Source organism: Microbulbifer pacificus, from assembly GCF_033723955.1.
GTDB classification, from domain to species: domain Bacteria; phylum Pseudomonadota; class Gammaproteobacteria; order Pseudomonadales; family Cellvibrionaceae; genus Microbulbifer; species Microbulbifer pacificus.
Map to the genome: position 1 here is coordinate 1,647,501 of NZ_CP137555.1, position 57,671 is coordinate 1,705,171.

A 57,671-nucleotide genomic window follows, 5' to 3' on the forward strand; every position below is an offset into this window, starting at 1 on the left:
AGCCTCGAACTGCACCGCGACCGCCTGAGCAAGGTGGAATTCAGTCGCGACAGCTCCGACGAGTACAAGTACGCCCTGCACCAACGCGAGGCCGAGCGCTATGCGGCCTTCCGGCAGGGGGAAATCGAAAACTCCCTGTTCGTGGACGGCAGCAAGGCGGGCCTCAGCAACAACCTGATCATGGAAATGGCCGATATCTTCGGCTCGGATATCGACTTCGCACTGGACATCCGCAAGGGCGACAGCTTCAGCGTCGTGTTTGATGAGGAGTTCCTCGACGGCGAGAAGATCGGCAATGGCGCCATCCAGGCGGTGACGTTCACCAACCAGGGCAAGACCTTCAGCGCGGTGCGCTACACCGATAGCAACGGCGACACCAATTACTACACCCCGGAAGGCAAAAGCATGCGCAAGGCGTTCATCCGCACCCCGGTGGATATCGGCCGCATCAGCTCACACTTCAATCCGCGTCGCCTGCACCCCATCTTCAAGACCCATCGCCCGCACAATGGCACCGATTACGCTGCCCCCACTGGAACCCCCGTATACTCGGCCGGTGACGGCAAGGTCATCCAGTCCGGTTACAGCAAGGCGAACGGCAACTATGTCTTCGTGCAGCACGGCGAGCGTTACGTCACCCGTTACCTGCACCTGAACAAGCGCAGCGTCAAGCAAGGCCAGCGGGTCAAGCAACGCCAGGTCATTGGCACCGTGGGCTCCACCGGTTACGCCACCGGCCCGCACCTGCACTATGAATTCCTGGTAGACGGCCATCATCGCAACCCGGCCACCATCGTGCGCCAGTTGCCGAAGGCAAAGGCCATCGCCTCAGCAGAAATGGCCCGTTTCCAGGCCCAGACCCAGCCGCTGATGGCGCAACTCGAGCGCTATGAGCAGCCGGCACTGGCCAAAAACGAAGACAGCGAGAACAAAGACAAGAAGGACTCCGTAAACTGAATGACGGATCTCTATATCGGTCTGATGTCCGGTACCAGCATCGACTCGATCGATGCGGTACTGGTGGAGTTTTCCGAAACTGAGGGCACTTTGCAGTGCCAGACCCGCGCGGCGCTCGGGCATCCCATCACCACGGAGATGCGCGAGGCAATCCTCGCCCTGTGCGCCCCCGGGCCCTCGGAACTGGACAGGGCCGGGCAGCTGGACCGCCTGCTGGGCCAGGAATTTGCCGCTGCCGCGCTTGCAGTGTTGCGGGAAGCGGACATAAAACCCGCCGAAATTACCGCCATCGGCAGCCACGGACAGACCGTGCGCCACCGCCCTCCGGGCACCGTGTCCACGCCCTTCTCGTTGCAACTTGGCGACCCCAATACCATTGCCGCACTAACCGGTATCACCACCGTGGCCGATTTCCGCCGCCGGGATATGGCGCTCGGCGGTCAGGGGGCACCACTGATGCCCGCCTTCCACAACGCGGTGTTCCGCACTGACCGGGACCGGGCAGTGGTGAATATCGGAGGCATGGCGAACATCACCGAACTGGCCGCTGATGGCATGGTAAGGGGCTATGACACCGGGCCTGGCAACGCCCTGCTGGATTACTGGGTAAAGCTGCACCGGGGCGAACCCTACGATGCCGGCGGCGCCTGGGCGGCCAGTGGCAGCGTCCACCCGGAGCTGCTCAACCGCCTGATGGCAGATCCATTCTTTGCCGCACCGGCACCCAAAAGCACCGGCCGCGAGGCATTCAACCCAAACTGGCTGGAGCTGGCCTGCGCCGGGATGGAGCTGGCCCCCGCCGATGTGCAGGCTACGCTGGCCGAAGTCACTGCGGCATCCATTACCGATGGCGTAAACGAATTCGCCAGCGGGGGGGAATTGCTGGTGTGCGGCGGTGGCGCGCGCAATCGGGACCTGATGGAACGTCTGCGCCGGCGGTTACCCACTTGGTCTGTAGCAGCTACGGATCAATACGGCATCGACGCTGACTGGGTCGAAGGCGCCGGCTTTGCCTGGCTGGCACGCCAGACCATGCTGGGACTCAGTGGTAACTGCCCGGCGGTCACCGGTGCTGAAAGGGAAAGCATTCTAGGGGGGATATTCCCCGCCTGAGACACCCGCAGCGGAAATAAAGACGGGAAGAAGGGAGGTTGCGCCCGAAATAGGGATTTCCAGGCGCCCCTGAACTGACCGAACAGGTCTCAGATGGAAAAGGATGATCCGCAGCCGCAGGTGGAAGATGCATTGGGGTTCTGCACCACAAAACGGGAACCGGACAGCCCCTCTTCATAATCCACACTGGCACCCACCAGATACGGATAGCTCATGGCATCGACCAATACCTGGATGCCATCTTTCTCGATCACGGCGTCATCTTCCGCGACCAGCTCGTCGAAGGTAAAGCCGTACTGGAAGCCGGAGCAGCCGCCACCGGTCACAAATACCCGCAACTTCAGATCCGGATTGCCTTCCTCTTCCAGCAATCCCTTGACCTTGGAAACGGCCTTTTCGGTCACCTGGACCGGGTCGGGAGAAAAGGAAACAGCTTCAGACATAGATAACTCTCGAAACAGATTCACAGCCACAGGCAGGGCTGCCCGCCACGGAACATGGCGGTGCGGGCGCATTATGGGTAAAACCCAGCAAACGGGTCAAGTATTGCCAATTTCGCCGGGTTTCACCAATGACTGCGGCAATTACTCTGCTTCGGCGCTCACTTCAGAGGAGTAACCCAGCATACGCGGCTCACCGGCAGTGTCGACTTCCACATTGGAAACCAGAGAACCGTTGACCTGGGCGCCCTTTACCATCTCGATCAGCTTGTAGTGGACATTGCCTTCAACAATGGCCTTGGAGGCCAGCTCCAGGTGGCCGCTGGCGTGGACATCGCCTTTCACATTGCCGTTGACCACCACATTGGGAACCCGGATCTCACCCTCGATGATACCGCCGTCGACGATCTGCAGGCGTGCTTCGCTGTCGCTGTGGGCGCAAACATTGCCGTTGACCCGGCCCTCGATCACCAGATTGCCGCGGAAGTGCAGGTCACCGGTCACTTCAGTGTGACGGGCGATCAGGGTCGTGTTATTGCCACCGGTGTTTGCCATAGTTTTCTCTTTCTTTTTTAACATGATTCAACCAAAACCTCATGAATGGAGCGGAGCCTGGTAACTCCCAATGACGCACACCGGCGCCTTTCGGCTTCAACAGATCAACTCTGCTGCACCAGCCAGCCGTAGCGCTGGTCAATATTGAAACCGTTACGCTTGCTGGATTTGAGCGACAGCTCTACACCTTCCGGCACAAAGCCCTCCGGCAACTGCAGCTCTCCCTCGATATTCTGGAAATATTTGAAGCGCAGGGGGATGGACTTGCTTTCCACCTGCGGCGACAGGTCCGCCAGCGCATAGCGGCGCGACTCGCCATCTACCTGGCCAACCACGGTGAACTGAACCTCGCCGGTCACCACCTCGTGGCTGGCCGCGGACTGCTGCACCAGCAACTTGTATTGATAGCGGCCGTCGCCGGCCTCAGAAATACTGAAGCGGCCGATGGAAACGCCGTCGCTGCCTTCGGACGGCGCCATGATGCCGCGGTAAAAGGATATTTCCTGGCGCAGCTCGGCGATCTGGTTTTCCTTCGCCACCAGCTCCCCGCGCACGGACTCACTGGCCTGTTCGCCGATGGCAACGGACTGCTCGGCGGTTGCAGCCCGCACCCGCAGGGCCTCAATCTCGGCACGCAGGCGCTCCACCTCGTCCAGGGTTCTGGCGTGGGCTCGCGATTTTTCGTCCAGATTCTTACTCAGCTGGTACTGACCCGCAAAGAAAGCGCCGGCACTGGTGGAGAGCACCAGCAGGGTCACCCCCAGTACAGAGAAAACGCCATGAATGATGGGCCTGTGGGGCACCACCTTCATCCGGTACTGTTTGCTGCCTTTAACTTTGCGCGTCATGGGTCTGGATAGTATCGCCTGCGTGTCGTGTATTTTGCTGTTGTGTGGCTGCCCCGATTCTAAGGCAGCAGTGCCGGGCTCTCTAGCCCCTGGTTCTCATTTAGGCCAAACATGATGTTCATATTCTGGATCGCCTGCGCAGAAGCGCCCTTGGCCAGGTTGTCGATGACCGACAACACCACCACGGTATCCCGCCCCTGAGGCCTGACCACTGCCAACCGGCACATATTGGTACCGCGCACACTGCGGGTCTGTGGGTGGCTGCCCGCGGGCATCACATCCACGAAGGGCTCATCCCGATAGCGCTGCTCGAACAGCTGCTGCAGTGACTCCTGGGAAGATTCCACCGCCGCGGGATTTTTCAGCTTCGCAAACAGGGTGGCGTGGATTCCGCGCACCATGGGCAGCAGGTGTGGCACGAAGGTCAGCGCTACAGGACCTCCGGCAGCGCGGCTTAGCCCCTGCTCGATTTCCGGCAGATGGCGGTGACCAGAGGCGCCATAGGCGCGGAAGCTGTCGTTATTCTCCGCAAACAACAGATCGGTCTTGCCCTGGCGCCCGGCGCCACTGGCACCGCTGGCCGCATTGGCAATCAGCCCGCTGGCCTCAATCAGCCCAGCTTCCAGCAACGGCAGGAAACCGAGCTGGATAGAGGTCGGATAACAACCGGGACACGCGATCAGCTGTGCACTGGCAATCTGCGCGCGGTTTACTTCCGGCAACCCGTAAACCGCCTGCGCGGCGAGTTCCGGACAGGCGTGTTGCTGGCCGTACCATTTTTCCCACGCAGGGATATCCTGCAGACGAAAGTCTGCCGACAGATCGATGACCCGTACGCCCCGCGCCACCAGCTCCGGCACCTGGGCCTGCGCGACACCGTGTGGTGTGGCGAAGAACACCACATCGCACTGGGCCAGTTCATCCACTTCCGGCGCGCTGAATTTCAGATCATAGTGACCGCGCAGGCTGGGAAACAGTTCCGCCACCGACGTGCCGGCTTCCGCGCGGGAGGTAATGGCAGTGACCTCCACCCCAGAATGGCCCGACAACAGGCGCAACAATTCCACGCCGGTATAGCCAGTTCCGCCTACGATTGCCGCTTTGATGACGCTCACTTTTATTCCTCGCTGATCACTGTCCCTGCGGGGTCGACACCGACGTCTGTTGGCGGACGGCTGCCCCTGTATACTGAGCCATGCACTCTACCATAAGCCGGCCAACCAATAGCCCATCACCAGTAAGGATACGCCGTGCGGCGCCGCAAGCAGCCAAACTCATTCTCTCCCTTCCGTTCTCGGGGATCCCGCCGTCATGCCCGATGGTTGGAACGGCTGCAGCTGCAGCTGTCATCGCAACAGGCGCTTTCCCTGCTGGTGCTGCTGGCATTGGTCATCGGCATCTGCGCCGGACTGGTGGTGATCGGATTTCGCCAACTGAGTGAGGGCCCGGCGATCCTCTTTCTCCCGAAGCTCGAAGATTTCGAATCCCTGCCCAGCAGCTGGCACTTCGGGCTGCCTGTGGCAGGCGCCCTGGTACTGGGGCTGCTATTCCACTGGATGGCGCCGTCCGGTCGCCCTACCGGTGTGGTGCATGTGCTGGACCGCCTGCACAACCACCAGGGCAAGATGCCGATGAAGAACGCGGTGCTGCAGTTTTTCGGCGGTTCCCTGGCGCTGTTGAGCGGCCAGTCGATCGGCCGCGAGGGGCCGTCGGTACACCTGGGCGCGGCCACCGGCAGCTGGGTAGCCCAGCGCCTGCGGCTGCCGCATAACTCGGGGCGCACCCTGCTCGCCTGTGGGGTGGCTGCGGCTATCGCCGCGTCGTTCAATACGCCACTGGCCGGTGTGATCTTCGCCATGGAAGTAGTCATGCTGGAGTACACCATCACTGGTTTCCTGCCGGTGATGATTGCCGCGGTCAGTGGCAGCGCCGCCACCCGCATGGCCTTTGGACACCAGGCTGCGTTCCAGGTACCGGCCTCGCAACTGGAATCCCTTGCCGAGCTGCCGATCCTGTTTGTATGTGCGTTGGTGATCGGTGCGCTGGCAGCCCTCTTTATCATCAGCCAGCGGTTTCTGGTGCCACTGCAGCAGAAACATTCGCCGCTGCTGCGTTTTGCCGTTGCCGGCACCGCCACTGGCGTTCTCGCCCTGTGGATTCCGGAAATCCTCGGTACCGGTTACGACACCCTGGAACTGACCATGCTCGGTCAGCTGGGTATTGCCAGCCTGGCTGCCATCGTGCTGGCAAAACTCGTCGCCACGGCACTCGCCACCGGCCTCGGTATTCCCGGCGGCGTAATTGGCCCCAGCCTTATTCTCGGCGCCTGTATCGGTGGAGCGGCCGGGCACCTGGCCAATTACTGGCTGGGGGCAGCCACCGCAAGCCCGGGCCTCTATGCCATGGTGGGTATGGCGGCGATGATGGCGGCGCTGTTGAACGCACCGCTGGCCGCCCTGCTCGCGATTCTCGAACTCACCTACAACCCCAATGTCCTGTTCCCCGCCATGATGAGTATCGTGGTCGCGAGCCTGGTGAGCCGGCAGATGTTCGCCACCGAGGGGATTTACCAGGAGTCATTGCGGGCGCTGGGCAAAAGCGGCACCCCCAGCTGGCGCGCGCAGATGCTGAGCCGGGTGGGCGTCGCCAGCGTGATGGAGCGCGCGATAGCGGTGACGCCGCCGCTTCTCGAGCGGGCCCAGGCGGAGCGATTGATCGAGCAGCAGCCGGCGTGGCTGTTGGTGGGCGGCGACGACACGCCACAGGCACTGCGCACCGCGGATCTGGCCAACTTTCTGCAGCGCCCGCCAAAAGAAAGTGAGCCGGAAGCGCCGGAGGAGAGCAGGGAGGAAAAGATTGATCTGCTGCGCCTGCCGGGGGAGCGACTGCAACTGGCGCCACTCAGCTGGCGCGCCACACTGCTGGAAGCCCAACAACTCCTGGAACAGCGCGGCGCAGGTGCCCTGTATATCGGGCGGGAAGACGACCAGGGCAACCTGGGTGTACTGAACAGCGATGTGGCGGGTATTATCCTGCCACAGCATATCGAACATTATTACCGTCAGTAACGCGTGCAGCGCGACGCTGGCTACAAAAATCGGAAATCATTAAAAACCGGTTCCAGATCCGGGTAAGGAGCGTCCATGCTTTGGGTAAAAGCTTTCCACATTGTGTCCATGGTCTGTTGGTTTGCTGCGCTGTTCTATCTGCCGCGACTTTTCGTCTACCATGTGGACGCCACCGATGCACTCAGCAAGGATCGCTTCTCGATCATGGAAAGGCGGCTTTATCGGGGAATCGCGATCCCTTCCATGATCGCCACCATTGTTTTCGGCGGCTGGCTGATCAGTTTCAATCCGGCCTACTATCACTCTGCGGCCTGGCTGCACGTCAAACTCGTGATCGTGGTGCTGCTGATCGGCTACCACCACATCTGTGGCAGCTACGTGAAAAAATTCGCCGCCGGCACCGTGAATAAAAGTGGGCGTTTTTTCCGCGTGTTCAACGAGCTGCCGGTGCTGGCATTGATCGCCATCGTGGTGCTGGCGGTCGTACGCCCCTTCTGACGAACACCCGCTGACAGCTGCCACTGTGGCGCCATCTTGATTCAGAACCCTGCAACTGGGGCGCGCGAGGCCACCCGCCAACGCCGCCCCGCAGAAGTACGGGGCTAGAATTAGGAAACCCGCGAAACATTCCCGGAAGCCCATGGATACTCGCCAGCCCATTGTCCTCACCGTTACCCACCACGATCCCAGCGGCAGCGCAGGTATCACCGCGGATACGGAAACCGCAGCGAGCCTTGGCTGCCACTGCGCCTCTGTGGTCACCGCCATTACCGTTGGCGATACCCGCGAGCTGGTCGGCGTCGCACCGGTGGATGACAGCCTGCTGGTAGAGCAGGCGCGCGCGGTGCTCGAAGACATGCCGGTGGCAGCAATCAAGATCGGCTACCTCGGCTCGGTCGAAAACGTGCACGCGCTGCACAGCGTGCTGCGGGACTACCCCGACATCCCCCTGGTCATTGACCCGGATGCCACCCTCGCCAATAAAGAGAGCCTGCTGGCGCCGCCCCTGTGGCGCGCCATGTGCGACCTGCTGCTGCCGCTGGCCACCCTGGTGGCGCCGAACAGACGCGAAGCGCGGGCCATGGCGGGCGAGGCGGATGTGCACGATGCCCAGGCCCAGGAACTGCTGGAAAGCGGCTGCCACTATCTGCTGCTGACCGGCGTTCCCGCCAGCGAGCAGCAACTGGAAAACCGCCTCTATGACCTGCGCGGTCTGGTGCGGGAATTCCGCTGGCAACAGCTACCGCCGGCGGCCTATGGTGTGTGCGGCACGCTTACCACCGCCATCGCATGCCATATCGCGCACGGACTTCCGGTGCTGGAAGCGGTGAACCGCAGCCAGCAGTTCACCTGGAGCGCCATTGCCGACAGCCGCCGCCTGGGCATGGGGCGGCCGGTGCCGAACCGGCTGTTCTGGACCTGCAAGGGCTAACTCCGGCCAGCAAACATCGCCGACTAAATGTGCGCACCATCACGCCGTTTGCGACCGCGGGCGGCGGCGCGGATAATACGCGCACTTTTCGTCCCGGAACTTCCCGGCACTCCTCCCAATCCCCAATCGGTTTCCGAATTTTTATGAGCAAATCCGAATCCCTCTTTGCCGAAGCCCAGAAAGTCATCCCCGGCGGCGTCAACTCGCCGGTGCGCGCCTTCCGCGCCGTGGGCGGCACTCCGGTATTTATCGAGCGCGCCGAAGGCGCCTACCTGTACGACGCGGACGAGAAACGCTACATCGACTATGTGCAGTCCTGGGGCCCCATGGTGCTGGGCCACGCGCACCCGGACGTGATCGAAGCGGTGATCGAACAGGCACAGTCCGGTCTGAGTTTCGGTGCCCCCACCGAACTGGAAACCGAACTGGCGGAAGAGCTCTGCCGCCTGTGGCCGAACATGGACCTGGTGCGCTTCGTCAACTCCGGTACCGAAGCCACCATGAGCGCCATCCGCCTGGCCCGCGGCCATACCGGTCGCGACAAGATCGTCAAATTCGAGGGCTGCTACCACGGCCATTCCGACTCCCTGCTGGTGAAGGCCGGCTCCGGTGCCCTGACCATGGGCGTGCCCTCCTCCCCCGGCGTGCCGGCGTCCCTGGCGGATCACACCATCACCCTGACCTACAACGATATCGAAGGCGTGAAGCAGTGCTTCGCCGAGATCGGCGACCAGATCGCGTGCATCATCGTCGAACCGGTGGCCGGCAACATGAACTGCATCCCGCCGGTGCCTGGATTCCTGGAAACCTTGCGTGAGGTGTGCGACCAGTCCGGTGCGGTACTGATCCTGGACGAAGTAATGACCGGTTTCCGTGTGAGCCTCACCGGTGCCCAGGGTTACTACGGCATCGAGGCGGACATCACCACCCTCGGCAAGGTGATCGGCGGCGGCATGCCGGTGGGCGCCTTCGGCGGAAAGCGCGAGATCATGGAAAAAATCGCACCGCTCGGCCCGGTGTACCAGGCGGGCACGTTATCGGGTAACCCGATGGCGATGGTGGCGGGCCTCGAAACCCTGCAGCTGATCCAGCAGCCGGGCCTCTACGACGAGCTCACCGCCAAGACCGACCGACTGGTGGAAGGTGTACTGGCGGCCGCCAAAGAAGCCGGCATCCCGCTGACCGCCAACAAGGTGGGCAGCATGTTCGGTTTCTTCTTCACCGACGAGGAGCAGGTGACGAACTACCAGCAGGTGATGGCGTGCAATACCGAGCGTTTCAACCGCTTCTTCCACGGCATGCTGGATGAGGGCGTGTACCTGGCTCCGGCATCCTATGAAGCCGGCTTTATGTCCGCCGCCCACAGCGACGAAGACATCGACGCCACCATTGAAGCTGCGCGTCGGGTGTTTGCGAAGCTCACTTAATCTTGGATCAAGCACCGTGCACTGATTAGCTTTGGTGGCGGTGCCGCTACCGGGGGTGTCTTGCGAGACACGCCGTGAACCCATCCATGGGGGCTCTTCCGCGAGGTCCCTCTCGCGGAAGGTCTCGCAAGACACCCCCGGCATCGCCCCCTTCGCCCTCCCTTCAAAGCCACATCCAGTTAAAAAGCCCCAAACCACTTATTGCTTTAATCCTTTGCTCCACCTATAAAATGTATACATTTTAAATTTGGTATACATTTCATGGAGCAGATCGCACAGCGCTCCCTATTCGCTGATACCACCCTGTCTGCGGTCAGCGCTGGATTTGCCGCAGTGCTGGTGGGCTTTGCCAGCTCCGTGGCCATTGTGTTGCAGGCGGCAAATGCCGCCGGTGCCAGTGAGGCGCAGATGGTTTCCTGGATCGGCGCCCTCGGCTTGGGGATGGGGCTTACCTGTATCGGCTTTTCCTGGTACTACCGCGCGCCGGTGGTCACGGCCTGGTCCACCCCCGGTGCGGCGCTACTGGCCACCAGCCTGAGCGGCGTCTCCCTGCCCGAGGCGGTGGGCGCGTTTCTGTTCAGTGCGCTGCTGACACTGCTTGTGGGGATATCCGGGGCCTTCGAGCGGATCATGGCACGGGTTCCAATACCCATTGCCAGCGCCATGCTGGCGGGCATCCTGCTGCAGTTCGGGCTGTCGATATTCACATCGCTACAGGTGAGCCCGCTGCTGGTCGGGGCCATGTTCGCCGCCTATCTGGTCGGGCGCCGCTGGCTGCCGCGCTACGGCATCATTCTGGTGCTGGTGGCGGGCTTTGCCGTCAGCTGGCTGCAGGGAGAAATTCATACCGAGCAGCTGGACTGGTCGCTCGCACGGCTGCAGTGGGTAATACCGGAATTCAATTTTTCGGTGCTGCTGGGCGTCGGCCTGCCGCTGTTTATCGTCACCATGACCTCGCAGAATATTCCCGGCGTGGCGACCCTGCGCGCCAGCGGCTACCCGCGGGTGCCGGTATCACCGCTGGTCGGTGGCACCGGGCTGATGTCTCTGCTGCTGGCACCGTTCGGCGGCTTTGCGTTCAATCTCGCCGCGATTTCCGCCGCCATCTGCACCGGTCCCGAGGCGCACCCAGACCCGGCACGACGCTATACCGCGGGGATTGCCGCCGGGGTTTTCTACCTGCTCGCCGGACTATTCGGTGCCAGCGTCGTGGCGCTGTTTGCCGCGCTGCCACAGGCGATGATTGCGGGCGTCGCCGGTCTCGCTCTGGTCGGCGTTATCGGCTCCAGTCTCGCCGGTGCCACCGCCGATCCGGACAGCCGCGAAGCCGCCCTGATTACCCTGTTGATTACCGCTTCCGGGGTCAGTTTTCTCGGCATCGGCGCAGCCTTCTGGGGACTTGCCGGGGGGCTCATCTGCCACTGGCTGCTGGCGAGGAGGGGCTAATGGATCTCTACCAGCAATTGAAAGCGGACCTGCAGCGCGGGCGCTTTGCCCCGGGCACACCGCTGAAACAGAGCGAGATCGCCGACTACTATGGCGTCAGCCGCATCCCGGTGCGGGACGCGCTGGCGCGCTTGAAAGTCGAGGGCTGGCTTACCGGCCACGGCAAACGCGGGGTGGCGGTGCCGCTGCTCGACCCGCAGGAAGCGGAAGATCTTTACTTGATGCGTATGCGCCTCGAGCCGCTGCTGTTGGAACTCGCCGCGCCCAGTCTGAATGGTGAGCTACTGGGTCGCGCGCGGGATATCCTCGACAGCATGGAGGCCACACCAAAACAAACACCCGCACTCGACGCCGCGGAGATCGGCCGCCTCAACTGGCTGTTTCATACCGAGCTTTATCGCGCCGCGGCCCGCCCCACTTTGTTCAACACCGTCGAGCAGCTACAGCGTCAGTGCGAACGCTATATCGGCTATCAGAACCGCAGCCTCGACTACCAGGCCACCAGCCAGCGCGAACACTACCAGCTGCTGGCACTGCTGCAGCGGGGAGAGACGGAAAAGGCCTGCACACTGCTGGAGCGGCACATCGCCGCCGCCGGGCGCATGCTGGTGGCGCACCTCCGCAAGCCGCGAGACTGAAACGTCCGCCGCGGTGTTTGCTATCATGGCCGCCAGCCAAGTCGCGGCCAGTGATGCCGCGCCAATCCAATCTCCGGAGTGCCCATTACATGAGCTTCAGCCCCAACCGCGGCCCCTATCCAAATTCCCGCCCGCGCCGCCTGCGCGCCAGTGAATTCTCGCGCCGTCTGGTACGGGAAAACCGCCTGACCAGCGACGACCTGATTCTGCCACTGTTCGTCATCGAGGGCCGCGGCGAGACTCAACAGGTGGCATCCATGCCGGGCGTGGAGCGCATGACGGTCGACCTGCTCACCGCCAAGGCCAGGGAACTGGTGAAACTCGGCATTCCCGCAGTCGCCCTGTTTCCGGTGGTGGACGCCGCGCACAAATCCGACGACGCCCGCGCGGCCTACGCCGTGGACGGACTGGCGCAGCGCGCGGTGCGCGCACTTAAGGATGCCGCGCCGGAACTAGGGGTCATCACCGATGTGGCGCTTGACCCCTTCACCAGCCACGGCCAGGACGGCCTGATGAACGAGCAGGGCTATATCGTCAACGACGACACGGTGGAAGTGCTGGTGCAACAGGCGCTGTCCCACGCCCAGGCCGGCGCCGATGTGGTGGCGCCTTCGGATATGATGGACGGGCGCATCGGCGCGATCCGCACGGCACTGGAGCGCGAGGGCCATGTGAACACCCAGATCATGTCCTACGCCGCCAAGTATGCATCCAGCTACTACGGCCCTTTCCGCGATGCGGTAGGTTCCGCCGGCAACCTGAAAGGCGCCAATAAGTTCAGCTACCAGATGGACCCGGCCAATTCCGACGAAGCGCTGCACGAGTGCGCGCTGGATCTGGCGGAAGGCGCGGACATGATCATGGTGAAGCCAGGCATGCCCTATCTGGATGTGGTGCGACGGGTGAAAGACGAGCTGAAAGTGCCGACCTTCGCTTATCAGGTGAGCGGTGAGTACGCCATGCATTGCGCGGCCTTTGCCAACGGCTGGCTGAACCGCGAGGCGGTGATTCTGGAATCCCTGCTGGCATTCAAGCGCGCAGGGGCAGACGGTGTGCTGACGTATTTCGCCGAGGAGGCCGCCAAGCTGCTACAGGACTGATTCTGTCGCGGGGGAAGTAGGTAACCGGTCTGCTCTCACACTCAGGCCGGCCCCGGGTTCCGTCACACCAGGCCGAGTGCGATACAGCGGTTGATTAACTGCCCGGAATTGCGGCAGTCCGCCTTGCGCAGAATGTTTTTGCGGTGGTTTTTCACCGTGTACACGGAAATATGTAACCGCTCTGCAATCTCAAAACTGGTGGCGCCGGCGGCAATGCGCGCCACGATTTCCAGCTCCCGGGAACTGAACGGGATTGGCAATCCTTTGAGCGCCGAAGCCGGATATGGAGATGCGGGCAAAACAGGTTTTAAGGCTTCCACCCCATGCTCCGGCGCATTCGCCGCCGGCGGCGCCATCAATGTCTGCAGCCGACATTCCACAGAATTCACCGACTGCTGCGCCTCCAAGTCTTCATTCCGCTGGCAAATCACCAGCCCCGCCAATCCAGTGCCCAACATCACTCCCCCAAATTTTTTGCCGGCGTATTCCATTGGTGCCGCCATCACAGCGTCACCCCGATAGCAAGGCGACCACCGCTGATGACATCGGGAAAAAATACCCTTATGGCGCCGACGAAGTCTTTGAAAGCTTGTGAATGTTTGTGAATCCCCGGCTTGCGCGGCCCGGCGGCACATCGGAGAAACGTGAAGACAATGAAAACAATGGATCAGGGAGTTGCCGGCGCGCCGGAGCCCACCTCAAACAATGGCAGCACCATATCGAAGAGTTCTTCCTGCGTGACCGCCACACCATTGCCACCGCGCTGTGCAACCAACAGACGCTGGGATTCCGAGGGCATGATGGTGTAGAGGAAGTAAGGCGTCTGGTCGTCACGCGCGCGCAGACGCTCCATCAGTTTTAAACCGGCAAGCGGTTCGTCACCGCGCCCCATATCCGAGATAACCGCGTGATAGCGGTACATGGACAACAGCATCAGCGCGTCTTCGCTATTGGTGGCGATATAAACCGCAATACCGCGGGACTCGAACTGCTGGCGCTCGCTCAGATTGTTGTCGGGGTTATCGTCCACCCAAAGGATACGCCCACGGGCATCCGGCGCCTCGCCGATCACCAGCGGCGCGCGCTCCTCGCGGCTCCCGTGTGCCGTGATGAAATAAACAATAGCTGCGGCGAAAAGCAACAACAGCCCCGTAGCCGCCAAAGATCGCCAGTTTACCGCGGGAGAGGATGTTGCCGGAGGGACAATGCTGAGCCCGGCTTCACGCGCGGGCCCGGGCGCATCGGCTGCGGGTTGCGCGGTCTCCCCGGCCATGATGGGCAGTTCGCACAGCTGCTCCACCAGTTCCGGGGCCAGGCGGTAGCCGCGGCCGTGCAGGGTCTGGATCAGTGGACCCTCGTAGCCCTGGTGGCGGAACAGCTTGCGGGTATCCGACACCAGCCGCCCCGCCGACCAGTGCGACACTACTGTGTCGGGCCACAGTGTTTCCAGCAGTTGCTGCTGGCTGCATGGCTCGGGATAGCTGTCGATCAGCAGACGCAGTAACTGCAGCTGGCGGGCATCCGCTTCCACAGGCACGCCGTCGGCAGTGAGGTAAAGCTGCCCGGTATCCAGTATGAAGTTGCAGAAGCGGTATTGCATGGAGCTGTGTTATTGCGAAAGTTATTGCGGTTCGTTTTTATCGCGGCGGCGGAACAGCTTGAACAGCGCACCGAAAGCGAGAGGAATCACTACCCAGACTTTTTTCAGCAGCAACAAGAGCCCGGCGAGAGCACCGGTTTTCGCCAGCACCTTGCCGGTCACCAGTGCGCCGAGCCCATAGGCTGCCACCTTGTCGATTTCCGGGTCGAACTCCTCATAGCGGTAGCCGGGGTTGAAGCTCGCAATGGACAGCACCGCGTCCCTACTCTGTTTGATGTCATCCAGTTCCGGCATGCCGGCAATGAAGTTCAGCACCAGCACGCCCTTGCGGCCCAGCACGCGAATATTGTAGTTCAGGGTGTTGGTCTCAAGGTCTCCAAACGCCAGCTCCTTGGCCCAGTAGAGTTTTTTCTGCCCGGCATCGTAATAAGGCGGCTCCGCCCAGCCCAGCAAGCTGATGGACTCGTAGCCATTGTCGACCCGGTGCTCGCTCTCCTCCCGCACGGACGCCTGCATGTCCTTCAGCAAATCGTCGTAATTGATTTCTGCGGCGTCGTCGTCGCGGATATAGCCCTCTTCGCTGTACTCGATGGTGACACCCCAGGAATCACCGTCAAACGGTGTGGTTCCGGCGGGAAACAACATGCCCAGGGTCAGCTCACTCTCCGGGTTACCCCAGATTTCTTCCAGCACCACCTTGCTGTCTTCGGGACTCAGGTAATAAAACGATTCCGGCACTTCGAGACTGGCGACACCGCCGGGCAGCTCCACGGTACCCGTGCGCGGTGTCATACCCTCCCAGGTCTGCTGGGCCCAGGCCATATATTGCTGCTGTTCTTCGGTGAGTTCCGGTTCAGCGACGTCATCAAGCGCCTGCGCAATACTGCCCACGGGCAACAGTGCGAGCAACAGGCCGGCGATACCGACAAAGCGTGGAAAAATCATAATTTCTCTCAATTATTTTTATGTCGTGGTTTGGGAAGTCAAAACTTTACAGCAATCGCGCCCAGGCCCCCGGGTCGGTGAACAGCACAAATACCAGCCCGCTGACCGCACCCCAGAAGTGCGCATCGTGGTTGATACGGGTGTTTTTATCTCGGCTGGCGTAGGCGCTGTAGCTCAGGTACAGCAATCCAAACAGCCACGCCGGCAGCGGAAATGGCAGGAACAGCAGGTACAGCTCCGCTTGCGGGTAGTAGACGATATAGGCAAACACCACCGCAGATATGGCACCGGAAGCGCCGACGCTGGCGTACTGCGGGTTGTCGCGCTCCTTGAACAACGTGGGGATATGGCTCGCCACCAGTGCCAGCGCGTACAGCAATACAAAGCGGGTACCGCCAATGCGGTACGCCAGCTCGCGCCCGAACAACCACAGGCACCACATATTCACTGCCAGGTGCAGCAGGTTTGCGTGTACAAATCCGGCGAGGTAAATGGAGTCGCGATTCTCACCACGCCATACGCGATAGGGGCGGAAGGCGCACTCTTCCAGCAATCGCGGGGAGAGGTAGAGGGCAATAAGGCTCACGGCGGTGGTCACCACCAGGATAATAACGGTGGGAGTGAGCAGTGAGAGCAAGGAAGTTTCGCTGGTATCGGTCAACGGCAACGCCCCGGATGCAAAGTGGCTGACAGACGAGAGTCCATGCTACACCGCTTTGGCTTCGGGGTTTAGCCAAACGCCATTACATGCCATTACAGCAGTGGGCCCTGGCGAGTGGGCGGGATACGCCGAGGATTACACCTCGGCGCACTTGCGGATCAGGTTGTGATACACATGATGCAGCCGGTCCAGCTCGCCCCGGTCCACCTGCTGCTGACGCAACAGGTTCTGGATGGACTGGTCCAGTTCGAACAGGATCTGGCGCATGGCCCCATCTGCTACCAGGCTCTGCATCCAGGTGATCGCAGCCAGTCGCTGCCCGCCGGTAACGGCAGTCACCTTGTGCAGGCTGCTGGACGGATAGACCACGGCAGAGCCCGCGGGCAACTTCACCCGCTGCTCACCGAATTCCGTGGCAATCACCAGTTCGCCACCTTCGTACTCTTCGGGCTCACTGAGAAACAGCGTCATCGACATGTCACTGCGCAGGACATCATTGGATCCGGGAATCCGCATGATGGCGCCATCCACATGCCAGCCGTATTCTTCACGTTCGCCGTAGCGATTAAACACCGGCGGAAAAATACGATGGGGAAGCGCAGCCGAAATGAGTTGCGGCGTCTCCCCCATACGGGACAGCAGCTGGTTGGCCAGCTGCCGTACCGTAGGGTCGGCCGGGTCGGCCTGATGGTTGTTTTTTACTTCCGCAGACATACCCATCGCCGTGGCCCTGCCATCCGCCCAGGGCAGTGATGTCAGGACTTCGCGATATCTGGCCACTTCCTGTGGCGAAAGCATATTTTCAATTACAACCATCGGTTTTCCCGCTCGGAACGCAGATCAGAACTCGTAGGTGGCGGTAGCACGGATACTGCGACCTTCGCCCAGGTACATAAATGAACCGGAACGGTAGGCGGCAGTCCAGTACTCTTCGTCGAGCAGGTTACCGATATTCGCGCGCAGGGTCAGCTTATCGGTGGCGTTATAGTTCGCAAACAGGCCGACCACCTGATAGCTCGGTACCACAATGCTGTACTGACCGGTCGTCTGGTCGTAACCCGCAGCGGTATCCGGCTGGCCACCATACATTTCGCTCTGATAGCTGTAGTCACCGCCAAAGGCGAAACTCTCGGTGGGCTGGTATCGAACCTGCAGGTAATAGCTGCGGTCAGCGAAGTTGCTAAGTGCCAGGCCGATGTTGTCGGCATTGTAGGAATCCAGTACTTCCGACTCCATGAAGGATGCCGAGGCCTGCACGCTCAGGTTTTCGGTAATGTCACCGCTCAAGCCAAACTCCACGCCCTGCACGCGGTTTTCACCGGTGTTCAGGGTGCCGAGGGTTGAGTAGCTGTCACCGACACTCTCCATGACATCGCCTTTGGTCATGCGGAACACCGCTGCGGAAGCCAGCAGATTTCCATCAAACAGCATCCACTTGGTACCCAGCTCCAGGTTTTCCACCAGTTCCGGGTCGGCTTCTACCGCCTGATCCGGGGTGCCGCAGATACCGCCGTAGCCACAGTTGGCGCCCAGATCCGACTCGCCACCGTTGATGTTGGTTGCGGTGCTGTAGGTTGCGTAGATATTGCCGTTTTCCGCCACCTCGTAAACCAGCCCCAGATGGCCGTTGTACATGGTATCGGAGTAGGCATACAGCTCATCGCCGTTGCGGCCGCTGGTGGCGTTGCTGTAGTCGAAGCGGTCCTGGCGCAGGCCGAAGAACACATCCAGGTCGTCGGTAACTGCAACGGTATCCATCACGTAGAAGGACACGGTCTCGATATCGTAGAGCGCATCGGTATCACCGCGGGTAAAGCTGCGGCCCATGACACTGCCGACATTGTCCAGCAGGTTGCCGGCACCATCGAGAATACAGTAGGCCTCGGAAACACCGCCGCGGCCCTCGGTCAGGCAGGTGCCGGCATTGGCGTATTCGATGTCGTAAACACCGTTGTCCACAGACTCGTCGGTGTACTCGAGACCGAACACCAGTTTGTGCTCGCGCCCGAACAGTTCCTTGTCCCAGAACAGGTTGAACTGGGTAGTGGCGTAGTCCACTTCCTGCCAGCCCTGATGCGTGCTCAAGGTCATGGTCGCCGCGCCCGGCGCCGCCGGGTCGCTGTCTGCACGGTTGGTACCGCGGACACCGGTGGTGATGTAGCCGTTTTCGGTCTGCCCGGCGCGGGTGGCGTTGTACAGGCGCACACTGTCAGACAGGCGATAATCGGTGCGCAGGGTGAACGTTGTCACCTGGGAGTCCAGGAAATCGTTGTCCTGAGCATATACGGGGATGTCTTCTATCGGCTTGCGGGCTTCGCGATCGAAGTAGCTGCCCAGGTCCGGCTTGTCGTGTGCATCCAGATAGTAGACGTCGGCAATCAATGACAGGTCGTCGGAGGCCTGGAACACACCGGACAACTGCACACCGTCGCGCTCCTGTTCGATACCTTCGCGGCCGGGCTTGTCCTGCTGGGCAGACAGTCCGTTGATACGCAGTGCCAGGTCGTCATTCAGTGACAGGTTGTAATCCACGGTAACGCGGGTGTGGTCATCGGTGCCGCCCGCGAGGTCGACGCGGCCGAAGTTGTAGGTGGTGGAAGCCTTCTTGGTGATGCTGTTCACCGCACCGCCGGAAGAACCGCGCCCTGCGAATGTGGAGCTGGGCCCCTTGGTGATTTCCAGACGCTCGGTGGCAAAACTTTCACGGGTGGTCATACCCGGATCGCGCAGTCCATCGACAAACACATCGCTGCGTGCTTCATGGCCGCGAATAATATAGCGGTCGCCGAAGGCGTTACCGTTCTCTCCGGTGCCAAGGGTTACGCCAGACTGTGCGGCGAGGATGTCTTTCAGATCGGTTCTGCCGGACTCCTGGATCTGGTCCAGGGTGAGCACGCTGATGGTCTGTGGGGTATCCACCAGGTCGGCGACGTGGCGGGCGTCTCCAGAGCGATCGTAACGGTAGACGGAGGTGCGAACCCCGTGGATTTCGATGTGCTCGATTGCGGCTTTTTCCGCTTCAGAAACGCAGGCCTTGGAATCTTTCTCCGGGCACACAGACTCCTGCTCCTGTGCGATGGAGGTATGGGATCCGAAAGCCAGTGCAGCGGCAATCGTTTGTGCGCCCATGGACAGGGGCAGTGATTTGATGCGCGATCCAGACATTTATTTGTTTCTCCCTAAGCGATAAATCATCGGCGCGGAGTATAGGCGATGCCTAACCAAAAACAAATAAAATTGATAAAGATTCTCAATTAGAGGCGCAAAATTAAACCACCTCGCTATTTTCGTACGAAATCAGTGAGGTGGTTTTTCAAAAAACCTGAATCAGATACCGACCAGAAAGCCCTCAGAAGGCCCGCTGCCGTTTATCACGGCCACTGATCGTCTGCCTGCGGCGGCCAGGGCTGGGCTTCCTCCACTGGCACGCCCTGGCGGCCCTCGTTCTCGCGCCGCTGCTCTTCTTCCCGCCGCAGCGCCTCCTCCCGCAGCATGCGTTCTTCGAGGATGCGTCGCTCTTCCTCGGCGCGACGCTCCTCTTCGCGATAACGATCTTCCTGGATACGGCCGGACTCCTCCAGCCGGCGCAGTCGCTCCCCTTCGCTCTGCGGAAGCGACTGGGGCTCATCGCGGTATTCCGGCGGCTCCTGGGGCACGCTCTGTTCGTCCTGCCACTGCTCCTGCTCCAGCTGCTCGCGCAGCTGGCGCTCACGCTGGCGCTGCTGTTCCTCGCGGCGCTGCTGTTCCGGGTCTATGCCCCAGCCCGGGGTCATTTCTTCACGCGGCGCCACTTTTTTGTCGTCGTCGCGATCGAACCAGTTGCGGAACCAGCCGCGGCTCTGGCAGCGGGGGTCGGTCTGCAGGCGGCTTTCGTCGGAAATCGGCAGCTCGCGCCCGCCCTCACAGTGGCGCGGGTCCATGTATTCGCCCTTGTCGTTCAGCGGCTTCCACTCGACCCCGCGCGGCGCCTGGATACGGCCGTGGCGGTGGGGCAGTTTGCGCATGATGTCGGTCCACACGCTGAGGGCACCGGTGGCACCGGTGAGACTGGTGCGCTGGTTGTCATCGCGCCCGAGCCATACCACCGCTGTCACACCGGGACTGAAACCGGCAAACCAGCTGTCGCGATAATCGTTGGTCGTTCCGGTCTTGCCGGCAAACGGCACACTGTTGGGCAGGCGGCGGTAAGCGCTTTTGGCGGTGCCCTCGCGCATGACCTGCTCGAGGCCGTAGCGCAGCAGGTACACCGGCACCTCTTCCACGCCGCGACTGGTTTTGGGACGGAATCGCTGTACCTGATTGCCATCTGCATCGGACACCGCCAACAGCGTGCGCGGCTCCACGTGCTCGCCGCCGTTGGCCAGGGTCTGGTACATGCCGGCCACCTCAAACGGTGTCAGCTCGGCGGTGCCGAGGAACAGCGACGGCACCCGCGGCAAGTTGGCCTGTACTCCCAGCCTGCGCATGGTCTGGCGCACATTCTCGATCCCGAGGTCCAGCCCCAGGCGCGCGGTGGCCAGGTTGTAGGAATTGGAAAGCGCCACATACAGCGGCACCAGCCCATGGCTGCGGTTGCCGTAGTTGGACGGCATCCACACCTGGCCATCTTCCGTGACCTCGCGAATCGGCGCGTCATCGATCAGGGTGCCGAGGTTGTACTGGTGCGGCCGCTCGAGTGCAGCGAGGTAGATTGCCGGCTTCACCAGCGAGCCAATCTGGCGACGCGCTTCCAGCGCGCGGTTAAATCCGGGGTAGTGGGGACGGCGGTCACCCACCATCGCCAGCACATTGCCGGTGTGGTTTTCCAGAATGACGGTGGCGGCCTGCAGCGAGTCCTTCTGGATACCACGGTCTTTCTCCAGCTGTGCCACACCCTGGCTCACCGACTTTTCCGCCAGATCCTGCACCGAAGGTGAGAGGCTGGTATAGATCCGCAGGCCCGCGGTGCGCAGCTCTTCCACGGAATAGTAGGGGCGCAGTTCTTCCAGCAGTCGTTCGGTAAACGCCGGATAGGGATTTTGTGCGGTGTCACCGGCGGACACGACCTCCAGTGGCTTCTTGATCAGGCGATCGTGCTGCTCCCCGGTAATCAGCCCCTGTTCCTGCATCACATCCAGCACGATGTTGCGACGCTCCAGCGCGCGCTTGGGGTTGCGCCACGGGTTGTAATAGGAGGCGCCTTTCACCAGCCCTACCAGCAGTGCGATCTGGTGCGGTTCCAGCTGGCTCAGCGGCTTCTGGAAATAGAACTCGGAGGCAAGGCCAAAGCCGTAGATCGCACGGCTGCCCTGCTGCCCCAACCACACCTCGTTGATGTACTCCTGCAGGATATAGGCCTTGTCGTAGTGGACCTCCATCAGGATCGCCATCAGCGCTTCGTTAAACTTGCGTCGCAGGCTGGGCTTGTGGTCGAAGAAGATGTTCTTCACCAGCTGCTGGGTGATGGTGGATCCACCCTGCACCACACCGCCGGCCTTGAAGTTGGCCACCATGGCCCGCGCGATACCGCGGGGAGAAACCCCGAAGTGGTGCACGAAATCCTGGTCCTCCACTGCGATCAGGGTGGCACCGAGCAGCGGCGGAATCTCATTGATCCGCACCGGGTTGCGGTCGTCGCCGCCTCCCAGCAGGGTGCCGATGGGCGCGGCGTCGAGGCGGAACTCCTTCAGGCTGCCGCCACCTTCGTCGCGCAGATGGGTGAGTTCGTCATTGCGCAGGCGGAACTGCACCTTGGCGGCAGGCTCGCGCTTGTCCGCGTGGATAAAGTCGCGCCGCCACACCAGGTACTCCATGCCCTCGCGCTGCCACTGTCCCGGCTCCTCGACATTCGCAACCTTGTTGTAATTGAGCGCGGCGAACTCGGATTCCAGTTCGTCCGGGCGCATCACCATACCTTCCTGCAGGATCAGCGGGCGCGCGAACACCCGTGCCGGCAGCTGGTACTGGCGACTGTCCAGACGCTCGCGCAGCTGCACATCCAGCCACACCATGTACGCAGCCAGCGCCAGCACCCCCAGCAGGGCCAGCAATGCCAGGCGGCCGATCCAGCGGCGCAGCCGGCCAGAAGTGTGTTTTTGGCTTTTCCCGTTAGAACGGCGCTTGTTTGATGCCATATCGCTACAGATAAACTCTTAACAAAGGATTCAAAATCGGTGTCGGCCGCAAATCGCGGCCGCTTTGGAGGCTTTTATAGCCGGCATTTATAAGGTCACCAGTACACAAGTCAAATCCAGCCGGTCACAGACCGCCACGTCGCATGCACTTGCACTGGACCCATCCCGCGCCATAATGCGGCGAGCTCCCGCAGCGCGGGCCAGACTACAGCAACAGACCAGAAGCAACGGAATCCCTATGCACCAGTACGACCTTTACGGCATCGGCGCCGCCCTACTCGATACGGAAATTGAAGTCACCGACAGCGACCTCGCGTCCCTGGGGGTCGACAAGGGAGTCATGACACTGGTGGACGACGTGCGCCAACAACAGCTGGTGGACGATCTAAGAAACCACATGGTCACCGCCAGCCACGCCTGCGGTGGCTCCGGAGCCAACACCGTCATCGCCGCCAGTTACTTCGGCCTCGGCACCTTCTACTCGTGCAAGGTGGCGGACGACGACAACGGCGATTTCTACCGCGACAACCTCGCCGCCGCCGGGGTCGACTACCCCAAGGCACTGCACAACGCCGACGCCGGCACCACCGGCAAATGCCTGGTGCTCATTACCCCGGACGCCGAGCGCAGCATGAACACCTATCTCGGCATCAGTGCCGAGCTCTCGATGGCGGAACTCGACAGCGAAGCCCTGAGCCAGTCGCGCTGGATCTACCTCGAAGGCTATCTGGTCTCCTCCCCCACCGGCCGCGCCGCCGCCATCGCCCTGCGCAAGCAGGCCGAAGCAAGCGGTGTAAAAACTGCCCTGAGCCTATCCGACCCCATGATGGTGCAACTGTTCCATGACGGTCTGAAAGAAATGATCGGCGACAGCGTAGACCTGCTGTTCTGCAATCGCGACGAAGCCCTCAAATTCTGCGATACCGACTCCATCGACCAGGCCGCCAAGGCCCTGCGCAACCACTGCCGTTCCTTCGCCATCACCCTCGGTGCCGACGGCGCGCTGCTGTGGGACGGCGAACAGGAATACCGGGTCGCCGCACCCAAGGTCAAAGCCATCGACACCAACGGCGCCGGCGACATGTTCGCGGGCGCTTTCCTGTACGGCATCAATCGGGAAATGGGCTTCATCGAAGCCGGCGAACTGGCCTGCCGCGCTGCGGCACAGGTGGTGAGTCAGTATGGGCCGAGATTGCGTCCGGAGCAGCATAAAGAACTGCTGGCGCAGACGGCGAACGCGTAAAGAATCGGTATACAGGAAACAGGTCTGAAGGCTTACGAAGCTGAAAACCCAGAAGTGAAGGCCAAGTGCTGGGTCTGGGTTTTCAGGATCGTCGGCAACAGGGACGTTGCCGACGAAGTGTACAGGGATGTATTCACAGCGGTCCTGAAAACCCAGACCGAGTGCATGGCCGCTACAGATCCCGCTTCAAACCTCCGAGGGATTACCACCGAAATCAGCTCACGGAAGAAGGCCGAGGTCCACTGATCTCGGGTAAACAGGCCGCAGCGGCAATACCAAACCCCTGCGCATAATCCACTCCCATCAAGCGCAGTTTTTCCAGCAGTTCCGGCGTCTCCGCAAACTCCGCAATGGTGCTGATCCCCATGCGCTTCGCCAGGTGGTCCACCGTGCTCACCATCGCACTGTCGATCTCATCCTCCAGCATATTGCGCACAAAGGAACCGTCGATCTTCAGGTAGTCCACCGGCAACTGCCGCAGATACGCCAGCGACGACGCCCCCCGGCCAAAATCATCCAGCGCAAAACTGCACCCCGCCGCGCGCAACTTGTGGATAAACACCAGCGCCCGATCCAGATTGTTGATCGCACTCGTCTCGGTGATCTCAAACTGCACCCGCGACGGCGCCACCCCGGCCTCCGTCAACTCTCCCAGCACGAAATCGGCAAAGTACTCATCGCCGAGACTGATCCCGGAAATATTGATGGCATAGTGGAAGCCCGCCGCGCCACTGCTCTGCTCCAGCGCCATATAGCGGAAAATATTGCGGATCACCCAGCGGTCCACCTCATCGATGATCCCATAGCGCTCTGCCGCCGGCAGGAACAGCCCCGGCGAAATTACATCGCCATCGCGGCCCTGCATGCGCACCAGTACCTCGTAGTGGTGTATTCGATTCTTGTCCTGCAGCGCCACCACCGGCTGGCGATACAGTAGCAGGCGGTCCTCGCGGATCGCCGCGTGAATCTCCGCAAGCCAGGTACTCTCGCGGCGCTTCTCCAGTGCCTTGCGCGAATCCCCGAAAAACTTCACCCGGTTGCGCCCCTGGTCCCTTGCTGCACTGCAGGCATCGTTGGCCGAAGCCAGTAACTGGCTGGCGGGGGGCGCATGGCTGTCGACACTAACCGCGCCGATCGACAACGCCGGGCGTGTCTCGCTGTCTTCCCACTGGAACACAAAACCGTTCACCGCCTCGCGCAGACGGGTCACGATGCGTTTGGCCTCCTCCAGGGTGCAGTCTTTCAGCAGCAGCGCAAATTCATCACTGCCCACGCGCCCCAGCAGGTCGCCCTCGCCCAGGCAGCGGGTCAGGATTTTCGCCAGCGCGATCAACAGCGCATCGCCGGCACTGTAGCCGAGGGTGTCGTTGACCACTTTGAACTGATAGACATCGAGATACAGGAGGATGTGGTGGTGGCGCGGGCCGGTGTCGGAGCCCAGCAGTTGCTGCAGGGCGTGTTCGAAGGTCTGGCGATTGGGAAGATGGGTAAGGGCATCGTGGCTGCTCTGCCAGCTGAGGCGGGAAGAGATGCGCCGCACCTCCGAGGTATGGCGCAACACCAGCACATAGCCCTCGAGGTTCACGCCCTCCCGCAGGCTGTGGATCACCACGCTGACCTCCAGCAGCTCGCCGTCTTCCCGGCGAATATTGCCGCGCAGTTCGCGACGGCTGGGAATATTGCCAGCGGCTTCCGCACTGCCAAAGTTCAGATCAATCGCCTCACCGCCGTCGTCGTAGAGCGGCAAGCTGCCGGCGAGTGGCTGTCCCGGAAGCAGTCCGACAAGATTGCCGCACAGCTCGCTGGCCAGCGGGTTGCTGTAGCGGATACGGCCGTGGCGGTCAGTGACCACCACGCCGTCGGCCACCTCGCCCAGCGCCAGCTCCGCGGCCGCCGGGCCCAGGGAGCTGCCGGACAATGCCTCCGCATCCGCCTCCGACAGCAGGCCGTGGAAGGCGGCATTTTTCGGTGTGAACTCAGTCAATGGAATCCCAATTCAACCGGCAGCGGCGCCCGGTCTTTGCCAAGGCGGTCGCCCGAGGGGACCGCGAAAAAACATCGCGCCACTGGCGCAACTCTCATAATCGAAGATATCTCTCAACGGCAAAAAATAACACCGGCTTAGAGGTTCTGGCGCAGGAAAGACTTCAGTTTTTCGTCCTCGAACGCGCGCTGCAGGGTGGCACTCAGCAACTGGTTGAGGTTGGCTTCCACCTCTTCGCGACTGGGCTTGATCAGGTTGCGGTCCTTGCCGCTGGTGCTGTAGTTACCGTAAAAGGTTGCACCCCTCACCGACACCTGCAGCTGGATGGACGCGCCGGAATCCACCTTGGTGGTGTAGAGCTTGTTGGGGCTGTCGTAACTGAGGTTGGTGAGGTTTGCTACCACCTGTACATCGCCGCCGGTCTGAACGCTTTGGAAAGACCAGGCCTCCAGCCCCTGATAAAGGGCGGCAGCCATCGCCTGTTCGATATCGTTCCCCAGGGACACATTGGAGGAATCAGCGTAGATGCCACCCAAAGAACCGAGACCGCCACCGGGCAGCTGATTCACGCCGCGGGCGTACACGGTGTAGCCGGAGCCGATATTATCCGGGGCGACCTGCACTTGCGGCTTCACCACCACCTGCACCGGGCTGTGGGCACAGGCACCGAGCATCACAGCAAAACCCGTAACCAGTACTGCGGCCAGTTTCTTCATAAAATCTCTCCAATACTCCATAAATGGTTCAATGTTTTCGGCATTCAGCCGGGACTTTTCCAATTGGAATCCTGCCTGCACGCCATTTCGATGCAATTTCCCGGGGTATTCCCGCTGATATCGCCCCCGCAACCCGGATCACGGCTAGCCGTGATGGTGTCCGTGATGGATAGCTTCTTCCTGCCCCGCTTCCGGCGCCTGCTCCCCGAGCCCCCGTACTGGCAGTGTCACTTCGTGTGCGGAACCATCGGCGAATACCAGCCGCAGGGACAGCGACTGCCCCGCTTTCAGCGTTACACCGCGGACCATCAAATGGACCGCGCCCGGGCGCATTTCAATGGCACCGCCACCGGGCAACGTAATTTCCGAGAGCGCGCGCATTCGACTCACGCCAGCCACCGCTTCGGTCGTGTGTAGCTCGACCGAACCCTGCGGATACGCGGGCAGCTCAATCCGTTCGAGTATCCGCGCATGGCCGGCAAGCTCGCGCAGGGTCAGGTAAGCCGCGCCCATGGGTGTGCCGGGTGGCATTTCGCGGGCATAACCCGTGATTTCGATATCTGCGGCCGAATCTGTCTCTGCAGCGACCGCGCTTGCCCCGGTACACAGGCACCACAGCAACAGTGCGCGGAACGTCCAAGTGTTTGCGGATTTCTGCTTTACGGTTTTTCTGTCCAACAACATCCCCTCCGTTTCAGCTCGCCTGACGCGTGAGATTACTGGGTCTTTTGTAACAGTAATCGCGGCGGATTGCCGAGTTTTATGTCACCTCGCACACGGTAACCGGGTACCGCTTCGCGCAGCTGGCTGTACACCCAGCGCCCTTCGGCATCATTGCGGGCGACAATGATGACCCGCAGCTCGTGCGCGCGAATGCGCTCCGCGACACTTTTCAGCATTTGCACCATGGTATCGGAGCGCGCCGTCAGCGGCCCCGCCGGCAACTCCAGGGTCTGTGCGCCCGGCCCTTCCATGGCAATATCCTGTTCCGCGCGACGCTGCTCCCGCTGCGACTGGCTGCGCACTTCTTTCGATAGTGGGTTGCCCGGTGCAATCTGGTCCGCGGTGTTCAGCAGGCTGTTGGCATGCCCGAACGCACGCTGGCGCAGCAGATCTCGCGCCTGTTCCACCAGCTGCATCACCAGGGTCTGGATCCCCGCCGCGGCCTGGGCATTGCCCGGATCCAGCTGCTGCACCTGCAGGTAGAAGTCATAGGCGCTGGCACCGGCGGGCATGGTGATAAAGCCCTCGCGCTGAGCGTCTTCCGCGCGCTGCAGAAAATGTTGCACGGCGCGCTGGCGGATTTCTTCCGGGCTGGGCCCCGTGGGGCGCACCGGTTCCGGGGGCACTGGTGCCGGCGCAGGTGCTGGCGGCGGCGTGGCGCAGCCCGTAACCAGTGTCAGCAACAGGGCGCCGGACACCGCGAGTGCCCGCCGCGGGAGAGCTGCGCCACCGGAGAAGCCGCCGGCACCCTTAACAGGAATTTTGCCTTTCACGATATTTGCGATCGGATTCACTTTTCTGATGTCTACCTTCACGCTGGGGCCCGCTCGCTGCCAGCTGTTGTTTTTTTGTACCGACGGCACCGCTATACTGCGCCTACGCTGGAGGCACCAGGGAACGGCGGCCCGCAAAACCAGTCCAAACTTGCCTGACTATAAAGAATTTTGTTGCCAATGACTGCGAAGACTTCCGGCTTGCGAAAAATATTTCTTACCGTGCGCCCAGCAAATATCACTCTGGCCCTATTTTGTGCGCTGCTGCTTGTGGGCGCCTGGCTGCCCTCCTTGTCCGCCAGCGCCAGCGGCGGGCTCCCCACAGCTTCTACGGCACCATCTTCGGCGCCGTTCGGCACCGTGAGTTCCGGCCAGAATGACTTCCTGCCGGTAGACCAGGCCTACCAGCTGGATTTCCTGTTCAGCGAGGATGGCGCCAGCGCATTGTTCCAGATTGCACCTGAATACTACCTGTACCGCGACAAATTGAAGGTGCTGGTAATAAAGGATGGCGAGCAATCGGCCCTGCCGCTCAACCTGGAACAGGGCGAGGTGATCTGGGACGACTATTTCGAAAAGGAAACTGAGGTTTACCGCTGGCAACTGGAGATCCCGCTGGCAATGCCCCTGGGGGCCAACGCTGACCAAACCTCGCAGATCCAGGTGCACTACCAGGGCTGCGCCGATGCCGGCCTCTGCTATCCGCCGCAGGTGCGCAAATTTTCCCTGGACTTTACCAGCCAGACCGCCACACCGGAGGACAGTGCCGGTAGCGGACCCAGCGCTCGCGGCAACGCAATCGCCAGCGGACCGCTGGCTGCTGCCGGTTCAGCCGCAACCTCCAGCAGCCTGCTGCTGGCGCTGGCACTGGCTTTCGGCGGCGGCCTGCTGTTGAACCTGATGCCCTGCGTGTTCCCGGTACTGTCCATCAAGGCGCTGGCGATCACTCACGCCGGCGATCGCCAGCGGCTGCACGGCTGGGCTTATACGGCTGGCGTGATCGCCACTTTCGTGCTGATTGCCGCCATCATGCTGGGACTGCGCGGTGCCGGCGAGGCGGTGGGCTGGGGCTTCCAGCTGCAGTCGCCAGTGGTGGTAGCGGCGCTGGCTTACCTGTTTTTTGCCATGGGCCTCAGCCTTTCCGGGGTTACCGAATTTGGCGGCCGCCTGATGGGGCTCGGCGCCAGCAACACTGGCAACAGTGGTCTCGGCGGTTCTTTCAGTACCGGCGCTCTGGCCACGGTAGTGGCGAGCCCCTGCACCGCACCGATGATGGGGTCGGCACTGGGCTTTGCGGTAACCCAACCGGCCCTGGTGGCGCTATCGGTATTCGCCGCCCTCGGCGCCGGGATGGCCGCACCCTTCCTGATGCTCACCTATATTCCCGCACTGGCGGAGAAACTGCCGCGCCCCGGCCCCTGGATGGAAACCCTCAAGCAGCTCCTCGCCTTCCCCATGTACCTCACCGCGGTGTGGCTGCTGTGGGTACTCGGCCGCCAGACCGGTAGCGACGGCCTCGCACTGGTGCTGGCGGGAGCCGTGGCGATCGCCTTTGCACTGTGGCTGTGGCCGCGCCCGGCAGATAGCGCGGGCAAGGCCCGATGGCTGCGGGTTGCTGTCGCGATTGGCGCCCTGACGGGAGCCACGTGGGTATTGCCGCAACTAGAGAGCGGCACCCAGCAGCTGGCTACTCCCCGAGCAAGCGACTACTGGCAACCCTACACCCCGCAGGCACTGGAAGCTGCCCGCAACCAGGGACAGCCGGTACTCATCAACATGACTGCTGCCTGGTGCATCACCTGTCTCGCCAACGAGAAAGTTGTGCTATCCAGCGACGCCGTGCGCGCCGCAGTCGGCGATTTCGGCATCGTCGCTCTCAAGGGCGACTGGACCAACCAGGACCCGCAGATCACCGAGCTGCTGACCCGCTACGGCCGCTCCAGTGTGCCACTGTACCTGCTGTTTCCCGCCGGTGGTGGCGAACCGCAGATCCTGCCGCAGATCCTCTCCCGCGACGGCCTGCTCACCGCCATGCGCGGCGCCGCCAGCCGCGAGGCGGTGGTGGACTCTTCCGCTGAGTAAATGGTGTTTCTGTAACGGCGATGATGGCGTACCTCACTGTGGTGCGCCGCCGATCATCATCGCCGCCACACCAACTCCTTCGGCAATTCGCCTATGTGGCCATTCGCACAGGCGAATAAGCCATCCCTCATAAAACTTTGCCGTAAATTGGACGTGAATTTCGGCGAACTGCGCGCAACGTCTCTATTTCCGAAATTGGGGCATGGACAGAGGGTCACTTTTGCGGCAAACTCGCGCGCAATTTCAACAAATCCGCTGATTGGTGCCGTTTACCGGCACGTTATCTGACTTTTTCCGGATTTTAGTCACAAAATCGCGCGCATTACCCGAGACAAAGAGGGAGGCACAGAATGGCTAAACTGCTGTTGTTACACGGCCCCAATCTGAACCTGCTGGGTGTTCGCGAGCCTCAGATTTACGGCTCCACTACCCTCGAGGAAATCAACCAGGCCGCGCGCGCCCAGTGCGACGCCGCAGGTTGCGAGTTCGATTGCCTGCAGAGCAACAGCGAAGCGGAGCTGGTAGAGCGAATTCACCGCGCCTTTGTCGACAAAGTGGACTTCATCGTCATCAACCCCGCGGCGTTTACCCACACGAGCGTCGCCCTGCGCGATGCGATGGCGGGCGTTGCCATTCCGTTTATCGAGGTCCACCTGTCCAACCCACACGCCCGCGAGCCCTTCCGCCACCACTCCTATCTGTCGGATCTGGCGCAAGGCGTTATCTGCGGGTTCGGTGCAGATAGCTACACTTTGGCTCTAGAAGCGGCGCTGAAACGGCTTTAACTGAATTTTTCATTCGCGGGCTGCGCGCCCGCGAGCATGTATACACAAGATCGAGAGTGAAACTGCTATGGATATCCGCAAAATCAAGAAACTGATCGAACTGCTCGAAGAGTCCGATATCGGCGAGCTGGAGATTAAAGAAGGTGAAGAATCCGTGCGCATCAGCCGCGGCGTGAGCGGCGCCTCCTTCCAGATGCCGCAAATGATGCAGATGCCGATGGCACCTGCCGCCCCCGCCGCAGCACCAGCACCGGTTGCTGCACCTGCCGAAGCCAAGGCGGAATCCGTACCTGCACTGACCGGCCACCCGGTGAAATCCCCGATGGTAGGCACCTTCTACGCCGCCGCCAGCCCCGGTGCCGATCCTTTCGTGAAAGTCGGCCAGAAAGTAAAAGCTGGAGACGTGATCTGCATCGTCGAGGCGATGAAAATGATGAACCAGATCGAGGCCGACAAAGCCGGCACCATCGAAGCCATCCTGGTGGACGACGGCCAACCGGTAGAGTACGACCAGCCGCTCGTCATCATTTCCTGAGCGGGGTGAGTGCGCATGTTTGAAAAAATCCTGATTGCCAACCGCGGCGAAATTGCGCTGCGCGTGTTGCGCGCGTGTAAAGAGATGGGCATCGCCACCGTGGCGGTGCACTCCCAGATTGACCGCGACCTCAAGCACGTACGCCTGGCGGACGAAGCCGTGTGTATCGGCCCCAACCCGTCACCCAAGAGCTACCTGAACATCCCCGCCATTATCGCGGCGATGGAAATCACCGATGCGGTGGCGGTTCACCCGGGCTACGGTTTCCTGGCGGAAAACGCTGACTTCGCCGAGCAGGTACAGAAGAGCGGCTTCACCTTTATCGGCCCCGATGCCGATACCATTCGCCTGATGGGCGACAAGGTGTCTGCGATTGCGGCAATGAAGAAGGCCGGTGTACCCACCGTACCCGGTTCCGACGGCCCACTGCCCGCTGATGGCGAGAAGTGTATGGAGATCGCGCGCAAGATCGGCTTCCCGGTGATCATCAAGGCCGCTGCCGGCGGCGGTGGTCGCGGTATGCGCGTGGTGCACAGCGAAGGCGCGCTGCTGAATTCCATTTCGGTGACCAAAGCCGAGGCCGGTGCGGCCTTTGGTGACAGCACCGTATATATGGAGAAATTCCTGCAGAACCCGCGTCACGTGGAAATCCAGGTGATGTCCGACGGCCAGGGCAATGCGGTGCACTTCGGCGACCGCGACTGCTCCCTGCAGCGCCGCCACCAGAAGGTTCTGGAAGAGGCTCCGGCCCCCGGCATTCCGGACAAGGTGCGCAAAGATGTTCAGGACGCCTGTGTGCAGGCGTGTATCGATATCGGTTACCGCGGCGCGGGCACTTTTGAATTCCTGTACGAAGACGAGCGCTTCTACTTCATCGAGATGAACACCCGTATCCAGGTGGAGCACCCGGTTTCCGAGATGGTCACCGGTGTCGACCTGATCAAGGAGCAGATTCGCGTCTGCGCCGGCGAGAAGCTGTCGTTCAAGCAAGAAGACATCGTAATCCGCGGCCACTCTTTCGAGTGCCGAATCAATGCCGAGGACCCGAAGACCTTCTTCCCGAGCCCCGGCAAGGTGGAATCCTTCCACGCGCCCGGCGGCCTGGGTGTGCGAGTGGACTCCCACCTCTACGCCGGTTACACGGTGCCACCGAACTACGACTCCATGATCGCCAAGATCATCACCTACGCAGAGGACCGCGAGACTGCGTTGGCCCGCATGCGTGTGGCGCTGAGCGAGACGATCATCACCGGGATCAAGACCAACATTCCGCTGCAGGAAGAGTTGGTGCGGGATGAGGCGTTTGCCCGCGGTGGAGTAAACATCCACTACCTCGAGAAAAAGCTCGGGATGGAATAAATCCTGCACTTCGCTTTGCTGCCCCTAGGCATTCCGATTGAAGCGGGCCCGGTGGCGGCAAAGCACCGGGGATCCGTTTTTGAAACCGCTGTGAATACGTCCCTGTACGCTGCGTCGCAAACATCCCTGTTTGCGACGCTTTCAAAAACGGATCCCCGGCACTTTTCCTTCCGCCCCACCTCCCCTACCCTGTTAGCTGATTTTCACTCCCAGAAGGCACTGAACGTTGACTCGAAGGCTTCGATGCCGGTAAGGCTCTGTGAGACCTTCCGCGAGAGGGGCCGAAGGCGCCGTGAATACATGGAGCGGCCGGGCCACCTCGCGGAAGAGCCCCCATGGATGGGTTTACGGCGTGTCTCGCAGAGCCTTACCGGCAGCGGAGCCGCCACGGACCATCAGGCCACCACCCAAATACCCCAAATGCCGGAACCGAAGAAATGCCCTGGCTCCAATTACGTGTAAACACCACCCGCGATCAGGCGGAAAAAATCGAAAATGCCCTGCTGTTCGCCGGCGCGGTCTCGGTAACCCTTGAAGACAACGCCGACCAGCCCATCCTCGAGCCGGGCCTCGGTGAAACTCCGCTGTGGGATCAGACCCTGGTGACCGGCCTGTTCGACGCCGAAGTCGACACCGGCGTTACCGAAGCCAAGGTCTCTTCCTACCTGTGTGAACTGTTCACCGGCGCCCGCTGGGAACAGCTCGAAGACAAGGACTGGGAGCGGGAGTGGATGAGCCACTACAAACCCATCCAGTGCGGCGACAACCTGTGGATCTGCCCCAGCTGGTGCGAATCGCCCGCGCCAGAGGCCGTCAACATCATGCTCGACCCGGGCCTCGCCTTCGGCACCGGCACCCACCCCACCACCTTCCTGTGCCTGCAGTGGCTCGCCAGTGAACCGGTACAGGGGAAGACCGCCATCGACTATGGCTGTGGTTCCGGCATCCTCGGCATTGCCGCGCTGCTGCTTGGCGCCGACCGCGCACTCGGCACCGACATCGACCCCCAGGCCCTGATCGCCAGCCGCGACAATGCGGTGCGCAACGGTATCGATCCCGAACGCTTCCCGGTGTACCTGCCCGAGAAAACGCCACCCGCCTCCGTGGCCAGCGCGGACATCATGCTCGCCAACATCCTCGCCGGCCCGCTGGTGGAACTGGCCCCGCAGCTGATTGAGCGCACAAAACTGGGGGGACGAATCTGCCTCTCGGGCATCCTTGCCAGCCAGGCGGAGCGGGTGAAGGCGGCGTATAGCCAGTGGATCGACTTTGATGCGGATGCGCAAAAGGAAGAATGGGTACGCCTGAGCGGAACGCGGGCCCGATGAGCGCACTACGCCCGAGGGCGCAGGGCTGATAAACTTCTCCGCCAAAGCAATAATCGTCGAATTCCATGTCGCAACTGGTCACCCGCTGCCCTCATTGCAGCACCTCGTTCCACGTCACCGAGCAGCAATTGCGTGCCGCGCGCGGCGCCGTGCGCTGTGGTTCCTGCCTGCAGGTATTTCGCGCCGACGAAAACATCGTTTTCAATGAAGGTGATCCGCAGCCCGCCAGCCGCAAAGCCATTGAGGAGCTGCTGGATGACGACGACTTCCTGATTCACGACGACATCGAGCTGGAGGGCGAGGACCATAGTGACGACGAGCTCCCCAGATCCCGCGCGAACAAAGATCGCCAGCCCGGCCAGCAGGCTCACGAAAGCGTCACCGACCAGAGTCCCCTGATCGGTGACGCCTTTGGCGAGCAGCAGTGGCAGGAACTCGACCGCGACGACGCGCAACAGGAACTGGACCTGCACCGCGAACTGGAATCCGAACTGGACGAATTGAGCGGGGTCGACGACGATCCCTGGGCCGCGGAAATCGCCCGCGAGGAATCCAGCGGTGTCGGCCGGCGCAAAAGCGACGGGCACCGCGATCGGGAGCTGCCGGAACAGCGTGAGGAAGACCTGTTCGCCGACGACCTGCTGCGGGAACAACTGGGCGAGCCCGATGATCCGCTGGCGGAAGAAGAATTTCCCTCAGACGACTTCACCGCGGAGGACATGCAGCGCATAGCCGGCAGCGGCGCCAAGCGCCCGCAGCCGGCCGCGACCAGCGCACTCGACCCGCACCAGCTGGATCAGGCCCCTCTGCTGCCGCGGGACCAACTGATTTCCGCTATCGGCCCCGCCCCCATCGAAGTCAGCTGGCAGCCGAAGCGCCACCGGCGCGTGCCGAACTGGTTGTGGGTGCTGGGCGTACTGTTTATGGCACTCGGACTCGCAGCCCAGACCGCCTACTTCCGCTTCGACACCCTCAGCAAACGCGACCCGTGGCGCCAGCTATATGCGGCGGCTTGCCCCGCGCTGGGCTGCACGCTGCCGGCACAGGTGGACATCACCGCCATCCACACTTCAAATCTTGTGGTGCGCAGCCACCCGCAGATCGCCAATGCGCTGGCAGTGGAAGCGGTGCTATTGAATCGCGCGCCCTTCGACCAACCCTTCCCGACCCTGCAACTGCGTTTTACCGACCTCAAGAATGCGCCGGTCGCCAGCCGCCGTTTCGGGCCCTCGGACTACCTCAAGGGAGAATTGTCCGGGCGCAAGCTGATGCCCGCCGGCAACCCGGTACATATCGCGCTGGAGATCGTCGACCCGGGCACCGAAGCGGTGAACTACGAACTGCGTATCGCTCCGCAATAAGCCAGCCGCAATTCGCGGCTGGCGCCCATTGCTACAAACTGTTGCACAAAGTTCGCCCTAAACGGCCAGCCATCGAACAATTTGAGCGCTTTTTCGCTTTTCCAGTGGCCTGCCAGCCGCTATCATAGGCCGCTCTTTGACACCCGATGACACCAGACCCGCGGGAGGGCGAGTTGCCCACGGAATTGCCAAGCAGCTTCGCCATAGGCCCCTATAACATCGGTGCGCCAGTCATTCTGGCGCCCATGGCCGGCGTTACCGATCGCCCCTTCCGCAAACTGTGCCGCGAACTCGGCGCCGGTCTGGTGGTATCCGAAATGGTCACCTCCGACACCAGCTTGTGGGACAGTCGCAAATCGAGAATGCGCCTGGATCACGCCGGTGAGTCCGGCCCTATTTCGGTACAAATCGCCGGTGGCGACCCGGAGATGATGGCAGAGGCCGCGCGTGAGAACGTCAAACGCGGCGCGCAGATCATCGACATCAATATGGGCTGCCCGGCAAAGAAGGTGTGCAAAAAAGCGGCGGGCTCCGCCCTACTGCGCGACGAAAAACTGGTCGCCGACATTCTGGAAACGGTGGTTCAATCCGTCTCAGTACCAGTGACGCTGAAAATTCGCACTGGCTGGTGCCCGGATTCCCGCAACGGAGTGACGGTTGCCAAAATGGCCGAGGATCTCGGTATCTCCGCCCTGGCAGTCCACGGCCGCACCCGCGCCTGTGGCTACCATGGTCAGGCCGAATTCGATACCATTGCCGAGATTGTGTCAGCGGTGAAGATTCCCGTCTTTGCCAACGGCGACATTACCGGTGCGGAGAAGGCCCGCAAGGTGTTGGACTACACCGGCGCTGCGGCGGTCATGATTGGCCGGGCGGCTCAGGGACGTCCATGGATATTTCGGGAGATCGCTCATTACCTCGCAACGGGGGAGCAGCTGCCGGAACCCTCACTGGATGAAGTCAGGGACATATTAATCACTCACCTGAGTGAGCTACACCGTTTCTACGGTGCGGTTATGGGGGTACGTATCGCCCGCAAGCATGTGGGTTGGTACGTGAAAACACTCGCCGACAGCGAGGACTTTCGCCAGACCTTTAACCAACTGGAATGCGCAGAAGCACAACATGCCAGCGTTCGTGAGTGGTTTGAACGCCGAATAACTAGAGGGGCAAAAGCGGCATGAATAACGAAGCACTGATTCCGGATACCAGCGATGTGGTATCCGCCGGGGGCCAGGTTCAATTGCAACAACCGCAAGCGTTACGCGACGCGGTTGAACAGGCGATGGAAAATTACTTCCGTCACCTGGACGGTCAAATGGTGACCGAAGTCTACGATATGGTGCTGTCCGAGATCGAGGCGCCGATGCTGGAAGTGGTGATGAAACACACCCGCCACAACCAGACCCGTGCCGCACAGCTGCTGGGCCTCAATCGGGGAACCCTGCGCAAGAAGCTCAAGCGCTACGGTCTGCTGTAAGGCGACCCGCCGCCGCGGACAGTGACGCCCGGGCGGTAAAAATTCGACGAGGGGGGATGGGTCAAACCCATCCCCCCTCGCTATTTTGTATTTCATACTTTTCTCACTTCAGATGGACGATGCGATATGACTGACAAGGTGGCCATTCGCCGCGCGCTGATCAGCGTTTCCGACAAAACCGGCATTGTAGAATTTGCCCGCGAACTCGCCGCGCAAGGCGTGGAAATCCTCTCCACCGGCGGCACCTACCGTCAGCTGGGCGATGCCGGTATCCCGGTAATCGAAGTCTCCGACTACACCGGTTTCCCGGAAATGATGGACGGCCGCGTAAAGACCCTGCACCCGAAAGTGCACGGCGGCATCCTCGGCCGTCGCGGCACCGACGACGCGGTAATGAATGAGCACGGCATCAAGCCCATCGACATGGTTGTCGTGAACCTGTATCCGTTCAAGGCCACCGTTGCCAACCCCAACTGCGACCTTCCCACCGCCATCGAAAACATCGACATCGGCGGCCCCACCATGGTCCGCTCCGCTGCCAAGAACCACAAAGACGTGGCGATCGTGGTCAACGCCCACAGCTACGACACCGTGATTGAGGAAATGAAAGCCAACGGCGGCGCGCTGGGTTACGAAACCCGCTACGACCTGATGGTGCAGGCGTTCGAGCACACCGCCCAGTACGACGGCATGATCGCCAACCACTTCGGTGCCCGTAACACCAGCAACGAAGCCCGCGAGTTCCCCAACACCTTCAACGTGCAGTTCGAAAAAGCCCAGGACATGCGCTACGGCGAGAACCCGCACCAGAAGGCTGCCTTCTACGTGGAAGCCGACGCCGAGGAAGCCTCCGTGTCCACCGCCACCCAGCTGCAGGGCAAGGAACTCTCCTTCAACAACGTCGCCGACACCGACGCTGCGCTGGAAACGGTCAAGCTGTTCGACGAGCCCGCCTGCGTCATCGTCAAGCACGCCAACCCCTGCGGCGTGGCCGTAGCCGCAGACATCAAGACCGCCTACGAACTGGCCTTCGCCACCGACCCGGAATCCGCGTTTGGCGGCATCATCGCCTTCAACCGCGAGCTGGACGCCGAAACCGCCCAGCTGATCGTCGACAAGCAGTTCTCCGAAGTCATCATCGCCCCCAAGGTTTCCGAAGGTGCGGCGAAAGCAGTTTCCGCCAAGCAGAACGTGCGCCTGCTGGAGTGCGGCGAATGGCCCACTCTTTCTGAACAGCAGGAGCGCCCCGCCACGTTCGACTACAAGCGCGTTACCGGCGGCCTGCTGATCCAGGAAAAAGACAATGGCATGGTTGCCAAGGAAGACCTGAAAGTGGTCACCAAGGTACAGCCATCTGACGAACAGCTGGACGAACTGCTGTTCGCGTGGAAAGTTGCCAAGATGGTCAAATCCAACGCCATCATCTACGCCAAAGATGGCCGCACCATTGGCGTCGGCGCCGGCCAGATGAGCCGCGTCAACTCCGCGCGCATCGCCGCCATCAAGGCCGAACACGCGGGCCTCGAAGTGAAAGGCGCCGTAATGGCCTCCGACGCCTTCTTCCCCTTCCGCGACGGCATCGACAACGCCGCCAAGGTAGGCATCAGCGCCGTGATCCAGCCAGGCGGCTCTATGCGCGACGACGAAGTCATCGCTGCAGCGGACGAGCACGGCATGGCGATGGTGTTTACCGGCATGCGTCACTTCCGTCACTAAGCGCAGATTAATACGACTACCGACACGGGTACGTAATATTCCCGCGCTATACGGGAAGGTTCTGGAGCTGGTGCCCCTTTCCGAGACCGTCTGCGGCCAGGACGGCCGCAGCCGAGCCCCCATCGATGGGTTCACGGCGTGTCTCGGAAAGGGGCACCAGCTTCAGAACCGCCTCAGGACTGGCAACGAAGCGCTCTTAACTACCTCCCAGCTCCAGTCCCTACCCGGCAACCCAGCGCAAAATGCTAAACTAGCCCACCTAAATAACAGGCACGGGGAAACTCAAGAATGAATATCCTGGTAATCGGCTCTGGTGGCCGCGAACACGCACTGGCCTGGAAGGCCGCACAAAACCCCGCCGTAGACACCGTCTTCGTCGCACCGGGCAACGCCGGCACCGCCCGCGAACCCAAACTCCAGAACGTCAACATCGGCGTCGACAACTTCTCCGCCCTGTCCGACTTCGTCGAAGAAAAAGGCATCACCCTCACCATCGTCGGCCCCGAAGCCCCGCTGGTGGACGGCATCGTCGACTTCTTCAATGCCCGCGGCCACAACATCTTCGGCCCCGAAAAAGCCGCCGCCCAGCTCGAAGGCTCCAAAGCCTTCACCAAAGATTTCCTCGAGCGCCACGCCATCCCCACCGCCGCCTACAAGAACTTCACCGAAGTCGAGCCGGCGATCGAATACATCCGCGCCCAGGGCGCCCCGATCGTGGTCAAGGCCGACGGCCTCGCCGCCGGTAAAGGCGTCATCGTCGCCGAAACCCTCGAGCAGGCCGAACTGGCCGTGCGCGACATGCTCTCCGGCAACGCCTTCGGCGATGCCGGATGTCGCGTGGTGGTGGAAGAATTCCTCACCGGTGAAGAAGCCAGCTTCATCGTCATGGTGGACGGTGAGAACATCCTGCCCATGGCCACCAGCCAGGACCACAAGCGCGTTGGCGACGGCGACACCGGCCCCAACACCGGCGGCATGGGCGCCTACTCCCCGGCGCCCGTAGTGACCCAGGACGTCTACCAGCGCGTGATGCAGGAAGTCATCGAGCCCACCGTCAAGGGCCTCGCCAGTGAAGGTATGCCCTACACCGGCTTCCTCTACGCCGGCCTGATGATCAATGAAGAGGGCGCGCCCAAGGTCATCGAATACAACTGCCGCTTCGGCGACCCGGAAACCCAGCCAATCATGATGCGCCTCAAGTCCGATCTGGTTGAGCTGTGCATGGCCGCGGTGGAAAAACGCCTGGACAAGGTCACCGCCGAGTGGGACTCCCGACCGGCACTGGGCGTGGTGCTGGCTGCACACGGCTACCCCGGCAGCTACCGCAAGGGTGACGCCATCTCCGGCCTGGACAAGGCGGATAGCGAAAACGCCAAGGTGTTCCACGCCGGTACCGCGCTGGACGGAGAGCGTGTGGTTACCAGCGGCGGCCGCGTACTCTGCGCCACCGCGCTGGGCGACACCGTGGCCGAGGCCCAGGAAAACGCCTACGAGTGCGCGCGCAAGATCTACTGGGAAGGCGTTTTCTTCCGCAAAGACATCGGCTACCGTGCGGTGGAGCGGGAACAGTCCGCAGAAGCGTAATCGGTCTTTGAGGAACACACGGATGAGCAGTCAACGCCAATTGAGCGGTCTTGATCGCCTGCTGCTGCAGGCGGATCGCGCCCTGCGCACCCTGAGCCCGGGCTCGCCCTGCCACGAACGGCTATCGCCGGCGAAGGCCGTGGACGAGACCGAGCTGACTGACAGCGAACGCCGTCACGCAGCGGGGCTGATGCGGGTAAACCACAGCGGTGAGGTGTGTGCCCAGGCGCTGTACCAAGGGCAGGCGCTGACCGCCAAGTTGCCGCAGGTGCGTGCGGAAATGGAACACGCCGCCGACGAGGAGATCGACCATCTGGCCTGGTGCGAGCAGCGCCTGCAGGAACTGGACAGCCGCCCGAGCCTGCTCAATCCCATCTGGTACGGTCTGTCCTTCGGTATCGGCGCCGCGGCTGGGAAGATCAGCGACAAGGTCAGCCTGGGCTTTGTCGCTGCCACCGAGGAGCAGGTGTGCAAGCATCTGGAAAGCCATCTGCAGAAACTGCCGGCGCAGGATGAGAAAAGCCGCGCGGTGGTGGAGCAAATGCTGGTGGATGAGGCCAAACACCAGCACGCTGCGCTGGATGCCGGCGGGGCGCGCTTCCCCGGGCCGGTGAAAGGGCTGATGACGCTGGTGTCGAAGGCGATGACATCGGTGAGTTACCGGGTCTGAGCTTCCCCACCAAGTTAAATAAAAAAACCCCGAGTCTCAGTGAGGCTCGGGGTTTTTCTTTATCCGGCTGTATCAGCAGCCGACAAACTCAGATTTCTTCAATCCGGTAGCTGTGCACGATCTCAATCCCGGCCTTGCCCAGCATGATGGAGGCCGAGCAGTACTTCTCCGCGGACAGCTCTACCGCCCGCGCTACCTGCACTTCCTTGATGTTGCGGCCGCGCACCACAAATTCCATCTCGATCTTCTCAAACGGCGCCGGTACCGCGTCGGGACGGTGACCCTTGAGTTCCACATGGCAACCGATCACATCCTGGCGGGCCTTTTCCAGAATGCTCACCACGTCGTAGGACGCGCAGCCGCCAACACCCAGCAGGATCATCTCCATCGGGCGGATACCGTTGTTCTTGACACCGCCTTCCATCACCACGGAATTGCCGCTGCCGGCCTCACCGACAAATGTCAGCCCATTTACCCAGGTCACCCGACCCTGCATAACTCCGCCCGCCATGGAACTCTCTCCTGCAAAATTAATGAGGGCGGGGAGCTTATCACAACAGCCTGCGAAATCTGCAGCACAGCGTCACCTGGTACCACTGTTCCAAACCATTCAGCCAAAGTAAGCCTTCACTTACGGCGGTTGTCAGCGCTGTCTACAACCGTTATAAACAACACCCGAACCCAGCGCTTCGCAAATAGTGGCCCAGATCACATTGCGGAGCTTTGCCGCGCCCAGCCCCTGTTGGCACCGGTGTTTTAGCGGGATAATCATTTTTTACCCGGGATCAGGCACAAAAAATTCTAGAAAAGGAGTAGATCCGTGACGGTCGCTACCGAAGATACCCTGTCTACTGGCAACATCGAGGATTTCCTCGCCCACTGCCACCGCCGCCGCTACCCGGCCAAGAGCACCATCATCTACGCCGGTGATCGCTGTGAGTCCTTGTATTTCATTATGCGCGGCTCGGTGACCGTGCTGATCGAGGACGACGAAGGCCGTGAAATGATTGTCGCCTACCTGAACGACGGTGACTTCTTCGGCGAAATGGGCCTGTTCGATCAGGATACCCGCAGCGCCTGGGTGCGTACCAAGACCGAGTGTGAAGTCGCGGAAATTTCCTATAGTAAGTTCCAGGAACTGACCCGTCAGCATCCGGAATTCCTGTTTGCGCTCGCCACCCAGATGGCCGGCCGCCTGCGCAACACCACCCGCAAGGTGGGCGACCTGGCATTCCTCGATGTGACCGGCCGCGTGGCCCGCACCCTGCTCGACCTGTGTAACGAGCCGGATGCGATGACTCATCCGGAAGGCATGCAGATCAAGATCACCCGCCAGGAAATCGGTCGTATTGTCGGCTGCTCCCGCGAGATGGTGGGCCGGGTACTCAAGACCTTGGAAGAACAGGGGCTGGTATCCGTAAAAGGCAAAACCATGGTGGTTTTCGGCACCCGCTGATCCCAGCTTTCGAATCGGGGCACCCCGCTTTGCGGGTGCCCCGCTCTCCCCTCCCGCAACAGCTCCCTATCCTCTTTATTTACTCCCGAGATTCCTCGCCCGCTGGTGGCCCTCCCTGTTGCCGCCGTTTGCCGCAATTGCCAAACAGGCACACTAAAATTCCAAGGTCTCAGCCCGAGGGACCGACCTATGCGGAACCGTAGCGGCGCTGCTCGGTTACTCACAAGCGCATTGTTTATCGCAATGGCGTTGCTTCTATTGGTCACCGCCTGCGACCAACGGCCTCCCCAACAAGAAAACACTGCGCCCAGAGCAGCCTCAACAAGCAGTTACATCGAAACCGGCGACCTCCCTGACATTCGCAAGCGCGGCCTAATCCGACTGGTCACGTTGGGCGGTCCCGAGCTGGATCTGCTGCCGCGAGACAGCATCGTCACCCTGAAAAACGTCAACCTCGCCAACAAGCTGGCGGCGGAACTCAAGCTCGAAGCAATCTGGCTACAGGCAAGTACCCCCCAAGAAGCCCTGGAGATGGTGCGTGACGGCAGGGCAGATATCGCGGCCTACTCCCTGACCGACAACGAGGAGCGGCGCCAACTGGTGGATTTTACCCTGCCCCTGATGCAGGCCCGCCAGAGGCTGCTCACCAGTTTAAACGGGCCGGACATCACCGATCCTAAGCAACTGCACAATGTGGAACTGATTGCCCAGACGGGCTCCACCTATGTGGATACGGCGCGACGCCTGGTCGCGCAATATCCGCAGGCAAAATTATCCATCCTGCAGGCAATCGTGTATGAGGACCGCGATGCATTAGTGGACCTGTTGAATGAGAAAAAAAATCGCGCAGTAATACTCGACGACTACATCGCCGAGAATATGCTCAGTTACCGGGATGATGTGCGATTGGGAGCGGCGGTCACAGAGCCCGAAAATATTGCCTGGGCGGTGCGTAAGGATTCCAAAAAACTGCTCACCACCGTTAACAATTTCCTCACACACAATCTTGTTGAAGCACCAGAGGATCGCATTGCCGACTGGAACGCGATCAAGCAGTCCGGGGTAATCCGCTTTCTGACCTACAACCGGCCCTCCGTGTATTACCTTTGGAAAGGTATGTTGATGGGTTTTGACTACGACCTGGCCAAAGCGTTTGCCGATAAACACGACCTGCAGCTCCAGGTCATCGTTGTCCCCTACAACGAAAAGTTGATCGACTGGCTCAAGGCCGGTCGCGGGGATTTTGCCGGCGCGCTGAAAAATATTACCCAGGAGCGAATCAACGAGGGGATAACGTTTACCACGTCCTATCGGGAAACCCCGGAGCAGGTGGTAAGCAACCGAAAGAAGCCCGAAATTAACAGCGTGCAGGATCTGGCGGGACGCACGCTGACGCTGCGCGCCTATTCCCCTTTTATCACCACCGGTCGCGCGATCAAAAACAGTGGCATTAATGTAAGGGTGGAGATAGCACCCCCCGAAATATCCATTGCAGAGATCATCAACAAAATTGCCGCAGGTGAACTGGATGCAACGGTCGTCGACTCTGATGACGCACTGATGGCATCCTCGCTACAACCAGAGTTGTTACCGGGCACCATGCTCAGCGATCCCAGACCGCAGGGCTGGATGCTGATGCCCCAGAACCGCGAACTGCAGAAAAAGCTCAATCGGTTTATTGCCGACTTCCGCAAGAGCGCGCAGTACGAGGAAAAAATTGCCGCTTACTTTCAGCCCAACAAGCGCTTTACCCAGCAGGTCGCTGCGCGGGTGGTTCCGGGAGAGGATCTCTCACCGTATGACAACCTGGTTAAGGACTCTTCACAGGAATACAACTTCGACTGGCGTCTTGTGGTTGCGCAGATTTGGCAGGAGAGCAACTTCAACCCCAAGGCAGTATCTCCGGTCGGCGCCCAGGGACTGATGCAGGTCATGCCGATGACGGCGGAAGACATGGGATTTCCGCCGCCCGTCTTCGAACCGGAACGCAATATCAAAGCCGGCATCAAGTATCTGAACTGGGTGCGCGATCGCTTTGAGCCGACGTTGCCTGCAATCGACAAGCTCTGGTTCTCCCTCGCTTCCTACAACGCGGGCTATGGTCACCTGCTGGACGCCCGCCACCTCGCGCAGGAAATGGGACTGAATCCGGACGTGTGGTTCGGCAATGTCGAAACGGCCATGCTGAAACTCTCCGAGCCGCAATACTTTTCAAATGCGCGCTACGGCTATGTGCGCGGTGCCGAGCCCGTGCTCTATGTGCGCAAGATCAGTCAGTTATACAAGGCCTACGCCGGTATCGTGAGTGGTGCCGGCGCGGATGAACACCTGCTGCCACTCAAATAACCCCTATGTCGACCCCTCGGTCGTCCTTTCAATTTCCATTGAAAATTCACTCCGGACAAACTTCCTGTGGCGGAAATTTCAACAACCGCATTTTCTTCAGTTTTCAAATGGTATTCTGCGGAAATCTTTTGTAGTTAGATGTGCCAACTCACACACCATGAAAATGACGATCCAAAATAATGGGGGCTCCCGCCGGTTCACTAAAAAGCATCTGGCGCTCGCAATTTCCTGTACCACCCTGCCTTTGCTAACTGCCGCACAGCCCGCAGAGCAAAGCCTGAGCGCGCCGGTTTTCGAAGAAGTCGTGGTGACCGCCAGTCGCCGTGCCGAGAGCGTGATGGACACCCCCATCAATATCTCCGCCGTGGACGGTGGCAAGATTGAAGATTTGCGCCTGAATGACGTGGCCAAGCTGGCCTACTACACCCCGGGTCTGACCGTGGTGGATCGCGGCCCGCGCAATGAGTCACCGGATATTGTGGTGCGCGGCCTCAATACCGGCGGACTCGGTCCGGGCTTCGACAGCAGTGCCGTGGCCATCTACCTGGGGGAAACCCCGCTGTCCGTGGACCTGAACCCGGTGGATCTCGAGCGCGTGGAAGTGCTGATCGGCCCGCAGGGAACCCTGTATGGCCAGGGCACCCTCGGCGGCGCCATCCGCTATATCCCGCGCAAGGCGGAATTCGGCGAGTACACCGCCGAAGTGCGCGGCAACGCCAGCCGCAACGCCGAAAGCGACAGCTTCGGGCAGGAGTACGGCAGCACCCTGAACCTGGGTTTCAGCGACACGCTCGCGCTGCGCATCAACCTCGACCAGGTCAAGGATCCCGGCTTTATCGACTACAGCTACGTGGTGCGCGAGCCGGGCGTATCGAACCCGCAGCCGGACTTCTCCGACCCGCAAGACGTTGCCGCCAACCTGCGCACTGTGAAAGACGCCAGCGGCGCCGACATCCTGTCGGGCCGCGCCAATCTGCGCTGGGCCCCGACCGACTGGCTGGAAACCAGCCTGTGGCACTACTACCAGGACACCAAGGCCGAGGGCCGCCAGCTGAACAACCAGCTCGCATTCGGCACCGGGCGCTATGAATCCGCAGCGCGCGTCGAGGAACCCAACCACTTCACCAACAAGCTCACCAGCCTGGAAGTGAGCGCGGATCTGGGCTTTGCCGAAGCCACCGCCACCTACGGTGAGTCCCAGTACGACGAGCTCGGCCAGCGCGACCAGACCGACCTGCTGCTGGGCTTTGAGTATGGTTACGAAGAATTTCCCAGCTTCTCCGCGTATACCCGCGAGGAAGCCATGGAGGAAACCGATACCTTTGAGCTGCGCCTGGTCTCCCAGAGCGACGGACCGCTGTCGTGGGTCGCGGGCTATTTCACCACCGAGAAACAGTGGGACTACGCCAGCATGGAGTTCGTGCCCGGCTTCGACCAGTTCGCGGTGGATAACTTTGATGGCATACAGCTGCGCCCGGACGCTCTTGAGTACATCGAACTCACCGACCGCCTCAGCAAGGAATCCGCGCTGTACGGTGAAGTGAGCTACCAGATTACCGACCGCTGGTCGGTCACCGCCGGCTATCGCGCCTACGAGTATGAGACCGACATCACCGGCGGCTTTGGCCTGCCGCTGCTCGAGACCGTCTGGGACGGCGCCCCGCAGGATGCCATCAATGTCGATCTCCGGCGCAACAAGGGTAGTGACGACGGTGACCTGTTCAAGTTCAACACCTCCTGGGACATCAATGATGACGGCATGGTGTATTTCACCTATTCCCAGGGCTACCGCATCGGTGGCGTGAACTCGGTTCCGGAGTGCAGCCCGGAGCAACTTGCCGGTGAGGACGACGGGCAGAAGCTGTGTGCCCAGTCTCACGAGTTGGCTTACCAGCCGGACCTGATCGACAACTACGAGATCGGTTACAAGGGCCTTGTCGGCGAGCGCGTTTCCCTGACCGCAGCGCTGTTTTATATCGACTGGAGCGACCTGCAGCTGTCCAGCACCACCGAGTTTGGCAACCTGCCGATTCTGGCCAATGGCAGCACCGCCTTCAGCCGCGGCCTGGAACTGCAGGGGCAGTGGATGATCCGCGACAACCTGGATCTGAGCTTCAGCTACGCCTACACCAATGCGGAACTGAGTGAAGACGCACCCGGTCTGGTGGGCGATTACACCGCCGAGAAAGGTGCGCGCCTGCCGGGACACGCAGAACACCAGGGCTCCATGAACCTGAATTACCGCACGGCGTTGCTGGGCCAGGACCTGCTGCTGAATTACGGCCTGGTCTACGCCAGCGATGTGTATAACACCGTCGGCGGTCCGGAAGACCCGCTGTACTACATCGACGAGGAAACCGGCGAGCGCATCGACGGCGATCGCGGTGGTGAAGCCATTCCCGGCTACGCGGTCCACCATATCTCCGCCAGCCTGGAGCAGGATAGCTGGCTGGTTCAGGCCTATGTCGACAACCTGTGGAACAAGTATTACGTCACCGGCACCCGCAACAGCCGCCGGTCGGATATTCTGCAGAGCGAGACCGACGGCCCCGGCACCCTGTACGGTGACTTCAACCTGCGCTCCTACGCGCAGTATGTGGGTACACCGCGTACCATCGGCGCCCGGGTGACCTACCGTTTTTAAACGGTAGTCCCCGGATCAAACAAAAGCCGGCCTGGATAACCCGGGCCGGCTTTTGTATTTTCATCTTATGCAAACACCCGATAACCCCAACATCGCCGAGTTGCACCAGCGCGCGGTGAGTGCACTCAACCGCGGCGTCTATCGCGATCTCGCCCTGCTCGCCACGCAATTGCAGCAGGTCGCGCCGGATATGGCCGATGGCTGGTTCTTCGCCAGTATTGCCAGCACCGCCACCGGCCAGATTCGCCGGGCACTGGAACTGGTCCGCGAAGCCCTGCGACTCGATCCCGACAATCCCGAGTACCTGTCACAGAAAGCCCGTTGCCATATACAGCTGCAGCAAATTGGTGACGCGCGGGTAACGGCAGATCTCGGCATGCAGAAACATCCGTCGTCGGCGCTGTTGCTGGATACGTTCGGAGTGATCTACAGCAAGGTCGGCGATCAACTAAAGGCCGCAGAGGCATTTCGCGGCGCCGTGGGCAAGCAACCACAGAATCCCCAGTTCCAGTTCAATCTCGGTAGTGCGGAGCAGTTCCTCGGGAATCTGGAGGCTGCCCGCGCCGCCTATGAACAAGCCATCCGGCTGCAGCCGGACTTCGCGCGCGCCCACTGGGCACTATCGGAACTGGAAAAAAATCGCAGTGAGAGCCAGCGACTGCCGCAGCTGCGACAAATCCAGCAGTCCCGGCGTTTTTCTCCCGAGGAGCAACTTTATCTGGCGCATGCCATGGCGCGGGAGCTCGAGCGCGAGGGGGATTTCCACAGCGCATTCCAATCACTGGCGACCGCCAAGCGCGTGTACAAACAGAAAATCCGCTACGATTTCTCCCGCGACCAGGCGCTGTTTGACGGCGTCACGGCAGCATTTTCCGGTGCGTCCGACACGGTCACGGCCACAGAGGGAAACCAGGCCATCTTCGTGCTGGGAATGCCCCGCTCCGGCACCACCCTGATCGAGCGGGTCCTACACAGCCACCCGCAGATGCATTCACTGGGCGAGCTTCAGGATTTCCCGCTGGCCGCCAAGCGCGCCTCCGGCAGCGCGTCAAACGCCGTGCTCGACGCCGGCGTGCTGAGTGGGCTGGCGCATGCCGACCGGCAGGCCATTGGCCGGGACTATCTCGCGAGCGTCGCCGACCGCCTGCAGGCGGCGGGCAGTCAGGCACCGCGATTTGTGGACAAGCTGCCGATGAACTTTCTCTACCTGGGTCTGATCGCGCAGTGCCTGCCCGGCGCCCGCTTTGTACTGCTGAAACGCCACCCGCTGGATACCTGCCTCAGCAACTACCGCCAGCTGTTTTCCTTTCAGTTTGCCTACTATCACTACAATTACGCTCTGGAAGATACGGCCCGCTACATCGTGCAGTTCCACCAGTTAATGGTGCATTGGAAACGGCTTTACCCCGGCCGTATTCATGAAGTGTGTTACGAGGGTTTTACCGAAAACCCGGAAGCAGAGAGCCGGCGCTTGATCGCATTCTGCGATTTACCCTGGGACGAACGCTGCCTGGATTTTTCGGCGGCGGAGGGAGCAGTGAGTACCGCCAGCAGCGTGCAGGTGCGCCAGCCGGTGTATCGCAGCGCGGTGGCGCGCTGGAAAAAATATGAACGGGAACTGGCACCGGCAATCGAGATATTTACCAAAGCCGGCTTGCTTTAATTTCCGGCGGCCGCGGAGCCGGTGCACCCGCTGGGGCACTGACTCCGCACTAGCAGGGAATCAGTTGAACAGTTCCAGCAGGCGGCGACCCGGCTCGGGTTCGCGCATAAACGCTTCCCCCACCAGGAAGGCATCCACATTGTGACCGCGCATGGCCGCCACATCGTCGGTGGTGTGGATGCCGCTCTCGGTGACCACAATGCGATCGTCCGGAATCAGCTCCAGCAATTTAAATGTGGTTTCCAGCTGCACATCGAAGGTGTGCAGGTTGCGGTTGTTGATGCCGATCAGGCGATTCGGCAGCTTCAATGCACGCTCCAGTTCGGCGCGATCGTGCACTTCCACCAGAACATCCATACCCAGCTCCAATGCCAGGTCATTGAGACTGGTGAGCTGTGTATCGTCAAGGCAGGCGACAATCAGCAAAATACAGTCGGCGCCGATGGCGCGGGCCTCATACACCTGATAGGGATCGACGATAAAGTCCTTGCGGATAACCGGCAGGCGCACGGCGTTGCGGGCCTGCTGCAGGTATTCGTCGGCACCCTGGAAATAATCCACATCGGTCAACACCGACAGACAGGCGGCACCGCCCTTTTCATAACTGGTGGCAATCTCCGCGGGGATGAAATCCTCACGAATCACGCCCTTGCTGGGGGAGGCCTTTTTGATTTCGGCGATAACCGCCGCTTCGCCCGCGGCGATCTTGTTTTCGATCGCACGCACGAATCCGCGGCAAGCGGGCTGTTGCAACGCGCGCTGCTGCATTTCATCCAGGGAAACCAACTGTTTGCGCTCGGCAATTTCTTCCCACTTGCGCTGGACGATGGTTTTCAGAATCGTTGGCGTATCCATAACTTCACTCTTTGAATGCGCTGGTAAACGCTGCCAGCTCATTGATCTTCTCTCCGGCCAGTCCGCTGTAGATCGCATCCTGGGCCATGCTCACGCCCTCCGCGCGACTCGCAGCCACACCGCTCACATAGATGGCCATACCGGCATTCATCGCAATGATATCAGCTGCCTTGTCGCCGGCGGCGGTTTCGCGCTTGCCAAGGGCATCGCGGATCAATGCCAGCGAGGCCTCGGCGCCGTCCACACACAGGCCGTCCAGGCTCTGGCGCTCAATGCCGAAATCTTCCGGGGAGATGGTAAATTTTTTCAGCTGGCCGTTTTTCAGCTCCCAGCCGCGGGTATCGGCGGCAATACTGATTTCATCCAGGCCGTCGTCACTGTGCAGCACCATCGCGTGCTCCGCGCCAAGGCTTTGCAGCACCTCCGCCAGCACACGGGTGTAGTGCGGGTCGTAGACCCCGATCACCTGGCGCTTGACCCCGGCGGGATTGGTGAGCGGCCCCAGCAGATTGAAAATGGTGCGCAGCCCCAGCGCCTTGCGCGGCCCGATCGCGTGGCGCATGGCACTGTGATAGCTCGGCGCGAACATGAACCCCACCCCCACGCCGTCGATACAGCGGGCGACCTGTTCCGGGGTGAGCGGAAGATAGATACCGGCTTTTTCCAGCAGGTCGGCGGCACCGGAAGAGGAAGAGACTGAGCGGTTGCCGTGCTTCGCCACCCGCGCGCCAGCGGCGGCGGCGACAAAACTGGAAGCACTGGAGACATTGAACAGGTTGGCGCCGTCACCGCCGGTACCGACGATATCCACCGCGTGGGTGTGGTCGATTTCCACTTTGGTCGCGAGCTCGCGCATCACTTCCACCGCACCGGTGATCTCTTCGACCGACTCACCGGCCATACGCAGAGCTACCAGAAACGCGCCGATCTGCGCATCTTCCGCCTCACCGCGCATGATCTGTCCCATGGCATCCCGCATTTCTTCGCGGGTGAGATGTTCGCCGTCCACCAGTTTGGCAATGGCCTGCTGGATATTCATTATTTTCCCCTTCCCTAAGTATTTATTCGCGGAGCCGCAAGTGTTTCGGCATCAGACGCGAAGGCGGTGATGCCGGTATCCGTTTGCGAGACCTTCCGCGAGAGGGACCTCGCGGAAGAGCCCCCATGGATGGGTTCACGGCGTGTCTCGCAAACGGATACCGGCAGCAGTGCCGCCACCGTTCTACCTACGAAGCACCCATGAACTGGCAGAGCACTCAGGCTCAGCTTTCCAAAAAATTCCGCAACATATCGTGCCCGTGCTGAGTCAGGATCGACTCCGGGTGGAACTGCACACCTTCCACCGCCAGTTCGCGATGGCGCAAGCCCATGATCTCATCGATCTCACCGTCCTCGGTTTCGGTCCAGGCGGTAATCTCCAGACAATCCGGCAGACTGCCCTTCTCCACCACCAGCGAGTGGTAGCGTGTGGCTTCAAACGGATTGGACAGGCCGTGAAACACGCCGACATTGTTGTGCACGATATTCGAGGTCTTGCCGTGCATCACCTGACGGGCTCGCACCACGCGACCACCGAATACCTGGCCGATGCTCTGGTGGCCGAGACATATGCCCAGAATCGGCACCCGTCCAGCATAGGCGCGGATGGTATCCATCGAGATGCCCGCTTCATTCGGTGTACAGGGACCGGGGGAAATCACGATTTTTTCCGGGTTCAGCTGCTCGATATCGGCAACACTGATTTCATCGTTGCGCTTTACCACGACGTCCGCCCCCAGCTCCGCCAGATACTGCACCACATTGAAGGTGAAGGAGTCGTAGTTGTCGATCATCAGGATCATGAGTCAGTTCCTTTTCCGTCCCCCAGTTCCCCCAAACGCTTCTGCAAACGCGCAAGGGATTCCTGGGTTGCGCGCAGCTCGCGCAGAATTTCCGTCTGGCTCGGCGGCAGCTGCAATTCATCCAGCCTGCGCAGCTTGGCCTCTTCCAGATTGTTAAGCACCACCCCGATAAACAGGTTGATCATCACAAATGCACCCATCACCACAAAGCTGATGAAGTACAGCCAGGCGTAAGGCATGGACTCCATCGCGGTGTACATAATATCCGTCCAGTCCTCAAAGGTGACGATACGGAACAGACTCAGCAGCGCAATCGGCAGGCTGCGCCAGTGGGTCGGGTCGATTTCGTGAAACAGGAAATAACCAGCCACTCCGTAAATATAAAAGATGATTCCCATCAGCAGGCTGATATGGAACATGCTGGGCAGGCTGCGCAGCAGCGTATCCACCAGCAGACGCAGCTCCGGAAACGCCGATACCAGACGCAGTACCCGCAGTACCCGCACCAGCCGCGCCAGTGTGGCCATGGGGCCCGCCGCGGGGATCAGGCTCAGCACGATGATGGAGAAATCAAAACAGTTCCAGCCATTGGCGAAATAGCGCCAGGGGCGATTGCCCTGGGCCACGATCTTGATGGCCGCCTCGACAATAAACGCCAGCAGGATCAGCTGGTTGATACCGTGCAGCAGACCGCTGTAGCGCTCCAACACCCAAGTGGAGGTTTCCAGACCAACCACCACGGCATTGACCGAAATCAGGGCAATGATGACCTGATTGAACAGCGGCAGATCCACCAGCTGGCGGCACTGATCTGCAAAACTGCGCTTCGCTGCTACTGAGACTTCATTCATCGGGAAAACATCTTCCAATGGTTAAACAGTAAAAGGTTATTCGCCGGTGGCGATGGCCACTGCGCGGAACAGTGCCCGCGCCTTGTTCATGGTTTCATCCCACTCGGACTGCGGATCGGAATCCGCCACCAGGCCGGCACCGGCCTGCACATAAATTTTCTCGTCCTTGATCACCGCGGTGCGGATTGCAATGGCGGTGTCCATATTGCCGTTCCACGCCAGGTAACCCACGGCGCCGCCATAGACACCGCGCTTTTCCGGTTCCAGCTCGTCGATGATTTCCATCGCGCGGATTTTCGGCGCGCCGGACAAGGTTCCCGCGGGGTGCGCCGCGCGCAGGGCGTCGATGCCGGTCAATCCGGGTTTGATCCTGCCGGTGACGTTGGACACGATGTGCATCACGTGGGAGTAGCGCTCCACCACCATCTTTTCTGTCACCTGCACCGAGCCCGTTTCCGCCACCCGGCCCACGTCGTTGCGACCGAGATCGATCAGCATCAGGTGCTCGGCGATCTCCTTCGGATCCGCCAACAGATCCTGCTCCAGCGCCAGGTCCTGCTCCTCGGTTTCACCGCGGCGGCGGGTGCCGGCGATCGGGCGCACGGTCATGTCGCCGTCTTCCAGGTGCACAAGGATCTCCGGGCTGGAGCCCACCACCTGGTGGTCGCCGAGATCGAGGAAGTACATATACGGCGAGGGGTTGAGACTGCGCAGCGCGCGGTAGAGATTCAGCGGCGGGACCTTGAACGGCGCCGACAAGCGCTGCGACGGCACCACCTGCATGACGTCACCGGCGAGGATGTACTCCTTTACCTTGTGTACGCCCTGCTTGAACGCCTCTTCGCCAAAGTGGGAGGTGAACTCTTCCTCGGCGGTGTGGTTGCCGTCAATTCCCAACGGGTCGACGCTCGCCAGCGGCTGCGATAGCTGTCCCACCAGCTCGTCAAGGCGACGCTGGGCCTGTTCCAGCGCGTCTTCCTGTTCCGGGTTCGCATGCACGATAAAAATCACCGCACCGGCGAGGTTGTCGAACACCACCAGCTCATCGCTGACCATCAGCAATATGTCTGGCGTCCCAAGGGTATCCGGCGGGCAGCTTTGGGCCAGCTTGGGCTCCACATAGCGCACGCAGTCGTAACCAAAGTAACCGACGAGGCCGCCATTAAAGCGCGGCAGGCCCTCGATTTCCGGCACCTTGTAACGCCCCTGGAATTCCTCCACAAACGCCAGCGGGTCAGCCACCTGTTTCCGCTCGACGATTTTACCGTCGACCTCGACACTGACTTCATGGCCCATGGCACGCAACACGGTGCGCGCGGGCAGCCCAATAATGGAGTAGCGTCCCCACTTTTCCCCGCCCTGCACGGATTCCAGCAGGTAGCTGTAGCGGCCACCGTCGCGTGCGGCGAGCTTCATGTAGGTGGTCAGCGGGGTTTCGATGTCCGCCAGTACACGGCGGACAAAAGGTATGCGGTTGTATCCTGCAGACGCAAGTTGGGCGTATTCGCTGGGGGTCATGGCGACTCCGGTCTGTGCAATGCTTTGTTTCTTGTTTCGGGGCCTGGATTTCGCATCTGTTGTGGAATCCTACCCGCGGGAAAGGCGCCCGTCGGACCTGTGCAATTGACTCGGTCTTCAGGCTCTAAGGATCAGTGGCGCCATCGCCAGCTGTTGATGAGGTGGGCAGTGCAGTTCAATGTCAGAATCTCGCAGCGTCGAGTTGCTTCCCTGTATTCGGCCAGCAAGTGTACAAATCTCTGATAGAGGCGGCAAGCTCAAGATTTTGTTGCTCGATTTTGGCCCTTTGCAGTCCTTTATGACCGAATGACGGCATGACCGAGAGTGGCGCCGGAGCGCCACTTCTTGAGAAAGGACCTCAGGCCTGCGCCAACTCCGCGCGCATCGCCTTGATTACTTCAGCATAGTCATCCGCATTGAAGATCGCGGAACCGGCGACGAAGCTGTCGGCACCCGCTTTGGCGATCTCGCGAATGTTGTCCTTGGTCACGCCGCCGTCGATTTCGAGGCGGATGTCGAGGCCCGAGTCGTCGATGAGTTTGCGCGCTTCGGTGAGTTTGCCGAGGGTGGCGGGGATGAATTTCTGGCCGCCGAAGCCGGGGTTTACGGACATGAGCAGGATCATGTCGAGTTTATCCAGCAGGTATTTGGCGGCGTCGAGGCTGGAAGCCGGGTTGAATACGAGGCCGGCCTTGCAACCGAGGGACTGGATGAGTTGCAGGGAGCGGTCGACGTGCTTGCTCGCTTCCGGGTGGAAGGTGATGTAGGTGGCACCGGCGTCCGCGAACATGCGGATCATGTCGTCGACGGGCTCGACCATCAGGTGGACGTCGATGGGGGCGGTTACGCCGTGGTTGCGCAGTGCCTTGCACACCATGGGGCCGATGGTGAGGTTGGGGACGTAGTGGTTGTCCATCACGTCAAAGTGCACCCAGTCGGCGCCGGCGGCGAGTACGTTATCGACCTCCTCACCCAGGCGGGCGAAGTTGGCGGAGAGGATGGAGGGTGCAATTTTGTAGTCCGGCATGTTCTCGTCTCAGTGCTTTGGTTTTGTGCCCCAGAGCCTCGTGCTTTGTTTAGGCCCGGTGGCGGCCGGGCGCCGGGCGGGGTTTTTCAGGACCGCTGTGAATACGTCCCTGTACGCTTCGTCGGCAACATCCCTGTTGCCGACGATCCTGAAAAACCCCACCCAGCACCCGACCTTCGATTCAGGTTTCTGTGCTTCGTACGTTTCTGAACTTCGTAGGCCCTGTTGTTTATTCGGCCCGCAGCCGCTCTTCCAGGTTATTCAGGCGCTCCAGTGTACCTACGTCACACCAGTCGCCCGCGTACACTTCCGCCTGCATCAGATCTTCATTGTGGGCGAAGACTTCACCCAGGCCATAGCGCTCGCGGGCGTTGGGATAGCCAGTGAGAATCTGCGGGCGCAGGTAGCTGATACCGGCAAAGGTAAAGCGCGGTTTGCTGGTGCCGGAAAGCAGCCCCTCCTCAATACCAAAGTCACCCTCCGGATTGTGCGGCGGGTTTGGCACCATCAGCAGGCGACCGGGGCAGTCCTGCGGCAGGGGGCTTGCGATCCACTCCGAGAAATCAAAGTCGCACCAGACGTCGCCGTTCACCACCAGAAATGGCGCACTGCCCAATAGCGGCAGTGCCTTGGTAATGCCGCCGGCGGTTTCCAGCGGTTCGCTTTCGTCGGAGTAGTGAATCTCGAGCCCGAAGCGCTCACCGCTGCCGAGGTGATCGCGGATCTGGCTGCCGAGGTGCGCGAGGTTGATGACCACCTGAGACACGCCCGCATTTGCCAGACGCTCGAGCGCGTATTCGATCAATGGCTTGCCAAGCACCGGGATCAACGGCTTGGGCATGCGGTCGGTCAGCGGCCGCATGCGTTTGCCAAATCCGGCGGCGAGAACCATGGCTACAGGGGCGTTTTTCGGATGGGCTGTCATGTTCGCGGTTATCGGGATAATTCGGTTTTCGCGGGACGGCGCTCGCCGGCGGTGCGGTAGTCGCGGTACCAGTCCTGCTTTTCCACCAGCGGCAGGATTTCGGCGCGGAACCAGTCGGCGAAGGGCTGCAACTCCGGGTATTTGTCGCTGACTTCCAGTGTGTAACGGATCACCAGCGGCAGATCCGGCAGGTAGCCGTGTTTGCCATCGCGCAGGTACAGGCGCGGGAAGAGGCCGAGCACCTTGAAGTGGCGCTGCAGGCCGATCCAGTCAAACCAGCGCAGGAAGGTTTCCGGGGCGACTTCGGGAATGATACCGGCGTCGATGGCAGAGGAGGCGTAGGCGAGCGCCCAGTTTTCTACCTGCTCCCGCGGCCAGCGGATATAGCAGTCACGCAGCAGGGACGCCAGGTCGTAGGTGACCGGGCCCCATACGGCATCCTGGAAGTCGACCACGCCGGGGCGCTCTCCGCTACGCACCATCAGGTTGCGACTGTGGTAGTCGCGATGCACCAGCACCTGGGGCTGACTGCTGGCGCTGTCGAGAAGGTGGGCAAAGGTGCGCTCCAGCAGCTGGTGCTCATCGGCACTCAGCTCCCGCCCCAGCAATTTGCCGATCAGCCACTCCGGCATAATCGACATCTCCATGTGCAGCAGTTCGCGGCTATACGGCGGGAACATGCCCTCGGCGCGCGGGATCTGCTGCAGACAGAGCAGTTCGTTGATGACTTCGGCGTAAAGGCCGGCGACGCTGTCGGGGTTGAGCATCCGCAACAGCTGGATGTCACCCAGATCCTCCAGCAGCATGTAGCCATGTTCGATATCGGCGGCAATCACCAGCGGTGTGTGAATACCGTGGCGACGCAGGTAGTCGGCCAGGGCGACAAAGCGGTTGATGTTGGTCTTGCTCGGCGGCGAGTCCACCGCAATCAGTGTCGGCGTGGTATCGGTGCGGAAATAGCGGCGAAAGCCCGCGTCACCGGACAATGGCTGCAAATTGAGCGTGCGCTCAAGCGGCGGCACATGCAGCACCTCATGACCAGACTGCAGGGCGCGGGCGGCCCACTGGCGCAGCGCTTCGCGGCGCTCGTCGGGGGCCTGGGTTACACATTCATTCATCCGCCACCTGCTCTCATCGATACTGCTGATTGGGCGGGATCACTGTCTGCCCGCCTAAAAACTGCGCATTGTAACTGCGCTGGCGGTGCGGATCACCCGCTATTGTTTCCATGGTTACGGCCATTCAAGTAGAATCGACCGCTGATTTTTGCGCACCAGCCTGCCATCGCCGTCACAACTTCCGGTTTTTGTCACAAGCTCTGTCATATTGGCTCTGTCACACTGACTGGATACCCGGACGCACGGGCTGCGCAACCGCCTCCGGATCGCGCGCACTCGCCAACGGAACAGACTCTAAAGATAGCCGGAACCATTCACTCGATGCTGGAAGCTTCCCGCTGGCGCCGCCTCGCGCTGGCCATTGGACAATTATCGCGCCCGCGTTCCCTCGCATTCGGCCTGCTTGCGCTCCAGCCCCTGTGGGCGCTGCCCGCCGCTGCCGATGACAATCAGGATGGGAAACAGCCGGTCGCGCAACCGCAAGCCAATCCCTACCTGTACCTCGACTGGTTCCCCAAGAGCCAGCTGGACCCGCTCGAACGCAGCCAGCTGGCACCGGTTTGCGGCGGCACCTTCATCGAGCCGACACGCACCTACCCGAATGCCAATTTGCTGCCGGAAGATGCCCCCCTGCGCGCCACCGCCGACAGTTCCAACTGGCTGGAAGACGGCACCGCGCAACTGCGCGGCAATGTGCACATCACCCAGGGCTACCGCCAGCTGTTCGCCGATCAGGTGGATGTGA

50 protein-coding genes (2 of these 50 cut by a window edge) are annotated in these 57,671 nt (G+C 61.1%); 26 read left to right on the forward strand and 24 right to left on the reverse strand.

The genetic code is table 11. The features are described from left to right. Both R5R33_RS07255 and R5R33_RS07260 read left to right on the forward strand, forming a co-directional pair. Positions 1-957: the 3' portion of a peptidoglycan DD-metalloendopeptidase family protein gene (locus R5R33_RS07255; RefSeq protein WP_318955354.1), read on the forward strand. It extends 426 nt beyond the left edge of the window; only the last 957 of its 1,383 coding nucleotides appear in the window; its start codon lies beyond the left edge, outside the window; its stop codon occupies positions 955-957. Further along, a complete protein-coding gene (locus R5R33_RS07260) occupies positions 958-2,070 on the forward strand; it encodes an anhydro-N-acetylmuramic acid kinase (protein WP_318955355.1) in 1,113 nt (370 codons plus the stop codon). Between the two features lie 89 nt (positions 2,071-2,159). Here the strand turns inward: R5R33_RS07260 and erpA are convergent, their stop codons facing one another. The 4 genes from erpA to argC form a co-directional block, all read right to left on the reverse strand. After that, positions 2,160-2,513 carry an iron-sulfur cluster insertion protein ErpA gene (gene erpA / locus R5R33_RS07265; RefSeq protein WP_318955356.1) on the reverse strand — a complete coding sequence of 118 codons (354 nt, stop codon included), beginning with the start codon at positions 2,511-2,513 and terminating at the stop codon, positions 2,160-2,162. Between the two features lie 141 nt (positions 2,514-2,654). Further along, positions 2,655-3,065: a bactofilin family protein gene (locus R5R33_RS07270; protein WP_318955357.1), complete on the reverse strand. Its 411-nt coding sequence runs from the start codon at positions 3,063-3,065 to the stop codon at positions 2,655-2,657. A 104-nt stretch (positions 3,066-3,169) separates the two neighbouring features. Next, on the reverse strand, positions 3,170-3,913 hold the full coding sequence (locus tag R5R33_RS07275; protein WP_318955358.1) for a DUF6776 family protein: 744 nt from the start codon (positions 3,911-3,913) through the stop codon (positions 3,170-3,172). 59 nt (positions 3,914-3,972) lie between these two features. Further along, positions 3,973-5,028: an N-acetyl-gamma-glutamyl-phosphate reductase gene (argC, locus tag R5R33_RS07280; RefSeq protein ID WP_318955359.1), complete on the reverse strand. Its 1,056-nt coding sequence runs from the start codon at positions 5,026-5,028 to the stop codon at positions 3,973-3,975. 207 nt (positions 5,029-5,235) lie between these two features. Between argC and R5R33_RS07285 the strand changes: the two genes are divergently transcribed. The 7 genes from R5R33_RS07285 to hemB all read left to right on the forward strand — a co-directional run bounded on the left by R5R33_RS07285 (position 5,236) and on the right by hemB (position 13,024). Next, positions 5,236-6,981: a chloride channel protein gene (locus R5R33_RS07285; RefSeq protein WP_318955360.1), complete on the forward strand. Its 1,746-nt coding sequence runs from the start codon at positions 5,236-5,238 to the stop codon at positions 6,979-6,981. Between the two features lie 75 nt (positions 6,982-7,056). Then, entirely contained in the window at positions 7,057-7,479 is a 423-nt protein-coding gene (gene hemJ / locus R5R33_RS07290; RefSeq protein ID WP_318955361.1) for a protoporphyrinogen oxidase HemJ, read from the forward strand. Positions 7,480-7,621: 142 nt separating this feature from the next. Then, entirely contained in the window at positions 7,622-8,413 is a 792-nt protein-coding gene (gene thiD / locus R5R33_RS07295; RefSeq protein WP_318955362.1) for a bifunctional hydroxymethylpyrimidine kinase/phosphomethylpyrimidine kinase, read from the forward strand. 143 nt (positions 8,414-8,556) lie between these two features. After that, positions 8,557-9,840 carry a glutamate-1-semialdehyde 2,1-aminomutase gene (hemL, locus tag R5R33_RS07300; protein ID WP_318955363.1) on the forward strand — a complete coding sequence of 428 codons (1,284 nt, stop codon included), beginning with the start codon at positions 8,557-8,559 and terminating at the stop codon, positions 9,838-9,840. 261 nt (positions 9,841-10,101) lie between these two features. After that, the gene (locus R5R33_RS07305; RefSeq protein ID WP_318955364.1) at positions 10,102-11,286 is read left to right on the forward strand and encodes a benzoate/H(+) symporter BenE family transporter; all 1,185 of its coding nucleotides are present in this window, start codon (positions 10,102-10,104) and stop codon (positions 11,284-11,286) included. Continuing rightward, the gene (locus tag R5R33_RS07310) at positions 11,286-11,924 is read left to right on the forward strand and encodes a GntR family transcriptional regulator (protein WP_318955365.1); all 639 of its coding nucleotides are present in this window, start codon (positions 11,286-11,288) and stop codon (positions 11,922-11,924) included. Before R5R33_RS07305 ends, R5R33_RS07310 begins: the two co-directional genes overlap by 1 nt. Before the next feature lie 89 nt (positions 11,925-12,013). Next, a complete protein-coding gene (hemB, locus tag R5R33_RS07315; RefSeq protein ID WP_318955366.1) occupies positions 12,014-13,024 on the forward strand; it encodes a porphobilinogen synthase in 1,011 nt (336 codons plus the stop codon). A 62-nt stretch (positions 13,025-13,086) separates the two neighbouring features. Here hemB and R5R33_RS07320 read toward each other — a convergent pair whose 3' ends face one another. The 7 genes from R5R33_RS07320 to mrcB all read right to left on the reverse strand — a co-directional run bounded on the left by R5R33_RS07320 (position 13,087) and on the right by mrcB (position 22,343). Beyond that, positions 13,087-13,659, reverse strand: a complete 573-nt coding sequence (locus tag R5R33_RS07320) for a helix-turn-helix transcriptional regulator (RefSeq protein WP_318955367.1) — start codon at positions 13,657-13,659, stop codon at positions 13,087-13,089. A gap of 32 nt (positions 13,660-13,691) precedes the next feature. Further along, entirely contained in the window at positions 13,692-14,624 is a 933-nt protein-coding gene (locus tag R5R33_RS07325) for a winged helix-turn-helix domain-containing protein (protein ID WP_318955368.1), read from the reverse strand. A 21-nt stretch (positions 14,625-14,645) separates the two neighbouring features. Further along, the gene (locus R5R33_RS07330; RefSeq protein ID WP_318955369.1) at positions 14,646-15,569 is read right to left on the reverse strand and encodes a DUF2167 domain-containing protein; all 924 of its coding nucleotides are present in this window, start codon (positions 15,567-15,569) and stop codon (positions 14,646-14,648) included. A 46-nt stretch (positions 15,570-15,615) separates the two neighbouring features. Further along, complete coding sequence (locus R5R33_RS07335) at positions 15,616-16,230, reverse strand: rhomboid family intramembrane serine protease (RefSeq protein ID WP_318955370.1); 615 nt, start codon at positions 16,228-16,230, stop codon at positions 15,616-15,618. A gap of 135 nt (positions 16,231-16,365) precedes the next feature. Beyond that, a complete protein-coding gene (locus R5R33_RS07340; RefSeq protein WP_318955371.1) occupies positions 16,366-17,046 on the reverse strand; it encodes a Fe2+-dependent dioxygenase in 681 nt (226 codons plus the stop codon). A gap of 24 nt (positions 17,047-17,070) precedes the next feature. Beyond that, entirely contained in the window at positions 17,071-19,395 is a 2,325-nt protein-coding gene (locus R5R33_RS07345; RefSeq protein ID WP_318955372.1) for a TonB-dependent receptor, read from the reverse strand. A gap of 206 nt (positions 19,396-19,601) precedes the next feature. Continuing rightward, on the reverse strand, positions 19,602-22,343 hold the full coding sequence (gene mrcB / locus R5R33_RS07350) for a penicillin-binding protein 1B (RefSeq protein WP_318955373.1): 2,742 nt from the start codon (positions 22,341-22,343) through the stop codon (positions 19,602-19,604). A gap of 238 nt (positions 22,344-22,581) precedes the next feature. On the opposite strand from mrcB, the gene R5R33_RS07355 reads away from it, so the two are divergent. Then, positions 22,582-23,586 carry an adenosine kinase gene (locus R5R33_RS07355; RefSeq protein WP_318955374.1) on the forward strand — a complete coding sequence of 335 codons (1,005 nt, stop codon included), beginning with the start codon at positions 22,582-22,584 and terminating at the stop codon, positions 23,584-23,586. 214 nt (positions 23,587-23,800) lie between these two features. Here R5R33_RS07355 and R5R33_RS07360 read toward each other — a convergent pair whose 3' ends face one another. From R5R33_RS07360 to R5R33_RS07375, 4 genes are all read right to left on the reverse strand, one after another. Continuing rightward, a complete protein-coding gene (locus R5R33_RS07360; protein ID WP_318955375.1) occupies positions 23,801-25,570 on the reverse strand; it encodes an EAL domain-containing protein in 1,770 nt (589 codons plus the stop codon). Positions 25,571-25,707: 137 nt separating this feature from the next. Next, positions 25,708-26,286: a YajG family lipoprotein gene (locus tag R5R33_RS07365; RefSeq protein ID WP_318955376.1), complete on the reverse strand. Its 579-nt coding sequence runs from the start codon at positions 26,284-26,286 to the stop codon at positions 25,708-25,710. Between the two features lie 144 nt (positions 26,287-26,430). Further along, positions 26,431-26,964, reverse strand: coding sequence for a copper chaperone PCu(A)C (locus R5R33_RS07370; protein ID WP_318955377.1), 534 nt, complete (start codon positions 26,962-26,964; stop codon positions 26,431-26,433). Positions 26,965-27,002: 38 nt separating this feature from the next. Next, a complete protein-coding gene (locus R5R33_RS07375) occupies positions 27,003-27,803 on the reverse strand; it encodes an N-acetylglucosaminyltransferase (RefSeq protein ID WP_318955378.1) in 801 nt (266 codons plus the stop codon). 159 nt (positions 27,804-27,962) lie between these two features. Here R5R33_RS07375 and R5R33_RS07380 point away from each other — a divergent pair, with 159 nt between their 5' ends. The 11 genes from R5R33_RS07380 (at position 27,963) to coq7 (ending at position 40,682) form a co-directional block, all read left to right on the forward strand. Further along, a complete protein-coding gene (locus R5R33_RS07380; protein ID WP_318955379.1) occupies positions 27,963-29,864 on the forward strand; it encodes a protein-disulfide reductase DsbD family protein in 1,902 nt (633 codons plus the stop codon). Positions 29,865-30,214: 350 nt separating this feature from the next. Further along, positions 30,215-30,649 carry a type II 3-dehydroquinate dehydratase gene (gene aroQ / locus R5R33_RS07385; RefSeq protein ID WP_318955380.1) on the forward strand — a complete coding sequence of 145 codons (435 nt, stop codon included), beginning with the start codon at positions 30,215-30,217 and terminating at the stop codon, positions 30,647-30,649. Positions 30,650-30,716: 67 nt separating this feature from the next. Continuing rightward, positions 30,717-31,184: an acetyl-CoA carboxylase biotin carboxyl carrier protein gene (gene accB / locus R5R33_RS07390; protein WP_318955381.1), complete on the forward strand. Its 468-nt coding sequence runs from the start codon at positions 30,717-30,719 to the stop codon at positions 31,182-31,184. A 15-nt stretch (positions 31,185-31,199) separates the two neighbouring features. After that, positions 31,200-32,543, forward strand: a complete 1,344-nt coding sequence (gene accC / locus R5R33_RS07395; RefSeq protein WP_318955382.1) for an acetyl-CoA carboxylase biotin carboxylase subunit — start codon at positions 31,200-31,202, stop codon at positions 32,541-32,543. 437 nt (positions 32,544-32,980) lie between these two features. After that, entirely contained in the window at positions 32,981-33,871 is an 891-nt protein-coding gene (prmA, locus tag R5R33_RS07400; protein WP_318955383.1) for a 50S ribosomal protein L11 methyltransferase, read from the forward strand. Between the two features lie 65 nt (positions 33,872-33,936). Beyond that, positions 33,937-35,232, forward strand: coding sequence for a DUF3426 domain-containing protein (locus R5R33_RS07405; protein ID WP_318955384.1), 1,296 nt, complete (start codon positions 33,937-33,939; stop codon positions 35,230-35,232). A gap of 146 nt (positions 35,233-35,378) precedes the next feature. Beyond that, on the forward strand, positions 35,379-36,416 hold the full coding sequence (gene dusB / locus R5R33_RS07410; protein WP_318955385.1) for a tRNA dihydrouridine synthase DusB: 1,038 nt from the start codon (positions 35,379-35,381) through the stop codon (positions 36,414-36,416). After that, on the forward strand, positions 36,413-36,712 hold the full coding sequence (gene fis / locus R5R33_RS07415) for a DNA-binding transcriptional regulator Fis (protein WP_105102945.1): 300 nt from the start codon (positions 36,413-36,415) through the stop codon (positions 36,710-36,712). The genes dusB and fis overlap by 4 nt, the downstream gene beginning before the upstream one ends. Positions 36,713-36,838: 126 nt before the next feature. Further along, complete coding sequence (gene purH / locus R5R33_RS07420) at positions 36,839-38,428, forward strand: bifunctional phosphoribosylaminoimidazolecarboxamide formyltransferase/IMP cyclohydrolase (protein WP_318955386.1); 1,590 nt, start codon at positions 36,839-36,841, stop codon at positions 38,426-38,428. Between the two features lie 288 nt (positions 38,429-38,716). Further along, the gene (purD, locus tag R5R33_RS07425) at positions 38,717-40,012 is read left to right on the forward strand and encodes a phosphoribosylamine--glycine ligase (RefSeq protein ID WP_318955387.1); all 1,296 of its coding nucleotides are present in this window, start codon (positions 38,717-38,719) and stop codon (positions 40,010-40,012) included. Between the two features lie 22 nt (positions 40,013-40,034). After that, positions 40,035-40,682: a 2-polyprenyl-3-methyl-6-methoxy-1,4-benzoquinone monooxygenase gene (coq7, locus tag R5R33_RS07430; protein WP_318955388.1), complete on the forward strand. Its 648-nt coding sequence runs from the start codon at positions 40,035-40,037 to the stop codon at positions 40,680-40,682. 88 nt (positions 40,683-40,770) lie between these two features. Here coq7 and R5R33_RS07435 read toward each other — a convergent pair whose 3' ends face one another. Then, entirely contained in the window at positions 40,771-41,178 is a 408-nt protein-coding gene (locus R5R33_RS07435; protein WP_318955707.1) for an OsmC family protein, read from the reverse strand. A gap of 324 nt (positions 41,179-41,502) precedes the next feature. Between R5R33_RS07435 and crp the strand changes: the two genes are divergently transcribed. The 4 genes from crp (at position 41,503) to R5R33_RS07455 (ending at position 48,791) form a co-directional block, all read left to right on the forward strand. Continuing rightward, on the forward strand, positions 41,503-42,138 hold the full coding sequence (crp, locus tag R5R33_RS07440; protein WP_318955389.1) for a cAMP-activated global transcriptional regulator CRP: 636 nt from the start codon (positions 41,503-41,505) through the stop codon (positions 42,136-42,138). A gap of 390 nt (positions 42,139-42,528) precedes the next feature. Beyond that, the gene (locus R5R33_RS07445) at positions 42,529-44,484 is read left to right on the forward strand and encodes a transporter substrate-binding domain-containing protein (protein WP_318955390.1); all 1,956 of its coding nucleotides are present in this window, start codon (positions 42,529-42,531) and stop codon (positions 44,482-44,484) included. 163 nt (positions 44,485-44,647) lie between these two features. Beyond that, the gene (locus R5R33_RS07450) at positions 44,648-47,128 is read left to right on the forward strand and encodes a TonB-dependent receptor (RefSeq protein ID WP_318955391.1); all 2,481 of its coding nucleotides are present in this window, start codon (positions 44,648-44,650) and stop codon (positions 47,126-47,128) included. A 67-nt stretch (positions 47,129-47,195) separates the two neighbouring features. Continuing rightward, positions 47,196-48,791 (forward strand): tetratricopeptide repeat-containing sulfotransferase family protein, encoded by a 1,596-nt coding sequence (locus R5R33_RS07455; protein ID WP_318955392.1) that lies wholly within the window; start codon positions 47,196-47,198, stop codon positions 48,789-48,791. A gap of 60 nt (positions 48,792-48,851) precedes the next feature. On the opposite strand, the gene trpC is transcribed toward R5R33_RS07455, so the two are convergent. The 8 genes from trpC to R5R33_RS07495 form a co-directional block, all read right to left on the reverse strand. Further along, positions 48,852-49,646, reverse strand: a complete 795-nt coding sequence (trpC, locus tag R5R33_RS07460; RefSeq protein WP_318955393.1) for an indole-3-glycerol phosphate synthase TrpC — start codon at positions 49,644-49,646, stop codon at positions 48,852-48,854. Between the two features lie 4 nt (positions 49,647-49,650). Continuing rightward, positions 49,651-50,685: an anthranilate phosphoribosyltransferase gene (trpD, locus tag R5R33_RS07465; RefSeq protein ID WP_318955394.1), complete on the reverse strand. Its 1,035-nt coding sequence runs from the start codon at positions 50,683-50,685 to the stop codon at positions 49,651-49,653. Positions 50,686-50,908: 223 nt separating this feature from the next. Then, entirely contained in the window at positions 50,909-51,487 is a 579-nt protein-coding gene (locus R5R33_RS07470) for an anthranilate synthase component II (RefSeq protein WP_318955395.1), read from the reverse strand. Further along, positions 51,484-52,338 (reverse strand): ion transporter, encoded by an 855-nt coding sequence (locus R5R33_RS07475; protein WP_318955396.1) that lies wholly within the window; start codon positions 52,336-52,338, stop codon positions 51,484-51,486. The genes R5R33_RS07470 and R5R33_RS07475 overlap by 4 nt, the downstream gene beginning before the upstream one ends. Positions 52,339-52,374: 36 nt before the next feature. Next, the gene (gene trpE / locus R5R33_RS07480; protein ID WP_318955397.1) at positions 52,375-53,856 is read right to left on the reverse strand and encodes an anthranilate synthase component I; all 1,482 of its coding nucleotides are present in this window, start codon (positions 53,854-53,856) and stop codon (positions 52,375-52,377) included. 358 nt (positions 53,857-54,214) lie between these two features. Beyond that, positions 54,215-54,883 (reverse strand): ribulose-phosphate 3-epimerase, encoded by a 669-nt coding sequence (rpe, locus tag R5R33_RS07485; RefSeq protein WP_318955398.1) that lies wholly within the window; start codon positions 54,881-54,883, stop codon positions 54,215-54,217. A 229-nt stretch (positions 54,884-55,112) separates the two neighbouring features. Then, a complete protein-coding gene (gene murU / locus R5R33_RS07490) occupies positions 55,113-55,808 on the reverse strand; it encodes an N-acetylmuramate alpha-1-phosphate uridylyltransferase MurU (RefSeq protein ID WP_318955399.1) in 696 nt (231 codons plus the stop codon). An 8-nt stretch (positions 55,809-55,816) separates the two neighbouring features. Next, positions 55,817-56,926: an aminoglycoside phosphotransferase family protein gene (locus R5R33_RS07495; protein ID WP_318955400.1), complete on the reverse strand. Its 1,110-nt coding sequence runs from the start codon at positions 56,924-56,926 to the stop codon at positions 55,817-55,819. A gap of 321 nt (positions 56,927-57,247) precedes the next feature. Between R5R33_RS07495 and R5R33_RS07500 the strand changes: the two genes are divergently transcribed. Continuing rightward, on the forward strand, positions 57,248-57,671 hold the 5' end (the start) of the coding sequence (locus R5R33_RS07500; RefSeq protein ID WP_318955401.1) for an LPS-assembly protein LptD. It continues 2,201 nt past the right edge of the window; only the first 424 of its 2,625 coding nucleotides appear in the window; its start codon is at positions 57,248-57,250; its stop codon lies off the right edge, out of view.

Bases quoted from the DNA above. Each gene is read 5' to 3' on its own strand.
- R5R33_RS07435 (WP_318955707.1), bottom strand. From the start codon at position 41,178: ATGCAGGGTCGGGTGACCTGGGTAAATGGGCTGACATTTGTCGGTGAG.
- murU (WP_318955399.1), bottom strand. From the start codon at position 55,808: ATGACAGCCCATCCGAAAAACGCCCCTGTAGCCATGGTTCTCGCCGCC.
- R5R33_RS07340 (WP_318955371.1), bottom strand. From the start codon at position 17,046: ATGGTTGTAATTGAAAATATGCTTTCGCCACAGGAAGTGGCCAGATAT.
- R5R33_RS07365 (WP_318955376.1), bottom strand. From the start codon at position 26,286: ATGAAGAAACTGGCCGCAGTACTGGTTACGGGTTTTGCTGTGATGCTC.
- accB (WP_318955381.1), top strand. From the start codon at position 30,717: ATGGATATCCGCAAAATCAAGAAACTGATCGAACTGCTCGAAGAGTCC.
- R5R33_RS07475 (WP_318955396.1), bottom strand. From the start codon at position 52,338: ATGAATGAAGTCTCAGTAGCAGCGAAGCGCAGTTTTGCAGATCAGTGC.
- dusB (WP_318955385.1), top strand. From the start codon at position 35,379: ATGACACCAGACCCGCGGGAGGGCGAGTTGCCCACGGAATTGCCAAGC.
- R5R33_RS07260 (WP_318955355.1), top strand. From the start codon at position 958: ATGACGGATCTCTATATCGGTCTGATGTCCGGTACCAGCATCGACTCG.
- R5R33_RS07450 (WP_318955391.1), top strand. From the start codon at position 44,648: ATGACGATCCAAAATAATGGGGGCTCCCGCCGGTTCACTAAAAAGCAT.
- R5R33_RS07355 (WP_318955374.1), top strand. From the start codon at position 22,582: ATGCACCAGTACGACCTTTACGGCATCGGCGCCGCCCTACTCGATACG.
- R5R33_RS07275 (WP_318955358.1), bottom strand. From the start codon at position 3,913: ATGACGCGCAAAGTTAAAGGCAGCAAACAGTACCGGATGAAGGTGGTG.
- hemB (WP_318955366.1), top strand. From the start codon at position 12,014: ATGAGCTTCAGCCCCAACCGCGGCCCCTATCCAAATTCCCGCCCGCGC.
- coq7 (WP_318955388.1), top strand. From the start codon at position 40,035: ATGAGCAGTCAACGCCAATTGAGCGGTCTTGATCGCCTGCTGCTGCAG.
- fis (WP_105102945.1), top strand. From the start codon at position 36,413: ATGAATAACGAAGCACTGATTCCGGATACCAGCGATGTGGTATCCGCC.
- R5R33_RS07320 (WP_318955367.1), bottom strand. From the start codon at position 13,659: ATGTGCCGCCGGGCCGCGCAAGCCGGGGATTCACAAACATTCACAAGC.
- trpC (WP_318955393.1), bottom strand. From the start codon at position 49,646: ATGGATACGCCAACGATTCTGAAAACCATCGTCCAGCGCAAGTGGGAA.
- thiD (WP_318955362.1), top strand. From the start codon at position 7,622: ATGGATACTCGCCAGCCCATTGTCCTCACCGTTACCCACCACGATCCC.
- R5R33_RS07455 (WP_318955392.1), top strand. From the start codon at position 47,196: ATGCAAACACCCGATAACCCCAACATCGCCGAGTTGCACCAGCGCGCG.
- R5R33_RS07325 (WP_318955368.1), bottom strand. From the start codon at position 14,624: ATGCAATACCGCTTCTGCAACTTCATACTGGATACCGGGCAGCTTTAC.
- hemL (WP_318955363.1), top strand. From the start codon at position 8,557: ATGAGCAAATCCGAATCCCTCTTTGCCGAAGCCCAGAAAGTCATCCCC.
- R5R33_RS07470 (WP_318955395.1), bottom strand. From the start codon at position 51,487: ATGATCCTGATGATCGACAACTACGACTCCTTCACCTTCAATGTGGTG.
- purH (WP_318955386.1), top strand. From the start codon at position 36,839: ATGACTGACAAGGTGGCCATTCGCCGCGCGCTGATCAGCGTTTCCGAC.
- R5R33_RS07270 (WP_318955357.1), bottom strand. From the start codon at position 3,065: ATGGCAAACACCGGTGGCAATAACACGACCCTGATCGCCCGTCACACT.
- R5R33_RS07345 (WP_318955372.1), bottom strand. From the start codon at position 19,395: ATGTCTGGATCGCGCATCAAATCACTGCCCCTGTCCATGGGCGCACAA.
- accC (WP_318955382.1), top strand. From the start codon at position 31,200: ATGTTTGAAAAAATCCTGATTGCCAACCGCGGCGAAATTGCGCTGCGC.
- aroQ (WP_318955380.1), top strand. From the start codon at position 30,215: ATGGCTAAACTGCTGTTGTTACACGGCCCCAATCTGAACCTGCTGGGT.
- rpe (WP_318955398.1), bottom strand. From the start codon at position 54,883: ATGCCGGACTACAAAATTGCACCCTCCATCCTCTCCGCCAACTTCGCC.
- R5R33_RS07405 (WP_318955384.1), top strand. From the start codon at position 33,937: ATGTCGCAACTGGTCACCCGCTGCCCTCATTGCAGCACCTCGTTCCAC.
- mrcB (WP_318955373.1), bottom strand. From the start codon at position 22,343: ATGGCATCAAACAAGCGCCGTTCTAACGGGAAAAGCCAAAAACACACT.
- trpE (WP_318955397.1), bottom strand. From the start codon at position 53,856: ATGACCCCCAGCGAATACGCCCAACTTGCGTCTGCAGGATACAACCGC.
- prmA (WP_318955383.1), top strand. From the start codon at position 32,981: ATGCCCTGGCTCCAATTACGTGTAAACACCACCCGCGATCAGGCGGAA.
- R5R33_RS07495 (WP_318955400.1), bottom strand. From the start codon at position 56,926: ATGAATGAATGTGTAACCCAGGCCCCCGACGAGCGCCGCGAAGCGCTG.
- R5R33_RS07305 (WP_318955364.1), top strand. From the start codon at position 10,102: ATGGAGCAGATCGCACAGCGCTCCCTATTCGCTGATACCACCCTGTCT.
- hemJ (WP_318955361.1), top strand. From the start codon at position 7,057: ATGCTTTGGGTAAAAGCTTTCCACATTGTGTCCATGGTCTGTTGGTTT.
- R5R33_RS07380 (WP_318955379.1), top strand. From the start codon at position 27,963: ATGACTGCGAAGACTTCCGGCTTGCGAAAAATATTTCTTACCGTGCGC.
- R5R33_RS07330 (WP_318955369.1), bottom strand. From the start codon at position 15,569: ATGATTTTTCCACGCTTTGTCGGTATCGCCGGCCTGTTGCTCGCACTG.
- R5R33_RS07310 (WP_318955365.1), top strand. From the start codon at position 11,286: ATGGATCTCTACCAGCAATTGAAAGCGGACCTGCAGCGCGGGCGCTTT.
- erpA (WP_318955356.1), bottom strand. From the start codon at position 2,513: ATGTCTGAAGCTGTTTCCTTTTCTCCCGACCCGGTCCAGGTGACCGAA.
- trpD (WP_318955394.1), bottom strand. From the start codon at position 50,685: ATGAATATCCAGCAGGCCATTGCCAAACTGGTGGACGGCGAACATCTC.
- purD (WP_318955387.1), top strand. From the start codon at position 38,717: ATGAATATCCTGGTAATCGGCTCTGGTGGCCGCGAACACGCACTGGCC.